The sequence below is a fragment of the Rhodococcus sp. NPDC056960 genome (assembly GCF_042674125.1).
GTDB lineage: Bacteria > Actinomycetota > Actinomycetes > Mycobacteriales > Mycobacteriaceae > Rhodococcus_F.
The window spans coordinates 285,148-340,467 of the sequence record NZ_JBHURF010000009.1 but is presented as its reverse complement, the minus strand read 5'-3'; the positions used below and the strand labels follow the sequence as shown (position 1 = coordinate 340,467).

The following is a 55,320-nucleotide window of genomic DNA, read 5'->3' as shown; positions in this document are numbered from 1 at the left end:
CTGTTCGAGTGGGCGGGTATAGGCCTGTCCGCTCAGGCCCCAGCCGTGCAGGAACAACACCCGCGGCCCGAAACCGCCGACCGCGTACCGGGCGGTCCGGCCGTCGACCACCACCGAACGCCACCGCAGACCCGTGCACGGCTGCTGCTGTGACGACTCGATCGTGTCCATACCTTCCAGCACATCTCGATCACCCCCCGGCCGCCGAGAGTCCCCGGACCTCGACCGGAGGGCCGAAGGTCACCACATTCAGGGTCGTGCCCGTGGCAGTGCTCGACGGCGGGCCGAGTCGATGACCTTGTGCTCTGGGCAACCGGCACGCCACGGGGAAACCTGGCAGAGGAAGCGGCAGGCGGTTCGCTGCACCGATATGAGCGGCGGTGCACCCCCAACGCCGTGCCCGTGCCCGCACCCGCCCGAAAGATGCGTGACGAAGAAAAATGAGCAGTATCCGGGTGCCGCGCCGCACCCGCCGCAGGACGGCCGACACGCACCACAGTCCGCCCCGCGGTCCGACCCTTACCATCGCGGCCGCAGCCGCAGCGACTGCGGGCGTTATCGCCGGTGTGGGTACCGGATCGCCGGTCATCGCGGCGATCACAGCGTTCCTGGTCCTTACGTCCGTGGCAGCCGCGGCGGTCATGATCTGACTCCCGCGACCGGAACACCCATCGAGCGTGTCGGAAAATGCGGAAAGACAGGAGGTTCCCGTCTCTCGCCACGACGTCCCGGTTCTCGGTGCACGGTGGATCGCCGCCGAGGGAGCTGACTCGCGGGTCAATTTCGGTCCGCGACCGCGGTGGTGGAGAGCAGAGAACTCTTCCCACTACCCGCTGGGGCTCACCTGCCCCGATGCTGTGGTAGGTGAGGTCACCGCCGGCGGGGGTGGCAGGGGGTGGGTGCGGCGCAGAAGCCATCGCCTGATCTCGTCGGCGCCCCAGACGATGAACGGGAAGGGGACGGTGAACGCGACCATGGTCAGGGTGAGCGGGGCGGTGCCGAGGAGTTCCTGCAGCGGGGGAAGGTAAATGATCGCGCCGCTGAGGGCGAGTTCGAATGCGATACCCCAGAGCAGCAACGGGTTCGACAGGACTCCGATCGAGCGCAGCGACGCGCGCTCGGTGCGGGCGGCGAACGCGGTGCCGATCTGACCGGTCACCATTCCGAGGAAGGTCATCGTGGTCGCCTGCCGGTAGGCGGTGTGCAGTGGGGTGCCCGGCCCGGTGGGGTCACCCCAGTGCCACCCGGCGCCGTGGAGGACGTAGAAGAATCCGGCCATCGCCAGGGCAGCGCAGATCACGCCGAGGAACAGCCACGCCCGGATCAGCATCGATCCGCGGATGATCGATTCGTGCCGGGGTCTCGGTGGGCGCTGCATCAGACCGGGTTCGGCGGGCTCGCGGCCGAGTGCGAGGGCGGGCAGCGTTTCGGTGCCGACGTCGAAGGCGAGCAGCAGCAACACCGGCAGCGGAAGCGGGACCGCGCCGCCGGAGAGGGCGAACACCACGAACGGCGTCACCTCCGGGGTGGCGTGCGCGAAAATATAGAAGATGAACTTGCGGATATTGTCATACACGCGCCGCCCGGCCTCGACGGCGTCGGCGATGGTGGCGAAGTCGTCGTCGGTAAGGACCATGACGGACGCTTCCCGGGCGACGTCGGTTCCGGTGCGGCCCATCGCGATACCGATATCGGCCCGGCGCAGCGCGGGAGCGTCGTTGACGCCGTCCCCGGTCATCGCCACCACATGATCGTTCTCGCGCAACGCGTCGGCGATGCGCAGTTTCGCTTCCGGAGAGGAGCGGGCGAAGATCAGATCCGGTGTGTCCCGCAGCAGAATGTCGAGGTCGTCCTCGCTGAGCCGATCGAGGTCGTCGCCGGTGACGACGGTCGGGTCGGCGGCGGTGATGCCGACCTCGGTAGCAACCGCGGTGGCGGTCAGGGCGTGGTCGCCGGTGATCACGATGATGTCGATGCCCGCACGGTGACAGCGTGTCACAGCGTCGGCGATCTCGCGGCGCGGCGGGTCGGCCATCGCGACGAATCCGAGCAGGGTCAAGTCCCGCTCGGCGGCCTCGCGGGTGTCCGGTCTCGCCCCGTTCGCGGGGAGCAGTCGCCGGTCGGCGATCGCGAGAACTCTCAACCCCCGCCGGGCCTCCGTGTCGACGAGGTCGCCGAGTTCCCGGCGCCGGGCCTCGGTGAGCGGCTGTGAGACACCGCCCGCTCCGAGGATGTCGGTGCACAACGGCACCACCGCCTCCGGTGCGCCTTTGGTGTGCACCCATAGCGCATCACCGTCGGCATCGAGGGTGGACATACGTTTACGGACCGGGTCGAAGTGAAATTGTGTGCGCCGGAACCGGTCCCGCTCCGCGGCATCGACCCGGACACCGAATGACCCGGCAGCGTCGAGGAGAGCGATTTCGGTCGGATCACCGACCGCGTCGGCGCCATCGATGCGGGCATTGTTGCAGGCCGCCATACTCGTGCCCAGACGCCTCAGGACGGGTTCCGTGGCCGGAGGCGGCAGGCCGGTGGCGAGCTCGTGTCGGCCGGTGGCCGTGTCGACCGAAAGCACACTCATCCGGTTCTCGGTCAAGGTTCCGGTCTTGTCGGTGCAGATCACATCGGTGCAACCCAGGGTTTCGACGGCGCTGAGCCGCTTGACGACCGCTCCCCGCTTGGCGAGCTCGCGCACCCCGAGAGCGAGCGCCAGGGTGATCACCGGTAGCAACCCCTCCGGCACGTTGCCGACGAGGAGCCCGACCGCGAAGATCACCGCGTTGAGGAACGACAGGCCGGCGCCGATGGTGGCGATCGGAATGAACGCGATCCCCAACACCACCGAGATCAGCGCGATCAGCCACGCCACCCGCCGCACCTGCGACTCGAGTGGACTCTCCTCCTGCTCGACACGTTCGGACAGCGACGCGATCCGTCCGAGCTCGGTGCGCATCCCCGTTGCGAACACCACGGCGCGGGCATCACCTTCCGTGCAGGTGGTTCCGCTGAAGACGAGGTCGCGGGCGTTCAGGAGCGGCACATGGGTGTCGACAAGCTCCGCGGACCGGTACACCGGCACCGACTCACCGGTCAACGTGGCCAGGTCCACCTCGATACCACCGGTGAACAGGCGCGCATCGGCAGAGATCCGGTCACCTTCCTCGATCACCAACACATCCCCGGGGACCAGGTCCACGGCGTCGATCTCCGTGACCGTGCCATCACGCAACGCCTTCGCCCGTATCGGCAGGAACGCGGCGAGAGCCTCCACCGCCTGCTCGGCGTGCCGCTCCTGCACAAACGCAAAGACCGCATTGATCGCGATCACCAGCACGATCGCGGCAGCGACCGCGACAATTCCCACCGCCCACGCCAGACCCGCCGCCGCCCACAACAGCAACGCCAACGGATGAGTGAACTGCCGGACCAGCTGCCGCGGCCAATGCCGGCCACCCCGCCGAGACAACCGGTTCGGCCCCACATGCGCGAGCCGGCGCCGGGCCTCCCGCGCAGTCAACCCCTCCCGCGAACCCCGCACGTCCCGCAGCAACAGATCCATGTTCTCGGTCGGATCGAGAGCGACCGGCCTCTCTACTTCCCCGGCACTCGCGGTCGACCGCTGACTCTGATCCACCCTGACCAGTCTGTGACGAACAGGACCTGACCGCTACGGCCACAAGACCTTGATGTCGGTGGCCCCAACCCCACCACCGTCGTGACGAGGCCGTGACGGACTCGCCCTGAGCTCGCGCGAGCAGACGGCCACAGGGGTTCGGCCGCTCCGCTGGACCATCGGGCGCCGGTCAGGCCGGTGCGGCTCACCAACGGCCACACCCAGGAAGGGTTCGCTGCTCGAGCGGGAGGCGGGCGGTACCGCCGAACCCGGGAAGCCCCGGGGCATACACCCGCATACCCATTTGCGATCAGCTGTTCGAGTGGGCGGGTATAGGCCTGTCCGCTCAGGCCTCAGTCGTGCAGGAAGAGCACCCGTGGCCCGAAGCCGCCGACCGCGTAGCGGGCGGTCCGGCCGTCGACCGGAGGGCCGAAGGCCACCCCATTCGGCAGGCGCATGCCGATGGCCGTTCGGACCGGAGACCGGTCCGGTCATTGCCCATGTGTGGGGACATTGTTCTCGAGTTCGTCGAGCCAGATGCGGGCGGAGGCATCCGCGGGTGCTCGCCAGTCTCCGCGAGGGGACAGCGACGAACGCTGTTCCGCTCGAACAGGATCCGGTGTGATCAATGCTCTACGGGCGGGTGATGGTATCCGGGCCGCGGGCAACGCGGAAGCGGCTGATCACCTCATCGTGCTCTCGCACACCGTCCCGGGGGCGAGGGTGATGCGGCGGCCGGTGACGCGTTCGATGTCGAGCACGAGGTGCGAGTGTCCGTTCTCGTGGGGTCGGGGTGCGGTGGGGGCCGCGCCGTTTCCCGCCGGGTCGCCGCTGGCGCTCCGGCGGGCGTGACCGAGGACGAGGACGGTCCATCCGGTCCCCGAGGGCACGTCGAGCTCACCGGCCTCGAACGCGAGGAAGGTGCCGTCGAATCGGTCGAACCACGGGTCCGGGCCGGTGGGGATGAGTACTTCGCCTCGGGGGGCGGTGAAGGTGACCGGCCGCACTGCGGGCAGGGCGTCTTCGGTGTAGAGGAGTCGGCCGGTGGGCACCGACCGCAACAATCGGGTGGCTTCGTGCACGGTGAGAAGACGGTCGAGCGTGGCGGTATTCATTTTGGCTTGTCTTCTCCGGCGCCGATCGCTGCGAAGCGCCTGTTATGCGATGTGCCCCAGTATGCGCCCCGGTGTTCGAACGCGACAGGGCAGTTCGTATCGGGAGCGACAGGGCCGTTCGTATCGGGCGGGGCGGGGACGCGAGTGAGTCAAGGACCGGCAGGTCGAATAGGGGTTTGAGGGCGGGTGCGGTCGGATATCTTTGAATGGTCACACTCTCCGCCCCTCGGACAGCTGAGGGACACGACCGCCGGAAGCGGGCTCAGTCGCTCATGCCGGAGGAGAATCCGCACCTGCAGGGGACGCTGGCGCAGCTTCGGTTACGCGAGCTGCTGACGCAGGTCCAGGACCGGATCGAGGAGGTGCTCGGCACCCGGGATCAGGTCGATGCCCTGCTCGAGGCGGTGTTGACCATCGCCTCCGGCCTCGACCTGGAGGTGACGTTGAAACAGATCGTGCACGCGGCGATCGAGTTGGTCGACTGCCGGTACGGGGCGTTGGGTGTGCTCAACCGCAGCCGAGACGGACTGGCCGAATTCGTCTACGAGGGCATCGACGAACCCACCCGAGAGCAGATCGGGGCCTTGCCGACCGGCCACGGGCTGCTCGGGTTGTTGATCGAGCAACCGAAACCGCTGAGATTGGACAACCTCGCCCAGCACGCCGCGTCCACCGGTTTCCCCGCCCATCATCCGCCGATGCGCACCTTCCTCGGTGTCCCGGTCCACGTCCGCGGGGAAGTGTTCGGGAATCTGTATCTGACCGAGAAGACCGGTGGCCTCCCGTTCACCGAAGACGACGAAGTCCTGGTCCAGGCGCTGGCCGCGGCCGCCGGGATCGCCGTCGACAACGCCCGGTTGTTCGAGGAAACCGGGCTGCGGCAACGCTGGCAGCAGACCACCAGCGAGATCCGGGGCGAACTCCTCGCCGGAATCGACACCGATCAGGTGCTCGAGCTGATCGTGCGCCGAGCCCACGACCTGGCCGGCGCCGCCCACGTGTTCATCGCGCAACCGGAGGACCCCGATGTCGATGCCGCGGAGGTCACCGACCTGATCGTCACCGCCTATGCCGGAGACGCGCCCGAGCAACTTCGTTGTCGCCGGCTCGCGGTCCCCGGCTCGCAACCCGGTGAGGCCTTCCGTAACGGCATCCCGTTCCAGTCCCCGGTCTTCGACGAGGAAACCGGGGGACACGGGTACGGTCCGGTGTTGCTGTTGCCGCTGCGGTCGGCGCCCGACGCGGTCTCCGGGGTGCTGGTCCTCATCTGCAGGACCGGTGCGCCGCCGTTCGCCGACTGGCAGGTGCGGATGATCACCGAATTCGCCGATCAGGCGGCCCTGGCGCTCAAACTCGCCGAGGATCAACGGCAGCTGGCCGCGGTGTCGGTGTTTTCCGATCGCGACCGGATCGCCCGTGATCTGCACGATCACGTCATCCAACGATTGTTCGCACACGGGTTGAGCCTGCAGAGCGCCCAGGGCCGGGTTCGTGACCCCGCCGTGCGGGACCGGTTGTCGCAGATGGTCGACGACGTGCAGGGCATCATCACCGACGTGCGGACCGCGATCTTCGACCTGCACGGCGGCGACAGCAGCTCGGGGCTTCGGCACACGCTCGATTCGGTGATCGCCGAGCAGACCGAAGACAGCGGGCTGCGGACCACGGTACGGATCTCCGGTCCGCTGTCCGTGGTCGACGATATACTCGCCGAGCACGCCGAGGCGGTGCTGCGGGAAGCGCTGAGCAACGTCGTTCATCACGCCCACGCGCACACGGTCACGGTCACCATCTCCGTGGGCGACGACCTCATCATCGACGTCGTCGACGACGGTGCCGGGATCCCGGCGACCGTGGCGCGCAGCGGCCTGCACAATCTGACCGCCCGCGCAGCACAGGCCGGCGGCACCTGCACCGTCACCCCCGCCGACGGCGGCGGCACCCGGCTGACCTGGTCGGCGCCCCTACCCGACTGAGCCGGGGCCTCGCGACCTCGGACGTCACCATCCGGCAGATCCTCGACATCACCGCCTCAAATGCGGTGCATTGACGAACCCTGAGGTCCTGAGGTGACGAAAGTCCCTTCTCGTCGGGGACTCTCGCGTCGACCTGTGGCCCTACCTGCGGTGCTGAACGAGTTCGACACTCGGAGAACGACGAACTCGGGAGGTTGTGATGACCGGCGGCAACGCGGTACCTGTTCGGTGGTGGCGTCTGGCGCCGTGGAGCGGCAACCCGCTGATGCGGCGCAGTGACCGGATCGAATCCACGATCGTCCTGGTCGTTGTGGTCGTCGCGTTGATGGTGGTGCCCGTCGCCGGTGCCGTCGGCACCGCGACCTACACCCGGCTGACCGAGCGGGCCCACCAGGTCGCCGGCAGCGGGCGGCAGGTGCCGGCGGTGCTGCTCGACGATCCTCGCCCCCCACCGGGGGAAATACCGATGCGGGGCCCGGCCGGGCGGGACCAGGCCCCCGCCCGCTGGGTGCTCGAGGGAACCGAGCACACCGGTGTGGTCGAGACGGACATCGGCGCCCGGGCCGGGCAGACGGTCACCGTCTGGGTCGACGCCGACGGCAATTTCATGCAGCCCCCGAACAGCGGAACGGAAAGCGGCATCGAGGCCATCAGTGCCGCGATCATGTTCCTGATCCTCGGAATCACCGGGTGCGGTCTGCTTCTGGCCGGGACCCACGGGGCCCTGGCAAGATACCGGAGATCTCGGTGGCAGCGGGAATGGCAGAGCCTTGGACACAGACCGGGATGGCCCGTCAGCTGAGGCGGCCGATCGGCCACGCGGTGGTTCACCATTGCCGATGCTCGCGATCCGGGGTCCGGCACCCTCCCGGGGCACCCGTCGTGGCTCGCCGGTCAGCGCCGGCCGAGTGCTGTGCCCGCGCGACCGTCGACGAGCATCGCGGGCAGAGACGGGTGCCGGTCGGCCAGAGCAACCAGGCCGACATGCACGATGGCGCCGTCGGAGTGAAGGGCGTGATCCCAGCCCCACTCGGGGATGACGGCGAGCACGGGGGTGTTCTCGGTGAGGATCTCCGCGGGACCCGCAGGTGCGCATCTGCAAGGGCCAATGGTGGTGCAACTGTTCGACGGCGGCGCGGTCGTCGGCGGTCAGGGCCCGAACGACGACGGCACTATCGGCCCCAGCGGACCCGCTCATCAGGGTCCCTCCTCGCGGGATTACGGCCCCCGCGAACGGTGACGGTGCGCACCGAGCACGGCCGGGCCAGGTGAGGCCTCGAGTTGATGCCTCCCGACCCTGTCAGAGAGGACCAATGCCTCTGCGGCCTTCTCCCCACACCGGTTTCAATTGGACAGGTACACGGGAACACACCCACGACCACCCCCAATCCGGCACCGCCGGAACTCCGGAGTACAGCCGCCTGATCGATTCCCGCGCACGGGCATTGCCGGGACGTTTACCGTCCCGATCGGCAGAAGAAGGTGGGATCGGTGTTGTTTCTGCATCTGCTCGGCGGACTCACGGAAGAAGAAGTCGACCTCGTCGTGACGGAGGAGCTCGAGCTACTCGAATCGCCGAACTGACGGTGACGATCGTGAGGCGACCGGGCCACCCCGCACCGGTGACCTTCTCCCCTACACCGCCCGGTGATCGCAAGAAACACTCGAAATGGCACCCGAGCGCTTGCGCCGATGCGCTGGCACCGCCACCGCGGATCGCTTATCCGCCCCCGGGCACGCGCCCCCGAACCCGACAGGATTGACCGATGAGCAGCAGCGACACCGTACCGGCAGTCGGGAACACCTCACGAGTGCTGTTTCTCGGCGCCCCTACCGACGACGTCGAGGTCGAGTACTGGGCCGGGATGCGCCGGTGGGCCCGGGCCCACGGATTCGACCCGACCGACTCCCTCGACGAAGGCTCGGTGGCGTGCGTGGTGACCACCGAGGACATTCTCGACGGGTTCTGCCACCCGACCGAATCGGTGATGGTGCAACAGCTGCACGAGAACCACATACCGTTCGTCAGTGCGTACGACGATCCCCGAATCCTTCAGCGAGTCCTCGCATGCACCGCGGCGGCCGGTGCTGTCACCGACACGCACCCCGCGGCTCCCATCGACATGCTCCCGGACGCCTCCACCGCCCGGAGCGCGGCGTAGCAGCAGGCCGCCCGAATGAACGAGATGGACGAGATGGACGAGCGGAGGGTTGTGGTCGGCGTCGACGGGTCACCCACGGCGCAGGGCGCCGCGCTGTGGGCGGGGTTGGTCGCCGACCGCACCCGATGCCCGCTGTGGATCGTCCATGCTTGCACGGACGAGTTCTCGTCGATGGCCGGGTCGGTGGTTCCCGGGGAGCACCCCTTCTCGACCCGCATGCGGCGCCGTCACGCGAGGGACGCCCTCCAGGACGCGCTCGACCCCGTTCGCCAACACTTTCCGAACGTCTCGGTGCACTGTGGGACGGTGCCCGGACCACCGGGGCCGGTCCTGGCCGCGGCCGGTGCCGAGGCTGCGCTGGTGGTGGTGGGTGCGGTCGGGGTCGGGGCAGCACACACCCTGTCGATCGGGTCGACCGCGATCGAGGTCGCGCAGAACACCCCCTGCCCGGTCGTGGTGTGGCGGGGTGGGAGTCCCCCGCCACCGAACCGGGCTCCGGTGCTCGTCGGAGTCGACGGCAGCGACACCAGTGAGCAGACGCTGCTCACCGCCGCCGAATTCGCCGACCTCTTCGGCGCCCCGCTGCTCGCGGTGCAGTCGTGCTCGTCCGCCCACGTCGGGGAGGTGACCGTCCCCGACCTCGCCGATTGGAACAACCACGAGAAGGTCAAACGCGATCGACTCAACCTGGCGGTCGACGCCGCGGCCGTACGTTTCCCCGCCCTGTCGATCCGCACGCTGATCACCATGAACGACCCGCACCGGGTGCTCCTCGAACGCGCCGTGAGCGCCCAGTTGGTGGTCCTCGGCTCGCCAGGTGGACCCTGGGGTTCCTCCGGCGCCGCGCTCGGACCGGTCAGCCGTCACCTGCTCCTGCACAATCCCTGCCCGACCATGATCTGCCACAACGGCACCGGTTGACCATGCACACCCGTCGCTGACACCACAGCACCGAGAGTCCCATAGCCGGTAGCCGAGGAACCAGGCTGCTCGCTCTGAAGCACTTCGTCATCGCCGGTCATCGACTATTTCGTCGTCCCGCTGCGACACCATCGTCAAGACACGAAACGACTTCTCGACCAGCTCGGTTCGGTGTCAAATACCTGAATGTGCTTGGTTCTGGGACGAATACAGTATCGGCAGGTCCGGAAAAGGCAGTTTCTCGACAACCACCAGGGGAAACGGCGGACAATGGTGATACCGGGCCGCCCGGCCCGCGGAAGGACCCGCGCGGAAGGAAAGGGACGGTCATGTCCGAGACACCGTCGGTCAAGCAAGGCGTCGCGGCTGGTACGTCGATCGGGGCGGCTCTCATCCTCGTGACGGTGGGCATCATCCAGATCTTCCAAGGCATCGCCGCGGTCGCCGAGAACGAAATGTTCGTGGTCGGTATCGAGTACGTCTACAAACTGGACCTGACCACCTGGGGCTGGATCCACATCGTGCTGGGCGTTCTGGTTCTCGGGATCGGTCTCGCACTGTTCACCGGAGCCGGGTGGGCGCGGGTCTCGGCAATCGTGATCGCGGCCGTCTCCATCCTCGCCAATTTCCTGTGGCTGCCCTATTACCCGTGGTGGTCGCTGCTCATCATCGCGCTCGACATCGTGGTCATCTGGGCCGTGTCGACCTGGAAGCCGGATCGGGTCTGATCCCCCGGCCGACCGGAAGAGACCATGGGAAAGAAGAAGCACGGGACGGCAGGGCTCGACCTGCCGTCGCCCGGCGCCGACCAGCCCGCGCCACCGATGAAGAACAAGGAGTACCGCCGCCTGCTCCGTCCGCTCCACGGCGAGCTCGTCGCGCTGCAGGAGTGGGTGAAAGCGTCGGGTGCGCGCATCTGCATCGTGTTCGAGGGCCGTGACACCGCCGGGAAGGGCGGTGTGATCAAGGCGATCACCGAGCGCGTCAGTCCCCGCGTGTTCCGGGTCGTCGCCCTGCCCGCGCCGACCGATCGCGAGAAGTCGCAGATGTACGTGCAGCGGTACCTGCCCCATCTGCCGTCCGGCGGGGAGGTCGTGATCTTCGACCGCAGTTGGTACAACCGCGCGGGCGTCGAACGGGTGATGGGCTTCTGCACCGAGGCACAGGTGCAGCAGTTCCTTCAACTCGTGCCGACGGTCGAGCGTGCGATCGTCGACTCGGGTGTCATCCTGCTCAAGTACTGGCTCGAGGTGAGCCAGGAACAGCAGACCCTGCGCCTGCAGAGCCGGATCGACGACCCACGGAAGATCTGGAAGCTGTCCGAGCTGGACCTGAAGTCGTACAGCCACTGGTACGACTACTCGCGGGCGCGGGACGAAATGTTCCACTTCACCGACACCGGCTGGGCACCGTGGTACGTCGCGGTCAACGACGACAAGAAACGCGGCCGGCTCAACGTCATCAGCCATCTGCTGAGCCAGATTCCCTACGAACCTCTGGAACTGCCCGACATCACGCTGCCCGAGCGACGGGGTCCGCACGGCTACGAGCCGTCGAGGCAACCACTGCACTGGATTCCCACCCCGTACTGAGGATCCGGGCAGTAAAGCGGGCATGGTGGCCGCGGAACCCAGGCAGGTGCACTGCGGCGGGCACCGCAACGAGAATGTGGGCGGAATTCTTCGTGGTGGGCGCTGCGGTGGGACCGCACCGGCACCGTGCGCGATGCCGTGCGCATGTTGGGGTCGTGCGGGCCGGATCTGTGGTGGCCCCAGGATCGGGTGTGGTTCGTCGCCTCGGGCATCGACCTGAGGTCGACTTACATTGGCTCGTCGACTTCGCCCTCTCGGACACGCCGTTCCAGGCGTAGCCCCCACGACCGCGCGCAACGCGTCGGTGGCCGGCTCTCGGTTAGATCCTCGACGACGGCGGTCTCTCGCATCCACCACGAGCCCCTGGGTCGGGCAGTCGGTTCGGTCCTCCGAACCTCGGACGGGATGCGGAGGCCGGAGGCTAGAGTCGATCACGTCGGATGTGGGAGCTGGGGAGGTGGGCGGTGCCTACGTCTCGGTTGCAGGCCGACCTGAGGACCCTGCCGATCATCCTGGCCCTGTCCTTCGCCTTCACGATCACGGTCGTCGACCCGCTGGTGCTGAGCCTGAATCTGCCGCAGGTGAGCCGGGCCCTCGATGTGCCACCGCAGTTCGGCGGATTGCTGGGCGGCATGGCGACGCTGGTGATGGCCGCCGCCGTCCTCGCCGCGGGCAACCTCGGCGACGCGTTCGGGCTTCGACGCTTGCTGATGTCGGGACTGGTCGTCGTCACGGTCGCCGACCTGCTCTCCATGCTTTCGCCCAACTACACCTTTCTGTTTGCGATGCGAGTCTTGGACGGATTGGGAATGACGGCGCTGCTCGGCGTGCCGCTGGCCCTGCTCAAGGCTTCCGTGACGGACAAGCAGCGGCCGACGGCCATCGGCGTTTTCGTGGCCGTCGAGATGGTTCTCTGTGGGGTACTCCCGGCGCTCACGGGCTGGGCGGTGGCGGCCGTCGGCTGGCGAGTCGTGTTCCTGGTCGCACCGCTGCTCGCCGTGATCTCGCTTCTGCTGACGGCGAGGTACGTCCCGGAGACGCCCGTTCAGCATCGCGCTCGGCTGGACGTGGTCGGCGTCGCCCTGGTCGGTACGGCGCTCCTGGCACTCGTCATCGGACTGGCAGCCGCGCAGAACGGCATGTTCCGGCCCGAGACATGGCTGCCGCTGGCTGTCAGCGTGGTCGCCGCCGTGCTGTTCGTTCGCCACGAACGCCGCACCTCCGAACCGGCACTGGACCTGGCTCTGTTCGGAAGCCGGCCCTTCAGCGTGGCTCTGGCCGCGACCTTCACGCTGAATTTCCTCATGGCCGGGCTCGGCATCGTCCTGGGGCAGTTCGGCAGTGCGGTGCTCGCGCTGTCGCCGGAGACCATCGGCCTGTTGTTCCTCCCCGGCACGCTGCTGATCGCCGGCTTCGTGGTCTTGTCCGGGAGCCTGGTGGGGAAGTTCTCGCCGAGACCGGTGATGGTCGTCGGCCTCCTGTTCATGGCAGCCGCCGGACTGCTGATGGCGGGCACGGTCGACCCGACGATGGCGCTGTGGCTGCTCGTCTCGGCCGTGTGGCTGTACAATCTGGGCTCGATGGTGACCTCCACATCGGTGTCCGAGACGGTGCTCTCCCAGGCGCCGAGCGGGCAGTCCGGAACGGTGGCTTCCGTGCAGTTGGCCTTCGGGATGACCGGCTATGCGTTCGGACCCACCGTGTACCTGCTGCTTCTCAAGGTGTTCTTCCAGCGCGAATGGCTGGCCGACACCGAGGCACGCGGACTGACGGCGACCCAGGGCGAGCAAGCCGTGGATGCCGCGCGCAGTTCGGTGGCGCAGAGCCTCGGTGGCGCCGGGTACGACCCGAACCTGCTTCGCCAGGTGGGCGGTCTCGACCTCGGAGCGGACTTCGCCGACGCGGTGCGACTCACCATGCTGACCGTCAGCGTCCTGCCCGTCGCTGTGGCTGTGGCGGCCTTCGTGCTCATGGCCCGCCGCAAGAAGCCGACGGTGTGAAGGTGACTACCAGCACGTCCGTCCGGGCCGGCTCACCGCGGTCGACGGGTCGGATCGGCGAGACACCGTGCCAGGTGCAACGGTCGTCGCCCAGGAGGAAGGTGCCGGGTTCGCGCAGGGTCGCGGTCACGAGTCGTTCGCCGTCCGGGCCGAACACCGAGCTTTCGCCCCCGACGGCATTGTCGACGCCGATCAACAGGGAACCGACCAGCGTGACACCGTCGCGGTGCACGCCCTCGAGCGTGGGCCGGCCCTCGTTGTCAGCCGATGCGACCACGCGGAACGGATGCACCCAGACCGTCCAAGTTCATGGTGCGGACCTCCCCGCAGGTGCGCCGGAGCCTGGCGATCGAGGCCGAAGAGCGGGGTGTCTCGCTCAACATGCTGGTCAACCAGAAGATCACCGTTCCGGCTGCGCCTCGGTCGGCGGCCGCCGGCGCCGCCTGACAGGAGGGTCATCCGCAGCTGAGAATGGTAGACATCGACGCTGTGCTCGGCGGCCAACAGCGAATGGAAGTGGAAACCGGCCTGCAGCGGCGACAGCGCCCACATATCCTCGAGGGTCGGGTACGTCCGCTCCCAGACCTCGATCTGGGACTGGGTGAGCGCCACCGTGCCGATGTCCGACGGGGTCAGTCCCCCACCGGATCCGGCGACGACGTGTTCGATCTGTGAGACGAGCGCCTGCTGCCACAGATCGACGAGTTCGCGAACGTCGTCGGCTGCGAGCAGTTCACCGGCAAACCGCACTGCAGCTCCGAGTCGCGGTCCGGCATCGGTATCCGTTACGCCGACGTTGATCTCGATCGCTGCGGAAGCGCTCATGTCCTGATCGGTTTCACCCGAAAAGACTCGCGACGACGCGAGATCCGGCACCCAGCCGATCTCACGCATCTCCGGGGACAGATCGCCCATCCCGGTCTTTCCGAGGTAGTTGAAGACGACCTGGGGTGGGTCGAAGCCCGCGAGGATGTTGGCCGTCGCCGAATTGAGGTATCGCAGCAGTCCGTACCCGACGCCCCGGTCGGGGACCGCCACGAGCTGCTCTTTCACCGCCTTGATCGCGGCACCGGCCGACGCGCCGCCGACGAGTGCGTCCTGGGTGTCCAGCCCTTCCAGGGCGAGGCGCACCGGATACACGCTGGTGAACCAGCCCACGGTACGAGACAGATCGGCGCCCGGCACTACCGACTCCTCGCGGCCGTGACCCTCGAGGGTGATGTACGCGGAGTCGGCGGTTCGGCGTTCGGCACCCGTGTCTCCGTTCGCACGCTGTTCGACAATCCCACTGTGCGTGAACTTGTGTCCGCAGTGGCCACGTCGGGGACGGACGCGTCCTCGGGGCGGCTCGCGCTGACGCGGCGCGAGCGTCCCGGACGGATCCCGTTGTCGCTGGCGCAGCAGCGGGTCTGGTTCCTCAATCAGTTCGATCCTTCGTCGTCTGCGTACAATCCGCGCAGATTCGTGAGCACCTCGCCCCCCAGCGCACCGACCACGAGAGGCGCCCACCCCGGGCACTGGTTCCCGCGCCGGCCCCGGAGGACGTGCCCGACCGGCGGCCCCCGTTCAGGTCGTCGGCCGGTCAGCGCGTCCACTGTCGTCGGCATCGGCGTCCTCTATGCCGGTGCCCCGCGGCGCATCGTAGTCAATCACCATGACAACCTCCACGATGCCGCCGCCCCCGCTCGGCGACCGGTCTCACTCTCGTGGCCCTGGTGCCCTTCGGCCCTGTCGCCGTAAGAGCCGAGCGCGCCACGATCGAGGGGTGATCGCTGAGTGGCTTCCAGACGACGCATGAGGAGTGAGAATCCGATGAGCAGTTCCACCGGAACACCTGCAGACAGGCCCGAACACGTGTTCCAGGACCGCCGCGAAGCAGGACGGGTGCTGGGCGAGCTACTCGAGGCATATCGGTACGATCCTCGCGTCGTCGTGCTCGGCCTCGCCCGCGGAGGGGTTCCCGTCGCCTGGGAGGTCGCAGCCGCACTGGACGCACCGCTCGACACCTTCGTCGTCCGCAAACTCGGGATACCCGGCCACGACGAGTTCGCCATGGGCGCACTCGCCAGCGGCGGCTCGATCGTCCTCAATGACGACCTGCTCCGCGACCTCGCCATCACCCCGCAACAACTGCGCGAGGTGGTGGACCGGGAGGGGCGCGAGCTGGCGCGGCGAGAATCGACGTATCGGGGTAATCGACCTCCGCCGGAGGTCACCGGCAAGATCGTGATACTCGTCGACGACGGTCTGGCCACCGGGGCCAGCATGTTCGCCGCAATCGAATCGCTGCGCCAGCACGAGCCGGCCCAGCTCGTCGTCGCGGTACCCGCCGCCCCGGAATCGACGTGCCGCACACTCGGGGCCATGGTCGACGACGTCGTGTGCGCCACCATGCCCTTCCCGTTCCGGGCGGTCGGCGCCTCGTTCTGGAACTTCAATCAGGTAACGGACGACGAGGTGCGGGACCTCGTGGCCACCCCGACCACCGGCCGCGGCGCGCATGATGCGCGGATACTCGAATTCACCTCCGCAGCAGGCATTATCCGTCTCTCCTCCCGCGATGCACCGAATGGTGTCCCCTCTCACGACGACCTGCTCGACCTCGTCGGTGATGCACGCGTGGTCCTGATCGGGGAGAGCTCGCACGGAACCCACGAGTTCTACGCTGCCCGCGCCGAGATGACGCGAATTCTGATCCAGGAAAAGGGTTTCACCGCTGTCGCGGCAGAAGCCGACTGGCCGGACGCCTACCGGGTCAACCGATACGTGCGCGGGCAGGGCCCGGACACGTCCGCGGAGGAGGCACTCCGCGGATTTGAACGATTCCCCGCGTGGATGTGGCGCAACACCGTCGTCCTCGATTTCGTGGCCTGGTTGCGCGACCACAACGACAGCTGCGCGCCGGGACGGGGCCCTGAGGCAGGGTTCTACGGACTCGACCTCTACAGCCTGCACCGGTCCATGCACGAGGTCGTCGACTATCTCGAGCGTGTCGATCCGGAGGCCGCACGCCGCGCCCGGGCGCGGTATTCCTGCTTCGACCACCGGTCCGGGGACGACGGGCAGGCCTACGGGTACGCCGCAGCATTCGGTGCCGGCGAATCCTGCGAGGCGCAGGTGGTCGAGCAGTTGACGGACCTTCACCGCCATGCGGGCGACTATCTCCGCAGCGACGGCACGGTAGCGGAGGACGACCAGTTCTACGCCGAGCGGAACGCCTGGAGTGTGCGCGATGCCGAGGAGTACTACCGCACGATGTTCCGCGGGCGGGTCGCGTCGTGGAACCTCCGGGACCGTCACATGGTTGACACCCTCGATGCGCTGATTGCGCATCTGGACCGGCGGTCGGAGAGTCCGTCCCGGGTCGTGGTGTGGGCCCACAACTCGCACGTCGGTGACGCCCGTGCCACCGAGGTCGGCATGCACGGCGAGCTGACGGTCGGACAACTCGTCCGCGAACGCTACCGCGACGACTGCCGCCTGATCGGTTTCAGTACCCACTCCGGCACTGTCACCGCGGCCAGCGAATGGGGTGGACCGGCAGAACGCAAGGTGGTCCGCGCGGCCCTGCCCAGCAGCGTGGAGGAACTGTTCCACGAGGTCGGAAAGGAGTCGTTCCTGATCCGCACCCAAGACGGGCCGGTCGCCGACACGCTACGGGCTGCACGCCTGGAACGGGCGATCGGTGTGATCTACCTGCCCGAGACCGAGCGGCACAGCCACTACTTCCACACCCGGCTGTCCGAGCAGTTCGATGCCATGATCCACATCGACACCACCCGCGCTCTCGAACCTCTCGAGTACACCAGTCTCTGGGTGGACGGAGAGCGGCCCGAAACCTATCCCTTCGCTCTCTGACCCTGATCTCGCAGATCCGGCAAACCATTCGACCGAAGCGGCACTCCCCGGTCTCACAATTTATGGCGCGGCGTGTCGGGCAACGCGAGATGTACGAAGGTCACCGCATCGGACCGCCATCGTGGCGGACGCACTCGCCTCGCTCTGTGGGCATTCTTCAGAACTCGCAGGCACGACCGGCGCAACCACCCGTGAAGCCGGTGTCCGCCTTTGAGGTTCTCGTTTCGTGCGTGCCGAGGGTGAGAACCTGCTCCTCTTTGCTGCCGCAGCGGTAAACAGTGATGCCCTCGAGCGAGGAAGACGAGGCGGCCAGGTAGATGTTGCGGATGTCGGTCACCGCTGGCAGTAGGTGCTTCCACCGCCCAAGCGGCGGAGATGAGACCCCCGCGCCGAAGGTTCTTCACAACGGACCCCGCCGATGGGTTGCACAAGTGCGTCGGCGACGCGAGGGCCGGGTCGCTATTGGAGGCCCCCGCCCGGCGTTCTTCGCCACGGAGCGTTCGAGGACGTCCGCGTCCCGGGGCCACAGCCAGCGGTCGCCGTAATCGAGCGAGTACGCCCCCATCAGCCTTGGTGCGGATTCGAGGACTTTCTCCTCCTTGTCGCCCCACCGGGGAACCGACAAGCATCGAAGGAGAGTCGCTCCATCGAAGGGGCGACCTCCGATGTGGAGAAACCATGAGTGACGACACCATGCTGGTTCTCGTGGCCGGTTATCAGGATCTCGACCGCGGTCGCCTCGACTTCGATGCCCTCGCCGATCAGGTGCGGGCACGGACGATCACGCTGCGCGGCGCGGCGCTGGTCGCCAAGGATGCCGACGGCAACGCCACCCTGGTCGAGACCGGGGATCATGCGGGCCGCAAGGGCGCCGGATGAGGCGCCGCGGTGGGTCTGGCGGTCGGCCTGTTCGCGCCGCCGATGCTCGCCGCGACCGTAGTCGGTGCGGGGGCCGGCGCGCTGGTCGGCAAGTTCGCCCACCATCGGCTCGAGAGCGGTTTGGAAGAGAAGATCGGGCAGGCGCTCAGCACCGGCACGGGTGTGGTGATCGCGGTCCTCCCCACGACGAGCCGGCTTGCGGTCGAGCGGGTACTCGGCGGTGCACCGATGAAGTCGGTCGTGGAAACGGACGGCGCGAGCCTCAGGGGCCTGGAATCGGCGCTGGCGGAGGCGATGGGCAAGTTCGAGCCGGACCGCACCCGGCTGCCGATCCCGGACCGCAACTTCGGCGGAACGATGGGCACGCCACGGTCCGGCGACCGGCGGTGACACCACCAGAAACCGGTGCCGGCTGCAGCGTGTCCTCTGCCGGGGACACCACCCGAGCGCCGTCAGGACTCTTCCTGCGGAAGTGGCCCTACGGTTTTCGGCCTCGTGGACCCAGGTGTACGCGTACGGTGCGACGGAAGATAACCGATCACCTCAAATGTGCCTCTGCCGTACCCGCAATTAGTGGCGTGCCGCCGCTGGTTGCGACCTTGAACCGCGACAACATCGAGAATCTTCGATCGACTCACACCCACGGACCCGGCGTGGTGGGACCCTGGAGTGAGGGGTTCACCTACCCCCGGAGGGAGGGCTCCGATGACCACCACACAGGCCCCCGCCGGCGAGGAACGACGCATCCGCAAGTCCAGCGCACCGTGGGAGTTCCTGCACCAGTACCTGGAGCGAGAGATCGGCAACCTGGGGGCCGCCGACCTCGCCGTCCGACGCGACGAGCCGGAATCGATCCACGACATGCGCAAGGCATCGCGGCGCGCCCGCAGCGCCCTGCAGACCTACGCCCCCGGACTCGGGCTCGCCGAGGCCGCACAGCCCCTGATCCTCGACCTGCGGTGGCTCGGCCGGAGGCTGAGTGACGCCCGCGACGTCGAGGTCCAATGGCAGCGGATCGTCGCCCGGATCTCCGAGTCCGATGCCCTGCCCGACCCCGAAGCCGTCTACGCCCGCGTGAACGAGTATTTCTCCGAGCAGGCCGAGACGGCCCGGGAATCGGCGCTCGCCGCGCTCGACTCGGCGCGCTACGGGACGCTGCTCGGCGCACTCGATGACTTCGTCGGCTCCCTCACCGGCGGAACCGGCCGCGAGCCCGCCGAGCGGGCACCGGCCCCGGACAGCACGGCCGAGGACCTCGCCCGGACACTGAGGCGTCTCGCCGCCAAGGTGTCCACGAGGGTGAACACGGTGAGCGCCGCATCCTCGCGCACCGAACGCGACGAACTGATCCACCGCGCCCGCAAGGGGGCCAAGCGGATGCGCTACGCCATGGAAGTGATCCGCCCCCTCGCCCCGAAGAAGACCGCCCGTGCGCTGTTCCGGTTCAACGACTTCCAGGACGTCCTCGGCGAATTCCAGGACTCCGTGGTGGCACGGGAGCGGCTCCGGAACATCGTCGCAGCGCACGAGCACACCGCGGAATCGAGTTTCGGGCTCGGCATCCTCTACCAACGAGAACATCAGATCGGCGACGAGCAGGCCGCACGCCTGCACGATCAGTGGCAGGCGGCACGGAAAGCGGCGCGGCCCCTCTGGCGCAGCCGCACCTAGATTACCGGCCGGGCCCAGTCGACCTGTCGGACATGCCGATCATTGTGGGATCGCCGGCTTCACGCGCCGTCCGCGCCGATACTCTCAGGTGTCTGAGTTACCGGTTTCCAGGAGGACGATCCGGCGGCCGATGGCTGCGGCGTAATCGGAGAACCGTTCATTGTCTGTGGTTGCATCGATCCGAGGTCCGGTCCACGTCCGCGATCGTCGCCGAATGGTGGAACCATGCTTGCACCCAGACCCTGACATCTTGTGTCAGCTATTTTCGACTTGCGGGTCGCCAGAACTCATGCAAGATCAGCCGGCCGGCGGTTTAAAACTTCAGGTGCAACCTTCACCGGCCTCGCCGGTCACGATCACTGAACGGCCGACGGTCGTTTTATGGGATACGGCCGGGTTGAGGATTCCGACAGTTCGTGAGAATCATGCACTGACATGACGTTGGCAACCTGCAGGTCGGAGGTACCGAGAAGTGACACCGAACCGTGGAACCTGATATGTACGCCATCGACCAATGGGCGTTCTGCGCGCTCTCGTCCAGTCCCGGTGCTCGGGTGTTTCTACGACCAGCGACGCGACGCCGGCGACCTGCACCACCAAGCGCTCCGCGCCCTCGGTAACCATCTCGTCGGCATCCTCCACGGTTGCCTCCGCCACCGAGCTCCGTACGACGAACACATTGCCGCCTACGACGCGGCCACAGTTCCGGTCCGCGTTCAGCGGCACCTCCCCACACTTTCCGGCCCACCGGCAGCGACTCTCGGCGACTCAATGGCGTAGCGAGATGGCCGACCTCTTCATGGTCTGGCGGGAAGTCACCGCGACCGACGTTGCCGCCTGAATGTGAACAACCCAACGGAATTCATTGCGGCCTGTCCCAAAATAACCGTGCCGCTATACTTTTCAAGCAACATGATAGTTTCCGAGCACTGTGTCGAGCCACGGTTCGAGCCGTCCAAGGGGTTCGAGCCGGTCGGGCAGAATTTCGATGTAGACCAGGACGGCGCGTAGGTCGTGCAGGGCCGCGTTCTGACGCGCAGGCGCCCTGGTGTCAGTAGGGTTCGAGTTGTGTTCTTGGCCAGCCGGGAGATCCGACGTGCACCCGTGCGCTTCGGTCTGCTCGCCGGGGCGATCGGCCTGCTCATGTTCCTGGTGTTCTTTCAGCAGACATTGGCGTCCTCGCTGCTCAACAGCTTCACCGGTGCCCTGCAGAACCAGTCCGGCACCGTCCTGGTCTACAGCTCCGAAGCTCGCAAGAGCCTCGAAGCGAGCGTGCTGAGCCCTGAGATCGCTGCCAAGGTGGCCGCCGTGCCCGGCGTGGGCCAGCTCGGATCGCTGGGCGAGGCGACGATGACCGTGCTGGCCGAAGGCCGGCAGATCGACGTGGCCGTGGTCGGAGCCGAAGCAGGCAAGCCGGGCCAGCCCACGAATCTGATCAGTGGCCGACTGGCCACCGCGCCCGGCGAGGGGGTAGCCAGCTCCGAGGCCAGAAGCTTCGCCCTGGGCGACACGGTGACCACCGCAGCCGGGGGGTCGCCAGTAACCATCGTGGGGCTGACCGGGCAGAGTCAATTCAACGTGCAGCCGACCCTGTTCGTCACCTTCGACACGTTCACCGCTCTGCGCAAGGCGGCGAACCCCGACGCGACCATGGTGTTGCCCTCGGCGGTGGCGGTGATCCCGTCGTCGGGCGTCGGCCCGCAGGCGCTTGCCGCGTCCATCAACGCCACGGTGCCGCAGGTGACCGCGCTGTCGCGCAGCGACGCGGTGGCCAATGCGCCGGGCGTTTCATCGACGCAGGGGTCGTTCGCTATCGTGCTGGCGCTCGCTGTCGTAGTAGTCGCCCTCGTGACCGGATTCTTTTTCCTGATCCTGACCGTGCAGAAGACTGCAGCCCTGACGCTGCTGCGAGCGGTGGGGGCACCGGCGAGCTATCTGGTGCGCGGCCTCATCCAGCAGGTCGTCCTGGTGCTGGGTGTGGGGTTGCTGGTCGCCGTGGGGTTGCTCGTGACGGCCACCGCGGTGGCCAACACCGGCCTCCCGCTGGTCATCGATCCGCGCGCGCTCGTCATCAGCACGGTCGTGGTGGTGGTCCTGTCGCTGCTGGGGGTGGCCGTCTCGGTATGGCGTGTGCTGCGCATCGATCCGTTTCAAGCCGTTGGCCGCCCCGGGGTCGGGGGCATCGAATGAAGGTGGCGCTTCTGGAGCTACGACGCCGGCCCTGGCGGTTTGCGCCCGCGGTCGTCGCTCTGGTGCTCCTCACCGCGTTGCTGCTAACTCTGGGAGGCTTGCTGGACGGCCTCTACAACGGATTCACCGGGGCGCTGCGGGCCCAGCCGGGTGCGCTTGTGACCTACGCCGCCGACGCCAAGCTGTCGGTGCTCCGCTCGCGGATCGACGCTGCGACGACAGCCCAAGTCGAGCGCGTGCCGGGTGTCGAGCAGGTCGGCGGCCTCGGGACCGTCCTACTCGGGGCCAAGGTACCCGGCCAGTCCACGGAGGCCAGCGTGGCGCTCTTCGGCTATCAGCGCGCGCCGCGCGGTGTTCCCGCGCCGCCGGAGGAGACTGGCCAGGTCTACGCGGACACCAGCCTGACGGCCTACGGCGTGAAGACGGGCGACACGTTGCTGCTCGGGCCCAAGCGGTACCCGGTGTCGGTCGTGGGTTGGGTGTCCGACACCAACTTCGTGCACCAGGGCGGCTTGTGGGGCAGCGTCGACACGTGGCGCGAGGCGCTCGGCCCGCCCTGACCAGGTGCTGGCGCCCGGTACCTACCAGGTGCTGACGGTCTCGACCGCTGCCGGCGCCGACCCCACCCGAGTGGCGGCCGCCATCGACGCCGCCACCGGCGGAAAGACACAAACGGTGACGCGCTCGTTCGCCGTCGACTCGCTGCCGGGGATCAAGCAGCAGCGGTCGACATTCAACGCCATCATCGACACCACGTTCTTCGTGGCGGCGCTGGTGGTAGCGCTCTTCTTCGTCCTGCTCACCATCGAACGCCTCGGGATGTACGCCGTGTTCAAGGCCATAGGCGCATCGAGCGGCCAGCTCTTCGGGCAGGTGGTCCTGCAGGCCGTCGTGATCACGGTCGTGTCCTTCGTACTGGGCGCCCTGCTGGCCTTAGCCGTAGCCAGTGTGATCCCGCCGCAGGTGCCGCTGCAACTCAGCGCGGGCCGGGCAATCGAGGTCGTTGTCGGTCTGGTCGTCATGTCGACCCTCGGCTCTGCGATCTCCCTGCGCCGCGTCGTCCGTATCGATCCCGCAACTGCTATCAGCTGAGGCCAGGAAAGCTATGACCGCACTGAAACTCACGAACGTCCGCAAGGTCTATCGGTCGGGCGGCGCCGAGATCGTCGCGGTGGACGATGCCTCTCTCGAGGTGGGCAACGCGGAGATCGTTGCACTGGTCGGCCCCTCGGGCTCGGGCAAAACAACGCTGCTGTCCATCTCCGGGGGGCTGCTGTCGCCGTCGGACGGCCGGGTGGTGGTTGCCGGAGACGACATCAGCGAATATGACCCCAAGCGGCTCACCAGATTTCGGCGCGAGAATGTCGGCTTCGTGTTCCAGAGCGTGAACCTGGTGCCCTTCCTCACCGCCCGCGAGAACCTGCTTGTGGTGGCCGACTTCGGCCGGCGTGACAAGAAGACGTCGGCAGCTCGCGCCGATGAGTTGCTCGGCGAGTTGGGACTGAACAAACGCGCGGCCAACCTGCCCGCCGAACTCTCCGGCGGGGAGCGTCAGCGGGTGGCGGTGGCCCGGGCGTTCATGAACGAACCCGACCTGGTGCTCATCGACGAGCCGACGTCGGCGCTCGACACCAAGCTGGGGGAACAAGTCATGGAGCTCATCGTGACCGAGGTCCGCGCCCGCGACACCGCCGCGGTCATCGTCACCCACGACCCGAGGATGACCCTCTACGCCGATCGCACCCTCAATATCATCGACGGGGTCCTCGGTGATGCCGCAATTTCGTGACGTGGACGTTGGGCCAGAGATGGCGCCTGAACAGCTCATTACGGCAATTTCTGTCCGAACGTGTTCCCAGCGCCGCCAGCAGTGCCTGAAACCTTTCGACCCGACTTCCCGAACGAGTCGATCGTGCACGGATCGCGTCGATCATCGAAGCGCAGCTGGTGGAGACTGCGTTTGCAGCCAGATTCACCTTCAGAGCGTCATCACAGCACAGCCGCGTGTGGTCGTTGCCACGCGCGGGCGGATGGTCGTGGCCTTCGGGGCGCGCCGTGCCCACGGCAGGCGACGCGGCGCTGAAGGTGGCTCGGACGAACTACCTCGCCGGCGTTGGCGGCACGTCGGATCTTCTTGTCGGCCGCAGGTGTGCCGCCGACGGACCCATCCCGGTGCGTGAGGGCGACGGATCCCCTCTGCCGGTCAGGACTGTTGTCATGCCAACGAGGGCCCGCCCACGCCCGAGGGCGTGCACCGCGACGATGGTCCCCGCCAGTCGAACACCACCAGTTCTCTGGCGGGTACCCATGTGAGGTGCCCGCGAGGCCAAGGCTGCGGGCGGACGAAGTCGCGACCCGTTCTCGTTGCGAGCGGCCGTTGACTGTCCGCCCGATCTTGGATCGTGTGTGCTGGCGGGGGTGTGCAAGTTGATCCGTTCGGGCCCGGCTGTCCGAAGGACGAGCAGCAGGGGTTCAGTCACTGACCCACGACGGCGTGAGAACCGCCGCAGAGGGAGGTTCCCCCACACCCGTGCCAAGAACTGCATGAAAGCCATCCACGATGCAGTCGGTCATGACCTGGAGGTCCGGGACCGATGCGGTGTCGGCGTTAATTCCCACGCAACAGGTATCGGTATGGGACATGAGTGTGACATTGAGGGCGGTGCCGAGCGTGGGTCCGAAGGCGTAGTAGCGCTCGATCTGGGCGCCGGCGACATACAGCGGGATCGGTGAACCCGGCACGTCGGATGCGAGGAAGTCGACCTGTTTGAAAATCGAGGCGAGATAACTGGACGGAACGAGATTCAGTGCGCCGGCGATGGCGTTCGAGAGCGGGACCGCGGGGTCGTGGCGGGACGTGCCGATGATCCCGTCGATCCGATGCATCAGTTCGGCTGGGTCGGTGACGTTCGCGGGCAGGGCGAGCCTCACCAGCGTGATGCGATTGCCGCCCAACGGGTCGGCGTCGGTGCGCAAGCTGATCGGCACCGTCGCTCTCAGGCGTTCGACGTCGGCACCGTGCAGGGTGTGATACTTCCGCAGCCCGAGCAGGATCGAAGCGAGGAACGCGTCATTGAGTGAACCGTCGGCGCGCTTCGACGCCCGATGTAATGGCTCGACTGGAACATCGATCACCGCGAACCGTCGCCTGAGACTGCGTCCGGTCATGACAGGGGAAAGGGTGTTCGAGATGGGACGCGCGAAGCGAGCGACCGCGACGGCGGTCGACGCGGCGGAGTGCACCGCGCGGAGAGGGTTCACGAGCGAGCGGCGCACCGCCGGCATCGCAGAACCGGCAGCCTTCCGTGTCAATTCGATACCCGTTGCCATGTCCCATTCCATCGTGTCGATGAGAGCGCTGGTCTCCGTTGGCGTGGGAGCGGCCGGGAGCGGCCCTCGCTCCGTCCCTTTGCGGGCGAAATCGACTATCTGGTCTGCGATCTGGATGCCGCCGAGACCGTCGGTCAATGAATGGTGAACCTTGAGAACCAGTGCGGCGCGACCGTTGTCGAGTCCGCTCAGAATCGTGAACTGCCACAGCGGGCGGTGGCTGTCGAAGGACTCCATCCCCGATCGCCGCGCGACGTCGAGGACTGTCCCGATGTCGGGTTGGGGAAGCACCAACCGGCGCAGATGCCAGGACAGATCGAAGTCCGGATCCACCGTCCAATGTGGTGGCGCCAACCCCATCCACGCCGGGACGAGTTTGTGCCGGAAATTCGGGACCACCCGGGTCGCTCGGTCGATCATGTGGACGAAACGGTCCCAGTCCGGTGTGGTGTCGAGGAGTACGACAGCCACAATTGTGGACCGCAGGATCGGGTCCTCTTCCATTCTCCAGGAGAAGAAGTCCGGCTGGGTCATATGCGATTCACGCGTACCAACCATGAAGATCTGCCTTTGCGCCTGTGCGTGTCATTCTTTTCCCGATGTTAGTGATTCGCGAGTGGGCCCAATAGGGTCGTTCGTCCGCCCATCGCCGGCGAAGATCCTCTGGGTTCAGGCCTACACGCTTTGGGTGCCGCTGGGAGCTGCCAGCGCCTGTCTGCCATCGTGGTATCCGGCCTGCATGAACCGCGGCCAGTCGCGGGTGCTCAGAAACTGGCGGTAGAAGCCGACGCCAGCAACAGTCTCGTACGGAACGGGCTCGATCATCGTCACCAGGGACGCCGACCGAAGCCTGGACAGGTTTTGCCGAGCCAACTCGATCTGCTGGCACGTGCGCACCTGGCTCGCGACGTACAGGATGCTCGCTCGCCGATCCTCCCAGCCGGTAGCGTCTTCGCCCTCGAATCCGGGCGGGTAGAAGCCGTTGACAGCCAGGGTCAGGTCGCAGGGTGCCTCGATGTCGAGGACAGGGTGGACGGGAAAGATGTCAACGATCCCGCCGTCGCACCAGTGGTAACCCTCCAATTCGACCGGTTGGATGAAGAGCGGCAATGCGACGGCCATGCGCACCGCGCGGGCCACCGGCAGATCGGGATAGGTACCAGTCCCGAGATACACGAGACGGTTCTGCTCGATGTTCCAGATCGGCGCATACGCCGGAATGGGCATCTCACCGAGGGTCATGTCACCGAGGAGATTCCGATAGACGTGCTCAATCGCCTCGCCGCGCAGGATGCCGGCGAATCCCCTGCCGGCCGTCGGTGCAACGCGGAGCAGCCGGCGCCAGCCGACATCGAGATAGTCATCGGGCTGCAGTCCGAGGAGGAACGCGGCGACGTCCTCGGCGGAGATGCCAGCCGCGATCGGGAATCCGAACATTGCCGATCCGGAACACGGGAGATGACGGCGGGACGGATGCCGCCCTCCTCGAGAGCGCGCGCCACCCCTACGACGGATGCGAGTGCGCCGCTTCCTCCTGTTGCGACCAGCGCTACCCGCTGGCCCTCCGCCACGGTGGTGGGGTACGGCGACATCGGCGGAAAGGGCCAGATGCGCCGTGCGCGTGTCCGGGCGGGCAGTGGAACTGCGGCCCGGCCGACATCGGCGAGGAACCCGCCGTCTTCGAGCACTCCTGCTGCGCACTCACGCGTGCGGGTGATGACATTGAAGTACTGCCGGAGCCGGAAGACGTCGAGAACGGTGCTGAGCATGTATTCAACTGTGTGGGTGCACCTCTGTTCGGGGCCAGAGTCATCGGTCCCTAATAGCACGCGTCCGCGCGGGAGGCGCGGCACGACACGATCGGTCAGAGATAGAGCGTGTCGATGCTGTCGGCGAAGAGATCGACGACAATCGCACGGCGCAGCTTCATGCTCGGTGTCAAGTCGCCCGCGTCGATGGACAGCTCTCGGTCGATTACGCCGAATCGCTTGATCTGTTCCCACCCGTTCAGCCGCTCGTTGAGCTCATCGATGTAGCCGCCGATCAGTTCGCGGGTCTTGTCGTGCCGTGCGATCTCGGCGAACGACTTGTCGCTCAGCCCGTTCTTAGCCGCCCATTCGGTGACGGCCTCGGCGTCGAGGCTGACAAGCGCGACGCAGTAGGGGCGACTCTCTCCGTGCACGATTATCTCCCCGACATACGGGCAAATGCCCTTGAATGTCGCCGCGATCGCGGACGGCGCGACGTATTTGCCCTGCGACGTCTTGAACATGTCCTTCTTGCGGTCGGTGATCCGCAGGTAATTGTCGGCGTCGATCTCGCCGATGTCGCCGGTGTGGAACCAGCCGTCCGACTCGAGCGCCTCCGCGGTGGCGTCGGGGCGGTCGTGGTAGCCCGTCATCACGCCGGGGCCCTTCAGCAGACACGAGCGTCCCCCGGTGCCGGCCACGCCTGGCGAGCAGCACCTTTTATCCCGACGCAACACGCAGGAGAGACCCACGACTTCGCTTGTCCGCGGCCAGAACACCCCGCTGACCTCACCGCAGCTGACCGTCACCGTGTCCGGTGTCACCCCCGGGTCCGTCGACCTCATGGTCTTTCAGGTCACCGCCACCGGGAACGTCCGCAACGACAGCGACTTCGTCTTCTTCACCCGACCCGTCTCCCCCGAGGGAGCGGTCCGGCTCGCCGGTCCCAGCACGGTCGCGGTCGACGTCACCAAAGTGCCCCATGGAATCGACAGGCTGCGTCTGGCCGTGAGCATGGACGACTCCGCTCCCGGCAGCCTCGCCGCCATCGCCGGCCTCGGCGTAATGCTGGGGTCGATCCCGGCACCCGCCCTCGGGTTGACCACAGCCCACCCCGCCGCCGGCACCCCAGCAGCGGGTCCAGCTCAGCAAGATCACCCTCACCAAGGCCAGCCCCACCGTGTCCCTCGCCAAGGGCGGAGAAACGGGAACGATGCGGGTCAACCTCAACTGGACCCGCGGCCGGCGTGGCCTCCTCGGCGGCAATGGTGCGATGGACCTCGACCTCGCGTGCCTGTACCAGCTCACCGACGGATCCAAGGGTATCGTGCAAGCCCTCGGCAATGCGTTCGGCGACCTGCACTACCCGCCCTACATCGCCCTCGACGGCGACGACCGGTCCGGACTCAACGCCGGAGGCGAGAACCTCCACATCAACCTGGCGCACCTCGCCGACTTCAAACGCATCCTCATCTTCGCCTACATTTACGACGGCGCCCCGAACTGGTCCGCCGCGGACGGAGTGGTCACCCTGTACCCACCCCACGGACCCGAAGTAGAAGTACGCCTCGACTCCCCCGACAACCGCGCCCGCTCCTGCGCCATCGCCGTCCTGAAGAACGAACGCAACGAGCTGACCGTCACCCGAGAAGTTCGGTACATCAACGGAACTCAATCCGACGTCTCGAAGGCCTATCGCTGGGGCCTGAAATGGACCGCCGGTCGGAAGTAGCCGGGCCCGAGGGATCGATCGGAGGGTGATCGCCGTCGTCAGGGCACCCCATGGGGCGGCGATTGAACAGGTCCCACCGTGCGTACGTGGATGCGTACGTGCGCTGAGGGCGACGGAGAGGGATCCCGGCACCTCATTGCCTGCCGTGGGGTGGTGGTGTGGGAACCGGTCCGTGCGAGCCACGCGAAGCGGAAGCTCGATGTGGACAACGGCTAACGTGAGGACACGCTTTCGCACGTTCCCTGCCCAAGGAGTCCGACATGGCCCTGCCGATTCCCTCCGAACGGCGTACCGGCGCCGCTCTCGCTCTGGCCGCCGCAACGACTCTGATCGGCTCAGCCCCCGCCGGCGCCGACCCCGCCACCCCATCGATTCCTCGTGGCTCCCAAGTGTTCGTCAACGACGTGCTCGGCCCGCAGGACCCCGGTTTCTGGAACCCCGACGTCCCGGGAACCCGCGTTCTGACTCCAGTCGAGCCCGGAGTGCGGGTGGTGTGCACAAGCGGCTTCGAACCGACCCCCGGGTGCTCGACACTCGACATGCGCGACTGGTCCTCGCCGCAGCGCTCCCTCGTATTCGTCGACGTACCCGTGATCGGACGGCCACCACTGCGGGTGTGGATGGACATCCTCCCCCGCTTGGACGAGGGCGCCCTGGGGCACCTGATGGAACACCTCTTTCCTCGCTGACAGTGGGCCCTCTCAGGTACGTGCGGGCCCGTTGCCCTCGGTGGGCTACAAGGAGCCCTGTGAGCCAATCGATCGTCGCTCCAACGAGAGGAAGCGATGACCAGATCGGGCCACCGGTCGGCGACGGCGGCGGCGGCGGGCCGCGACGGGCCCGTACTCGTCGGCGTCGCCGAAGGCGGTTCGGGGGTCCCGTTGCCCAGTCGATCGAGAGTCCGGTGAGGCCGACGACGGGCGTGCATCACACATGGTTCGGCTGTGAGACGGTGCCAGGGGATCATCGAGTGGGTCCTATCAGCCCGTGCCGATTCCCACGGCAGTGGCATCACCCGGGAGCTGTGACACCCGCGCCGCACGGGCCCGACCACCCGACCTCACCACGTGGCGGGCTCGGGCGGCAGCAGCAGGTCGAGTGACCGGGCGAGAGCCTTGTCGAGGTCACCGCCCGGGTGGGCAATCCAGAACTCGTGCGCGGTGTGGACCGCCGCCAGCACCGCGTACCCGACGGCCATCGGAAACAGCGCGGTAGTCGCCTCCCCCGATCGAGCACTGGCAAACTCAGCGGCCGCAGCACGCCACGCGGCGTACCGGGCCGCCGCGTGCACCTGCACCGCGGGGACGCTGAGCACCAGCTGGGCCCGGTGTCGCGCCCACTCGTGCTGGTCTTCGGGCACGTGCAGGGCCTCGATCACCGCCCGTGTAACGACGGTCCGGTATGGCTCGTGCGGCAGACCGGCCGAGAGGTGCTCGCACAGCCTGGCCAGCTCGGCGTCCGACTCGACCCAGAGGACATCGGCCTTGGTCGGGAAGTAGCGGAAGAACGTGCGGCGGCTGATGCCGACCTCGGCGGCGATCTCGTCGACGCTCGTCTGCTCGAATCCGCGCGCGAGGAACAGCCGCTGCGCCGCCTCGGCCAACTCGTGCGCACTGGTCGCCGCCGGACGCCCACCGCGCTCCACGGGCGCAGGGGTTCGGTCGCCGGTTCTGGTCACGTGTCGATGGTCTCAAGTCCGAGTGCCCGGCGGACCACCTCCCTACCGAATCACCCAAACCCTGATGTTTTGTCACTGCATGACATAACCTGCTCGATACGACGCAGCGCCGCTCGGGGCGACGCTGCATGCGCCGGAAGGTCAACTGTCATGGGACAACTCAATGGTCAGGTCGCATTCATCACGGGTGCCGCGCGCGGCCAGGGTCGCAGTCACGCACTGCTCCTCGCCCGGGAAGGCGCGGACATCATCGCGGTAGATGTCTGCCGCCCGGTGGACACCGTGCCGTATCCGACGGCACCCCGGACGATCTCGCCGAGACCGCGCGCCAGGTCAAGGCCCTCGGCCGCCGGATCGTGACCGCAGAGGTCGACGTCCGGGACCTCGCCGCACTCACATCGGCCGTCGACGACGGGGTCGCGCAACTCGGCCGACTCGACATCGTGCTCGCCAACGCCGGTATCTCGGTACCCGCGCCCACACTGGAGATGTCAGAACAGACGTGGTCGACGATGATCGACGTCAACCTCACCGGTGTCTGGAAGAGCTGCGTCGCCGCGGTACCCCACATCATCGCAGGCGCCCGCGGCGGTTCGGTGGTGATCACCAGTTCCCTCGCGGCCCTGAAGGCCAATGCGAACACCGCGCACTACTCGGCCGCCAAGGCCGGCCTGATCGGGTTCATGCGCGTGCTCGCACAGGAACTCGCCCCGCAGGGCATCCGCGTCAACACCATTCATCCCACCACGGTCGCGACGGACATGATACTCAACGAGCCCACCTACCAGTTGTTCCGGCCGGATCTCGGACACCCCACCCGTGCGGACTTCGAGGAAGCGGCGCTTACACTCAACGCACTTCCCGTCACCGCACTGGAGTCGATCGACATCTCGAATGCGGTGCTCTACCTGGTCGGTGACGCCGGCCGATACATCACCGGCACCACGCACACCGTCGACGCCGGCGGACAACTCTGACAACAGCGGGATCGTTCCATTACATCAGGAGGCAATCATGGGAATGCTGGACGGAAAGATCGCATTCATCACCGGCGGAGCACGCGGCCAGGGGCGCGCGCACGCTATCACCTCAGCCCGCGAGGGCGCGGACGTCGTGGTCATCGACATCGCAGCCCAGATGGGCACCGTGCCGTACAAGATGGCGGACGGCTCCGACCTCGCCGAGACGGTTGCGCAAGTCGAGGCACTTGGACGACGGGCGCTGTCATTCGAGGTCGACGTGCGGTCGCAGGCTTCACTCGATGACGCAGTCGCCCAGACCATCTCGACGTTCGGAAAGATCGACATCCTGATCGCCAATGCGGGCATCTGGACACAGGCACCGTTCTGGGAACTCAGCGAAGACGACTGGGAGGAGATGATCGGCGTCAACCTGACCGGCGTGTGGAAGTCCGCGAAAGCTGTGACACCCCACATGATCGAGCGCCAGAGCGGGTCCATCGTCATCACCTCCTCCGTCAACGGACTCGAGCCGGGCCTGAACTACGCGCACTACGTCACCGCCAAGCACGGCGTGATCGGGTTGATGAAGAACATTGCGCTCGAGTTGGCGCCGTACGGGATCCGGTGCAACTCGATCAACCCGGGAGCCATCAAGACACCGATGACCGACCACCAGGGCGCCTGGGACATGTTCGCCGGCCACGAGGGCGGAACCGAGGCGGACATGATCGAGGGCGGCTATCACTTCCACGCACTCAAGGGCACGACCTTCATGCCGCCGCAGGTCATCGCCGACACCGCGCTCTACCTGAACTCCGACCTCGCCGCGTCGGTGACAGGCGTGACCATCCCAGTCGACGCCGGCCACCTGCTGCTCACCGGCTCGAATCCCGCACCCGTCAAGTAGCGAGCACGATGACAGGAAACAGCATTCGGCCCGGCCGACCGAAGGTTGTCACAGCGGTACAGGGGATGTCGCCAGCACCGCGTATACCAAGGAGGCTCGGCACCGCGACGGTGGTGACGGGATGATGTAGATCGGCAATCCGCGCACGTCCGGGCGCTCCCCTGCCAAGTTCTCGAATGTCTCGCCGGAGGATCCGGCACACATGTGATCCCAGGGCCTTGGCGTCGACAGCAGCGCGATAGATGTGGCTGCCCGGCGACGAACTGCCCTGCGAAGGCACCGTCACGTTAGTCGAAACGTCTAGCAGCGACGCCTGTTTGGGACAGGCTGTTACGGGACACCGTCGGGCCGTTCACTTTCAGGCGTCGGCGGCGGTCTCGGTGACGTGCTGCCAGACCGCGAAACGGTCGGCCATCTCGGCACGCCATCCGAGTGCGGAGAGTCTGTGCCGGTTGGGCCGGACATGCGGTGAGATGCCCGAGACGGCGGACAGGAATCTTTGCGCGTGTCCGGGTGATGTGAAGCGCTTCATCGCATGTTCTCGCAGCCTGGTGGGTTGATGGAGTTCTCGGCTCGATTGTTCAAATACTTCGACCGGCGATGCTCGACCGAGGAAGGCATCTCGCGGTGCGCCACCTGGTAGCTGGCGAGCTCGTCGGTGATGAGCACCCGCGGCACATACCGCAGCCCCACGATCAGCTTGCGGAAGAACTTCGTGGCTGCCTTCGCGTTTCGGCAGGACTGGACCAGCACGTCGAGCACGTTGCCGTCTTGGTCGACCGCTTGCCACAGGTAGTGCTGGGCGCCGTTGATCTCCGATGAAGACCTCGTCGAGGTGCCATTTGTCACCGGGGCCGGTCCGCCGGCGGCGCAACTGGTTGGCGTAGGCCTGGCCGAACTTGGCGCACCACCGCCGGATCGTCTCGCAGCTGACCGCGACACCGCGTTCGAGCATCATCTCCTCGACCTCACGGAAGCTGAGCGGGAACCGGAAGTACAACCACACGCAGTGGTGGATGATCTCGACCGGCTAGCGGTGGCCATATTACGACGGCATTGGGGTGGTCACGCCACATTCTCCCAGTTTGCCGCGTTCAACAACGTGACAGTGCCCTACTACGAGGCAGCCACGCCACAGATGACCGCCACTTCCACCAACCCAACTGCCATAACGCCGACTACAAGCAAAATGTCCTTTTATCGCCGCAGGTCAGAGGCCTGAAAATGCCCTGCGTCTATACACGCAGCCCGGTTTGCGGCCCGGTTCCGTGGCCCCGGGATCGCCCGCCCGTCATGTGCCGGGCCGGTTGCCACGACGTCGAACCATTCCGGCGCGATGCGCCCGTCGCCGTGCTGAATAGTATTCAGGCCGCCGGATGTGGTGCCGGGCCGGTAAGACCAATATGGCCGCCGCCCCGTGAGTGGCCCGGAGTCGGCCGTTCGAATGAACGTTCGATGCCAGCCGTCTGGCGGCCATCGCCTCCTCCGACCCATGGCCCGCCGATGACCATCGGCCCTAATCTCCGGCCGTCGTACGGCGAACACTGAGAGATGTGCACCGGCTGAGGTGGTGCCGGTCGCGGGCGGAACTCCATTCACCGAGGAGGCGATCATGGACAGCACCATTCCCGACGAGAACGTTGTTCGCATTGCCGTGGATCTGGCGTGCCGGGCGCCGTCCGTACACAACAGTCAGCCGTGGCAGTGGACGTACGCCGACGGTCGACTCGACCTCTACACCGAACGCGGCCGGGTCCTGGCATCCACGGACCCCACAGGCCGGCAACTGGTCGTCAGTTGTGGCGCGGCGTTGCATCATCTGCAGACGGCGCTGACCGCTCTCAAGTGGTCCGCGGACATTCAGCGTGTCCCGGAGGGTCCCCATTCGGCACACCTGGCGACGATCCGATTCCGCCGCGACGCCCGGCCGCAGTCACACGACTTCGATCTGCTCGCGGCGATCCGGCACCGGCACTCCGACCGCAGGCCCTTCGGCCCGGTGAGCGTGAAGGCCCCGTTGCCGGCGGCCTTGCCCGGCGTCGTGCGCCGCCGGGACGTCCACCTCACGGTGCTGGGACAAGACGCACGTCCGACACTCGCGAAGGCGACCGAAATGACCGCGGCAGCGCGGAAATACGACTCCGCCTATCAAGACGAACTCCATTGGTGGGCAGGTCATTCCAACCCGCAGGTCGGAATCCCACCAGAGGCGCTCGCCACCGCCGACAACCGTGATCGCGTCACGATCGGGCGCCGTTTCCCGGCCGGCCGGGACACCGGTGCGACCACGGAGATCGACCGCTCGACCGTTCTGGTGTTGAGCACTGACAGCGACGGTCGCGGTGAGTGGCTCCGAGCAGGCGAGGCGCTCTCCGCAGTGCTCCTGGAGGCCACCGTCGAGAGTCTGTCGACGTGTCCGCTGACCCACATGACCGAACTGCGGCAGGGCCGGGAGATCATCCGCGAACTACTCCCCGGCCGCGGCTTCCCGCAGGCGCTGATCCGGGTGGGCACCGCGCCGAAGACGTCTCCGCCCCGGCAGACTCCACGACGACCCGTCGAATCGGTGTTGTCCGTCGGCCGCCGAAACGTTTCCCGGTGAGCGACGCGCAGGCCGATTCCCGCGGGTAGCTACACCTCCGGACCGGACGAGTGACCTTCGGCCCTGGAATTGCGCGCGCTGTTACCGCACCGTTGTGGTAGACGCCGACGCACGACACCGGAACCCCTCGTCGGCGAAGGGAACGAGGACATCATGTTCGAAGGTCACTCCACCGGATCGCGGACGCGCGACGACGAACCCGGGGAGGTCCTGTACGCACATCCTGCCGGGCTCGTGCTCGCAGTGGCGACGGGAGCGGCGACCGCCGGTCTGGTCGTCCTACTGGGAGCATGGCTCGCGACTCCCCTCGTGGGCGTCGGCGCTGCGGCGACGCTCGTCGCCACCGTCGGTCTGGCGGTGGCCATGTTGATGCCGCACCGTCCGCGGCGTCGCGGAGCCCGCATCGCCGCGCGATGACGTCACCACGTCCCCGGTGCTCGATGGCGTAATCTGAGTTCCCGGAAAGATGACGCAGCAGCCAGGACTGGAGGTTGCCCCATGATCAGGGTCTTTCTGGTGGACGATCACGAGGTCGTCCGACGCGGGATCGCGGATCTACTCACCGCCGATCCCGAACTGACCGTGGTCGGCGAAGCTGCCTCCTACGCGCAGGCCGTGGCGCGAATTCCGGCTGTCACGCCGGATGTCGCCGTCCTGGATGTGCGCCTGCCGGACGGCAACGGAATCGAACTGTGCCGCGAACTGCACGCGCTGATGCCGGAATTGCACTGCCTCATCCTGACGTCGTTCACGGACGAGCAGGCGATGCTCGACGCGATTCTCGCCGGGGCGAGCGGATACGTGGTGAAGGACATCCGGGGCATGGAACTGGCCCAGGCGGTGCACGACGTGGGGGCCGGCAAATCGCTCCTCGACAGTCGCGCCGCCGGCACGCTGATGACCAAGGTGCGTGCGGACGCCACCGACAAGGACGGAATCTTCGGGCACCTGACCAACCAGGAGCGGACGTTGCTCGCGCTGCTCGGCGAGGGGCTGACGAACCGTCAGATCGCGGCCCGAATGTTCCTCGCGGAGAAAACGGTCAAGAACTACGTGTCCCGGCTGCTGACCAAATTGGGTGTGGAGCGGAGGACCCAGGCCGCGGTGCTCGCCACGAAGATGCCGCCCCGACCGTCCGGCACCTGACCGGCTCGGTTGCGCGTCACGGTCGGTGTTCCGACTCCCGGCGTTGTCACTACGTGGGACAATGCGTGGGTGAACCGTCGACCGGATGAGCCCGACCGAGGTCCGTTACTCGGCAGCCTGTCCGAGCTTCGGCTCCGTGAACTCCTGACCGAGGTGCAGGAACGTATCGAGCAAATCGTCGATGCCCGAGATCACGTCGACGGCCTGCTCGAGGCGATGCTCGCCGTGACGTCGGGTCTCGACCTCGACAACACGCTGCGCTCCATCGTCCACGCCGCGATCAACCTGGTGGACGCCCGTTACGGCGCGCTGGGGGTGCTCAGTCCGGCTGGGGGTTTGAGCGAGTTCGTCTTCGAGGGCATCGACGCGGAGACACGTGAGCGGATCGGTGACCTGCCTCGTGGCCGCGGGGTGCTCGGTTTCCTCATCAAGGATCCGAAGCCTGTGCGGTTGACCGATCTGTCCCGGCACTCCGCCTCGGTGGGGTTCCCGCCCGACCATCCGCCGATGAAAACCTTTCTGGGAGTTCCCATTCAGATCCGGGATGAGGTGTTCGGGAACCTGTATCTCACCGAGAAGGCCAACGATGCACAGTTCACCGAGGACGACGAGGTCCTTCTGCGCGCACTCGCGGCCGCCGCAGGCATCGCGATCGAGAACGCCCGCCTGTACGAGGAGTCTCGCGCGAGGCAGGCGTGGCTGGAGGCGACCCGTGAGATCGCGACCGAGCTGCTCGCGGGAAGTGACACCGCCGAGGTGCTGCAGGTCATCGCCGACGACGCACTCGCCCTTACCGCCGCCGACAGCGCCTTCCTCGCGGTGCCGGACGATCCGGACATTCCGTCGGACGAGATCACCGAGCTCGTGGTCACGGCGTCGGCCGGGACGGTGTCGGATCGCATCATCGGCCGAACGATCCCGGTGGAGAGGTCCACATCCGGTGAGGCTTTCCGCGAACGGACGCCGCTGCGGGTCAGTGCGCTGGCCTTCGACCCCGGGTTCGCGACCCGGGATCAGTTCGGTCCTGCACTGGCCCTGCCGTTGCGGGCAGCCCAGTCGGTGGCGGGAGTACTGGTGACGCTCCGTCACGTCGACGCGGCGCCGTTCACGGACGACCAGCTGGCGTTGATGTCGGGATTCGCGGACCAGGCTGCCGTCGCACTGCAGCTCGCCAACAGTCAGCGTCGGATGCACGAGCTCGATGTTCTGTCCGACCGCGACCGGATCGCGCGGGACCTCCACGACCACGTCATCCAGCGGCTCTTCGCGGTCGGCCTGTCCCTGCAGAGCACTCTGCAGCGGGCGAAGGCTCCCATCGTCAAGGAGCGGCTCGAACAATCGGTCGACGATCTGCACGACATCGTGCGCGACATTCGTACCGCCATCTTCGACCTTCACGGCGGTTCGAGCGGCATGACCCAGTTCCGGCGGCGGTTGCACGACATCGTCGCCGAGGCCACCGCGGATTCCGGGCTCCGTACCACCGTGCACATGTCCGGACCGCTGTCGGTGATCGACTCCGGGCTCGCCGAACACGCCGAGGCCGTGCTGCGTGAGGCGTTGAGCAACGCGGTGCGGCACGCCGGAGCCGACACGGTCACGGTCAGCATCTCCGTGTACGACGATCTCGCCATCGAGGTCGCGGACGACGGCAAGGGGTTCGCCCAGAACGTCGTCACCAGCGGATTGGACAATCTGGCAGCCCGGGCGCGCGAGGTGCACGGGCACTGCGCTGTCGACTCCACCCTCGGCGGCGGGACCACGCTGCGGTGGTCCGCTCCACTCCCCTGACTTGGTCTCCCGGTGGTGAACCACCTTTTAGCAGCCTGGCAACGCAGCGGCTTGGAAGCCGGCCTCCTCGGCTACCCCACCACCGACGAAATCGTCAACCCCGACGGACTCGGCCGCAGACAGGATTCCAGGACGCCGCCATCAACTGGTGCCTCAACGAGGGATATCACTACCGACATGAAGTTCGTGCGGGCACCGTAAGCCGGAATCCCAAGGGGGGCGGCGATCGCTCGGCCGGCGACGAACAGTTCCGGCGTCAGGTCCGACGCGACGACGGTGGCGCCGCGCGCGGCAGCCGGGGATCGCGGCGTTGCCGCTGCCGGCGGCCACGTTGAGCACCCGCTGGTCGGAGCGAATATCGGCTGCCTCGACGAGCACCTCGCCGAGGGTCGGGATCAGCTCGGCGGCGACGGTCGGGTAGTCGCCGGAGGCCCACAACGCTCGGTGCTTGGCCTCGAGCGCGCGGTCGGTGTCTGTATCGGTGGGAATGGTGGTCATGTCGTTTCCTCGCACTCAGGTGTCGGGTGCCGGGATGTCGGCCACACCTACAGACGCCGGTCGGTGCGGAAGGACGCACCGCCGGCTCGCCCGGGGTCGTGGGCGGAGTCCGCCTCGAGAAGTCGACTGCGCTGCGGCACTCGGCTGACTGTGTCAGCCGAGGGTGAGCTGGGCGCGGTGGAAGTCGAAGTGCTTGCCCGGGTACCGGTAGACCTGCTCGAGCGTCATGGCCTCCGTGAAGAACGGGTCCCAGCGCACCGGAAAAGCCATGCTGCGCCGCAGGTTCGCCTCCGATTCCCGGGCGAGGGAGCGTTGCAGCTTGGCGATGACGCGGTCACAGTGACGACCCATCTGGCGGCGGTCGAACACGGTGGCCGCCGCGCACGAGCCCCGGTAATTCACCTCGTGGAACAGCGGTGAAGCGGCGTCCAGAACCCACGCGAATCCTCGGCCGACCCGGTCCGGCAGCCGGGAGAACACCCGGACCAGGGTCAGCAGTCGGCGCACCACCATGTAGCCGAAGACCATGTGGAACAGCAGTTGTTCGTTGGTCCAGCGGGTGCCGTCCGAAAGACGGTCGAAATCCGCCGCGGTGGCGCGGCTCAGGAGTTCGTGCAGCGCTCGGCGGGCCCGTTCGAGGTCCGCGGCGATCTCCCGACGGTCGACGGGTGGCGGCTCGGACATCATGCGGCTGTGGCTCTTCCCGCTGGGTTACCCGGCGACGGGGCTGCGGCGTTCGAGGAAGACGGTGTCGCGCCAGTTTCCGTCGAGCTGGGCGATGCGCTCGCGCACCCCAAGGGTTCGGAAACCGGCGGAGTGGTGCAGGGCGATGCTGGCCCGGTTCTCCGGGAAGATCGAGGTCTGCAGTGTCCACAGTCCGGCCTCGTCGGCGGCGATGACCTGCGTGTGCAGCAACGTCTTGCCGACCCCGCGCCCGCGCATGCCGTCGGCGACGTAGACGGAGTTCTCGACCACTCCCTGGTAGCAGTCCCGTCCCGAGGTCGGGGTCAGGGCGGCCCAGCCGACCACCACGTCGCCGATCTCGGCGACCCACCGATGCCCGGGCAGCCACTGGGCGTCCAGCACCTCGCGGGTGGGGACCTCGGTGGCGAAGGTGGCGGTGCGGGTGGCGATGCCCTCACCGTAGATGCGGCGCACCGCATCCCAGTCCCGGTCCTCCATCGCCCGGACGGTGACGTCGGCGGGCAGGTCGTCCGGGCAGCACGGGCGCGGGGTCAGCACCCCCATCACCGCGTCCGCGGCGTGCGGCAGTCCGGTGCAGCAGTACGGGTTGACCGTCACCACGGTGCTGGTGCCGTTCTTGTGCACGGAGACGAAACCGACGTCGGCGAGCTTGCGGACGTGATGGGAGACGGTGGGCTGCCCGATCCCCAGGGCGCCGGCCAGCTCGCCCACGGTGATCCCGGCCGGACGCGAGGCCACCTGATGCAGCAGCCGCACCCGGGTCGGATCGGCCAGGCAGGCGAACCAGCCGGCGTAGGTGGCCGCATCCTCCGGCGCCAACACATCCATCCCACCATCGGAGTCGGTACGCACGGCCGGCAGGTCCAGGGACGTCATACCCACCACTATATCGATATCCATCGATGGTTGCATTGATCGACGAACGTCGATACTCTCTGATGCCAGAGGATCGATGAACGTCGATGAAAGGAACCTGGAGATGAACACCTTGCCCGTAGTCGTCGTCGGAGCGGGACCGACCGGCCTCGCCGCCGCGGCGCAGCTGCGTGAGCGCGTTCTGCCCGTCGTGGTGTTCGAGCGCGGTGACCGCGCCGGGGCCGCGGTCGCCGAGTGGAACCACATGCGGCTGTTCTCCCGCTGGGGTGAGCTGATCGACCCGGCCGCCCGCCGCCTGCTCGAACCCACCGGCTGGACCGCCCCCAACGACGACGCGTATCCGACCGGCCGGGACTGGACCCGCGACTACCTCGTCCCGCTGGCGAACGCGCTCGGCGACACCGTGCAGCTGGGCACCGAGGTGATCGGGGTGGCCCGCCGCGGCCGGGACCGGGTCGTCGACGCCGGCCGCGACACCGAACCGCTGTCCGTACACATCCGCCGACCCAACGGCACCGAGGACCGCATCACCGCGCGGGCCGTGATCGATGCCTCCGGCACCTGGACCACCCCCAACCCCCTCGGCGGTGAAGGCCTGCCCGCCCTCGGCGAGCGCGCCGCGGCCGCCCGGATCGAGTACCGGGTCCCGAACCTCGACGACCCCGACGTGAGGGCCCGGTACGCGGGCAAGCACATCGCGATCGCCGGCAGCGGCCACTCCGCGCTGACCGCGATCGTCGCGCTGGCCGATCTGGAGAAGCGGGCGCCGGGCACCCGGATCAGCTGGGTGCTGCGCCGCGGCGAGATCGGTGCGGCTTTCGGCGGCGGCGAGGACGACCAGCTGCCCGCCCGCGGCGCCCTCGGCCTGCGCGCCAAACAGGCGGTCGACGCCGGACTGCTGCAGGTGGTTCCCGGATTCCGCACCGCCACCGTCGAACCCGACGGCGACGGCGGCGCGGTGACGTTGGTGTCCGACACCGGGATCCGCATCGAGGACGTGGACCGGGTGGTGGTGCTCACCGGGTTCCGCCCCGACCTGACCTGGCTCTCGGAAATCCGCCTGGGCTTGGATCCGGTGCTGCAGGCGCCGGTGCAGTTGGCGCCGCTGATCGACCCGAACGTGCACTCCTGCGGCACCGTCTACCCGCACGGGGTCGCCGAACTCTCCCATCCGGAGCCGAATGTGTTCCTGGCCGGGATGAAAAGCTACGGGCGGGCCCCGACCTTTTTGGCGATGACCGGGTACGAGCAGGTCCGCAGCATCGCTGCCGCCCTGGCCGGGGACCACGAGGCCGCCGCCCGGGTCGAACTCACGTTGCCGGAGACCGGGGTGTGCGGCGGCGTCGGTGTCTTCGACGACCCCGCCACCGGGGGCGCCGAGGAGGGTGGTGGGTGCTGCGCCGCACCCGATCCGCAGCTGATCACCCTGTCCACCCCCTCCGGCCGGTAACCACCGGTGACCGACACCGATACCCGGGCGCAGACCGGCACCCTCGACGGTGCTGGTCTGCGGCGGGTCCTGGTGGTGCTGTGCCTGACCGAAATCACCAGCTGGGGCATCCTCTACTACGCGTTCCCGGTGCTCTCGCTGTCGATCTCGGCCGACACCGGCTGGTCGCTGCCGCAGCTCACCGCCGCGTTCTCGACCTCCCAGCTCGCCGCAGCACTCACCGGCATCCCGGTGGGGCGGATCATCGACCGGATCGGGCCCAGGGTCGTGATGACCGCCGGATCCGTCCTCGCCGTCCCATCCCTGCTGGTGGTCGCGGCCGCCCCCACCCTGCCGATCTTCTACACCGGGTGGCTCGCGGCCGGGGTCGCGATGGGCGGCGTGCTGTATCCGCCCGCGTTCGCGGCTCTGACCCGCTGGTACGGCGACAACTACGTCACGGCCCTGATGATCCTGACCCTGGCCGCCGGGTTGGCCAGCACCGTGTTCGCCCCGCTCACCGCGGCGCTGGTCGACCGGTATGACTGGCGGGCAACGTATCTCGTTCTCGCCGTCGTCCTGGTGGTGGTCACCGTGCCCGGGCACCTGCTGGGACTGCGGGGGCGGTGGCCACATCCACCCTCCTCGACCGGCGCTCATCCGGTCGATCACCGGGACGCGACCCCCAGCCGGGCCTTCCTCGCCCTCGTCGTCGCGCTCAGCCTCGGGGCGTTCGCCGCGTTCGCCGGGGTGTTCAACCTGGTGCCGTTGCTGATCGAGCAGGGCTTCTCCTCGTCCCTGGCCGCAGTGACGTTCGGGTTGGGTGTGGCCGGGCAGGTCCTCGGCGGCCTCGGCTACCTCCCGATCGCCGCGCGGACCACCGCCCGCACCAGGATCGTGGTGATCCTGGCCGCCACCGCCGCCATCACCGCGTTGCTCGGGATCGTCTCCACCACCATCGCATTGATAGCGGTCGCCATCGGGGCCGGACTGGTCCGCGGGATCTTCACCCTGATCCAGGCCACCGCGATCACCGACCGGTGGGGGGCGACCCACTACGGGCGACTGAACGGGCTGATGTCCGCACCGATCGTCATCGTCATGGCGTTGGCCCCGTGGGCAGGCACCGCGCTGTCGGCGTGGACGGGCAGCTACGCCCACGCCTACCTGATCCTCGCCGGCCTCGCCGTGGTCGCCGCACTCATCGGGGCCGCCAGCATCCCGCATCACCGCAACGCCGAAATCGCCGCCTGAGACCACACCCTAAAAGGGACAACCCAATTGACCGACTACGACCCGCAGTCGGCGGGGGCCGGTCCGGCCGGTCCCACCACCCCGGACTCGGTCACCTGGGATTGGACTGGGCAATGCTCGCTGTCGTCGGCGCTGCTGAGCGGGGTGGGCCGTCTCGGCCGCGTTCGATCGAGCTGACGCGGGCGGCGGGTGCGTCCATCTCGCAAGTGGTTCGTCTGAGGAGGTAACTCCCATCCAAAGGCGGGTGGGGGAACGTCCCTTCGAGAGGAAGCCTCCGATGACCACCCACCTGTTCCATCCCACCGGAACCGGCCACGACGCCGGCGGCCACGACGGGGGCGTGAAATGACCGCCCCCGCCGTCCTCGTCGAGGACCTGCACGTCGCCTACGGAAAAACCTGGGCCCTCGACGGCGTCGACCTGGAGGCGGCCGCCGGGACCACGCTCGGGGTGCTCGGCCACAACGGCGCCGGCAAGACCACTCTGATCCGCACGTTGACCACCCTGGTGCGACCCACCGTCGGCCGCGTGCAGATCGAGAACCTGGACGTTATCGCCCACGCCACCGAAGTGCGTCGTCGGATCGGGGTCACCGGCCAATACGCCGGACTCGACGAATTCCTCACCGCCCGAGAGAATCTGGAACTGATCGGCCGCCTGACCGGGCTGCGCCGCACCGCCGCACGCTCACGGGCCGACGCGCTGATCGACCGGCTCGGGCTGCACGAGTACGCTACCCGGCGGGTCGGGGAACTCTCCGGTGGCTCGCGCCGCCGGATCGATCTGGCCGCCAGCCTCGTCGGGTCCCCGTCTGTGCTGTTCCTCGACGAGCCGACCACCGGCCTGGACCCGATCGCCCGCGCCGGGCTGTGGGACGTCGTGGACGAGCTCACTACCGGCGGCACCACGGTCGTGCTCACCACCCAATACCTCGAGGAAGCCGACCGGCTCGCCGACCACATCGTGGTCCTGAGCCGGGGCCGGGTCGCCGCCCGCGGCACCCCCGCCGAGCTGAAACGGATCGTCGGCGGCAAGGTTCTCAGCGCGACCATTCCCGCCGGTCGACGCGCCGCGCTGCCGTTCATCCCGGACACCGATCACCGGGTCGACGGCCACCGGGTGCGGGTGTCGGTCACCGTCGACGACGCCCCCACCGCAACCGCCCTGGTCGCTCACCTGCACAGCGGCGACATCGAGGTCACCGACCTCGACGTGACCTCCCCGAGCCTCGACGACGTCTTCACCCACCTCGCCCACACCCCCGGAGCACCCCGATGACCACCATCCGCACCACCACAGCCACCGCCTCGGTCGGGCGCCCCTCGGCCCGGGACCAGCTCGCCGCCCTCACCGTCCGCAACCTGCGCACCAGCGCCCGCGTCCCGCAATTGCTGATGTTCTCGCTGACCATGCCGATGGCGATGCTGGTGCTGTTCAGCCAGGTCTTCCGCAGCGTCGCCGCCGGACCCGGTTTTCCGGCCGGGGTCAGCTACATCGTCTTCCTCACCCCGGCCATGCTCGCCGTCTCCACCGTGATGGCCGGCACCAACGCCGGAGTGTCCGCCGCGATCGATCACACCAACGGCCTGCACGACCGCTTCGCGGCCCTACCCATGCGGTCGGCGCTGCCGGGGCTGGCCCGCACCCTCAACGAGGCCGTCTTCACCCTTACCCGCGCCGCGTTGCTCGGGATCGCCGCCGTGGCTTTGGGTTTCGACTTCCACGGCACCGCGGTCGATGCGTTGGCCGCGGTCCTGGTGCTAGTCGTGCTGGCGGGGGCGATGAGTGCGCTGTTCGGGCTGATCGGGGACCGGCTGCGCCGGCCGGACGTGGTCCAGTTCGCCGGGATGATGGTGATGATGCCGCTGATGTTCGTCTCGAGTGCGTTCGCGCCGATCGAGACCATGCCCGGCTGGATGCAAGCTGCGGCGGCGGTGAATCCGGTCGCGCACGCCACCGACGCCCTGCGCGGACATGTGCTCGGCACCGCCACCGCCGGCGACACCGCTTCCGCTCTGGTCGCGGCGATCGGGTTGTGGGTGGTGGTCACCGCCGTTCCCGTTCTCACCCGGCTGGTGCGGTCGGTGCGCGCCCGGTGAACACAATGCACCCGCCCCGTCCCTCCCTGCGAAAGGGAGCGGCAGGGCGGGTTCTTCGTGTGCGCTCGTCCTGGACCCGGGCACTCTTCTGGCCCCTACCTCAGTGGAGAGGAGGTAAGGGCTCGGGAGCGCTGTGATCAGCGGATACGCCCGATACGGGCGTCGACGGCGCTCATGCGGCGGCGTCGAGCAGATGCAGTTCCTCCGCCACGATCAGATCGACCTCTTCGTCGGTCAGACCCGAAAACAAATGGGTGGTCAACATCGCTCTCACCTCCTCACCGCGCTTCTACTGGTACGTCGAACCGGAGAACCCGGAATCGACATCGACACCCCTGCAGACGAGGAACTTCGGATTCGGACGCATAGGTGCGCCCCGGGGCAGAGAGTGCGTCCCTATCCGGTCACCGTCGTCGGTACCGGTGAGAAACGACCCCGAGGGGGGTCGCGACCGCGCCGCCGGGCGGGGATGCTGGAGACGGAGAGGAACCACAGATCATGAGCGAGGACACGGCCACCACCGCGACCACACCCCAGCCGGCACCAGCTGATCTCGACCAACTCTGGCGGCGTTTCTCGAGCGACCTGCGGGCCTTCATCGCCCGCCGGGTCGCCCGACCCGAAGACGCCGACGACATCTTGTCGATCGTGTTCCTGCGGATGGCCAAGAGCCTCGACAATCTGCGCGATCAGGACCGGCTCCTGGGGTGGATGTACGCCATCACCCGCAACGCGATCACCGACTACTACCGGTCCGCGCCCCACCGCCGCGAGCTGGCCGTCGACACCGTCCCCGACAACCCACCGGACGGCGAAGACGACGCCGACGAGGCGGCGGAGAAGGAACTCGCCTCCTGCCTGGTGCCGATGCTCTCCGGGCTGCCCGCCGAGCAGGCCGCCGCCGTGCGGATGGTCGACCTCGACGCCCGCACCCACGTCGCAGCAGCCGATGAGGCGGGAATCTCGGTGTCCGGGATGAAATCCCGCGTCCAACGCGGCCGCGCCGCCCTCCAAGCCCAACTGCACGCCTGCTGTCAGATCAGCCAGGACCGCACCGGCCACGTGCACGACTACCAACCCCGTAGCGGATCCTGCGCCTGCGGAGCCACACCCACCGATGACCAGTAGACGACCGGTCACCCGCTCGGGGGTGAGTCACCGGTCGTCGCATGTCCCCAGCTCAGACGACGGTGCGGTGCAAGCCACTTCGCTCGCACCGCACCGTTGTTGCCGAATCAGCGGCTACTGGCAGCCGCAGCCTCCGCCTGCCGTCGCTGCCGCACCACAGCACGTCGACTTCTCGTTGCGATCGCAGCAGGTGGTCTGCCGTTCGGTACTGCAACACGTGGGGGCCGCGGCCTGCGGTGTTGCGTCCGTCCGATCCGTCGCCGGGGCTTCGAATTCGATGGGGTTGGTCATGATCACTCCTTGATCGGTGGGGATGGGTACCAGATCAGACGGAGGAGACTGCGAATGGACGCACGGGCCGCCGCAGGAGACTCAGCGATCAGAAGGGTGAACGGTTCGTAGTCCGGTAAAAGACGTCGAAAGGTGGGAACGTCACAGGGATTCGCCGTTGCAGCCGCGTCGTCGCATGAATGATTCCCATTCTGCGCTGGAGCAGGCCGAACGAGGGTGGGCCGTGATCGAGGACGACGACCTCGCCGTCGAGGACGATGCGCCCGCGGCCGCCGAACGCGGTACTCAATGCGTCGGTGATCTCCGGATACGAGGTCGTCACCACATTCATGGCGCGGGTCCACAGCACCGGCTCGCTGCCGCCGCCTACGGAGGCCAGGATCCGGCATCCGTCGTACTTCATCTCGAAACTCCACGGCCGCTCCGTGTTGGTGTCCGGGAGGGTGCCGGCCGTGGCCAGCATGGGCGCGATCGGCCACATGGAACCGATTGTGCCCGTGACCTGCGGGCGACGCAGGTGGAAGGCTCACGACGCCCCCGAGTACGCCGATCAGCGGTCTCCGTCGGTGGTCCTCACCCGGCGCCTGGGTGCCGCGATGCGTTTAGCGTGTCGGCGCAGAAGGGGGAGTTCATGTTTGCTTGGTTTCGTCGGCCCGGCCGACCCGCACGATCACAGACGTCCACCGAGCACGAGGAGCGGTTGATCGACGAGGCGCTGGTGGCGGCGCTGACCGGTGATCAACGCGAGCAGTACATCGCGGCCCTGTTCGAGCGGGCCGAGGTCATGAAGGAATTCGATGTCGACGGCGTCCGGTCCTGCACCGCAGCCTCGCGCCACTAGGGCAGCTGAGTTCGCGATAGGCGCTGGATCGCCGCGACGGGTGTAACCCCGGCATGATTCGACAGAAACAGGCCGCCACACACCAATCCGCTGAACCCCGCGGATTGGTGTGTGGCGGATCACCGGTCTGGGCAGTGAGTGGCGACCTGTTGCTCGTCGCGACCGTCACAGTAAATCGGCACTCCGACATCACCGGGATCGCACTCGCAGAACTCCTGCTAGCCGCCCCGCCAGTGAGCGCAGCCCCGACCGACACTGCAATGGGGAGATCCGCCACCGGCCCGCCACTGGCCATTTCGCCAGTGCTTTTCGAGACCTTGCAAAAGTCACTGCGCAGCCGGTGCCGCCGACGGCCGACTCGGTTCGAGTACCCGAATACTCTGCGCGGGGCCCGGATCGCTCGAACAGACTGAACATACGCACCAGTAGCGCGAACTCAGGTAGAACGAGGATCGGTGGCCTGCCATGGATACCGACAGCACACCCGAGGCCGGCAACGAGCCGGACGCCCGGCCACCTCGCCGTGGCGCCGGCCCCGGCTACATCGGAACCAGCGACACCAGCGCAGAGACGGGGCGACGACCGAAACAGGCATGTTGACAACGCTAACCTCCGCGACGACGCTACCGCCGAGAAACGCATCACGAGGTTCAGCGAATGGCGCGGCTCGGCTCGGCGCAAGCAATTGCGGTTCATGGCGTACAGCTTGGACATTGACCCGGCCAACGGAGGAAGTGGGCTCACCCCCATCTCATTGTGCGAACATCGAACTCGTGAACATTCTGCTGGTCTCGGGTAGCACCAGAGCAACCTCGACCAACGCTGCCGCTCTTGCGTCAATCGCCGAATCGGCTCCGCTGACGGCGACAACGACCATCTATCGCGGCTTGTCGACACTTCCTGCGTTCAACCCCGACGACGACCACGATCCGCTGCCCGATGAAGTATCCGCCCTGAGACAGCTCATACAGCGCGCTGACATTGTGCTGTTCTGTACACCCGAGTACGCAGGCACGTTGCCCGGGAGCTTCAAGAACCTGCTCGATTGGACAGTCGGCGGAACCGAAATGACCGACAAACCGGTTGCGTGGATCAACGTCGCCGCGCCGGGTCGCGGGCACGGCGCAGTGAGCACCTTGGAAACCGTACTGGGTTACGTCGGAGCGCGACTGCTACGGACCGCATGCATCGCGGTGCCGGTCGGACGGGACGCCGTCGACGGGAATGGCGTGATCCGGAACGAAGACGTCACAAGGTCATTGGCGCAGATCTGGAATCAGCTGTAGAGGGACCGCCTTCACCAAATCGATGGACCGCAGTCGGCTCCGAGCCCAATTTCTGCTCGGATTGGCGGCAAGCGATTTCAGCGCGTACTGCGTTGTAGGTGAGGAGCCACTTCCCCGGTTCGTCTATCGATCCGGTGCGTCGCGCCACTCCGGGTATCGACCCAGAGCCTCCTCTCGTCCTGCACTTCCTGCTGCCGCGAGCCGTGCTTGCTTGGCGAATATGCCGAGGACTACATTCGCGGTCCGCCGTTCGAACTGGACGTCCCATACAGATGACCCCGGTCCCTGGAGTTCCGCCGGTCTCCCCGCATTCAGCTCTCGCCATCACTGAATTCCTGCGGTACCACGATCGCCGGGTAGACAAGGTTCGCATCGGAATACCCTGTAGTGGATCCACCTTGCGGGCTACTCGATTCCTATCGCTGTTGAAAATTCCACGCTCGGTCGAGGACTGACTGGCTGAGATCGGGATCCGGCGGCGAGATCAGGACCAAGTTCGGTTCGAGCCAGGTCCGCATGACTCGATTACGCCATCCTGGCGTGGCGTTCGACGGAGCCGATTTCAGCGCATCAAGGGGTGCGAGCAGGTATCGCAGGTATGTGCGCACTATCAGTGCGACACCGGTCTGGTCGAGCGAGGTGTACCCCGGCACCGGAATCTGAGCTAGATGGTTGAGGGGTGGCGTGCCAGGTTCGTCCCACCCAAACTTGACCAAGATTGTTCCATCCAAGACGGCCAGATCAATCAGGCGAAACCACCGCCACGATTCCGCGTCGTAGAAGGGCCTACCCGGCGCCGACCTCGGGTCGTGATCGCCGTGTACGGATGCCACCCGGATGTGTCGGACGGATCTCCGCCCGGTACGCCGGCCACCGGGTCGTCGACCCGCTCTACCTCCCGCAACAAAACCGACCGGACTGCTGTAAGTAGGTCGCTCCCCCGTGGTAGGGACGTGATTGCATCGGTCACGCGCCCAGTGCGCCAATCCGGGATTCGCTTTGGGACGACCGATGGCAGCGCAAGCGCGACAATAGGTGAATGACCGAGCTGCAGATCCGCGAGGCGATGCTGGCCACCGACGGCATCTACGGTCTGGTTGCCAAGCGCGACGGCCACGTCGTCGGCAGCGCCTTACAGACGAGCGCGGCAAGATCGTCGGGATAGGTCCCGTCACCGTTGATCCGGCGGCGGTTTCGGACGCGGGGGCGGGACTGTCGGTCCTTCTCCCTCCATGCCAAGCTCGGCTTCGCTGTGCGTGAGCTGTTGTCCGTCTTCCAGGGAACGCCGCGCGGGTCCCCGATTGCCGGCGCAGTTCTGCGTCCGACACCGGACGAGATCGCCGCCTGCGACGAGATCTGCCGGCAGGTGCACGGCCACGACCGCCACTGCGAGCTGCATTATTGGATCGATGTCGGCACCGCCCGGGTGGTCGAGCGTGGCGGCCGGATCACTGGTTATGCGACGGGCTTCGGCTACACCGGGCATGCGGTCGGCAAGACCGACGACGACGTCATCGCACTGCTTGCCGGCGCCGACGCGTTCACCGGACTGGGGTTCCTCGTGCCGTCACGCAATACCCGCCTCATGGCCTGGTGCTTCGATTCCGGGCTGAAGATCGTGCAGCAATCGACGCTGATTGCGATCGGGCTCTACAACGAGCCCCGGGGCGCGTGGCTGCCGTCGATCGGCTATCAGTCGCCGCGACCGAAAGTCGCGCATCTACTGCACATTCGTCACCGGCGTAATGAACCTTCGCTGCGCCTGCGGCCAAAGTTGCGCGTGGTGCGCCTGCTGTCAGAGATACTGCACCGGTGATGCTGACCAGACGAACCAGCTTTTCCGCCGTATCGATGGTGATGCTCGCAGTCGCGGGCTTGCTGGTCGCGGCCCCAGGGAGCAGCGGCGCCGCACCGCCCGACTGGCGATACACAATGGTGGCGTTCAGCAACACCAGCGACCGCGACATGGATGTATTCGAGTCGGGGGACGCCACTCAATTCCAACCCGCCCGGCTGTCGGCGTTTCGGCCCCCTTCGGGACTTGTGCGTGACCCGAGCATCTTCCGACACACCGACGGGCTCTATTACCTCACCTACACAACAGGCGGCGGGGCGAATATCGGATTCGCGCGCAGCAGTGACCGCATCAACTGGACGTTCCTGGAATCCTATCCGGTCCCATTTTGCTGCGCATTCATGCCCGGCACAGGGGCTGGTACAGGTCCCGTGCCCCCGCCGGGCTTGTCGGGGTCGGCGGGGTTCAAGGACGGACCGTCGCTGTCGCCTTTCGTCACCAAAGCCTGGGCGCCCGAATGGTTAGTGGACGGCGACCGCGTCAACGTCATCCTGTCGCTGTCGACGGGTGGAGGATTCGTGCCGTATCTGATGACGGCGCTGGAACCATCGCTCAGGTTGTGGAGCCCGCCCGTTCCGCTCGCCGGGATCGGCGCCGACCATATCGACACCACGGTGGTCAAGGTGGGATCGACGTACCACGCGTTCACCAAGAACGAGACGAAAAAGGTCGTCGAGCATGCGGTGGCGTCGTCGGCGACGGGACCCTATTCATTCGTTCCGCCCGGAAATTGGGGCTCGTTGGTGGAGGGCCCAGCCCTGGTTCAGTTGCCGAACGGCGCCTGGCGGATATATCTCGACGCCTACACCGAAGGAAAGTATCTCTATTCCGACAGCACGGATGGGCTGAGCACCTGGTCGCCCGTGCAAGAAGTTCCGGGTGTTTCCGGGACGGTGCGCCATTTCGGCGTGATGCGAGAGCCGGCATAGCGACGAGTCGGTGACGGTCACGTCGTCCTCAAACGCCACAGCCCATCAGGCCTCGAAGACTGGTACCCTCCCCCGTTTTCGATGGGGCCGGTGCTACTTGTCGGCTGGTGCGTACACCAATTCGAGGATTCCGGACGGGAAGGCGGTGCTTTTTACCAGGCGCAAGTTCACGGGCTGATCCAACTCCGGGAACAGTGGCGCGCCCTTGCCCGTGGCGGCGGGCAATACCCACAGTCGGTACTCGTCGACGACACCGAGCCTGATCAGCGAGTGCATGAACTCGGTACCGCCGGCGGCGACGAGGTCCTTGCCGGGCTCGGCCTTGAGTTCGGCGATCTCCTCCGCCGTGTCACCGCTCGCGATCCGGGTTTCGGGCCAGTCGTCGGCAGATTTCAGGGTGCGAGAGAACACGACCTTGGGGATCTCGTTCATGGCCTTGGCGGACGGGTGGTCGGAGGTGGGCCAGTATCCGGCCATGATCTCGTAGGTGTTGCGCCCCATGAGGAAGGCGCCGGCATCCCACAGTCGGCTGACGAAGTATTCCTCTTGCTCGGGGTCGTCGATGCTCATCATGACGTCTCGAATTCCGTTGTCCGCGTCAGCGCTCTTGCCGTCGAGCGAGACGTAAAAGCCCAGAATCAACTTGCGCATCCCAGTTCCTCCATATGTTTCTTCCCGCGCTGGGCCCGTGCCTGCACGGGCCTACCGCTGTGGGTGTGTCCAGATGTATCGACCACGGATCCACCCGAAATTCATCGGTGCAGCCGAGACCGTGCACATGCTCGCGCGAGCGGAACCGTTCGAAGGCGATGATCACGACGGCGTCGCCCTCGGGCACGTTCGGAGCGGCCGGCAGACGTCAGCGCTTGACCGGATTCTCGCCGGGAGCCTTGCTGACGATGTCGCCCTCGGTGACGGTGCTCCACAGGTCACGGTCGACACGGACCTCGGATGTGGTGCCGTCGGCGAGCCGGATTGTCAGGCGTCGGTACATGTTGGAACCGTCGAGCAGTCCGCGGGATTTCTTCAGCACGGCGCCTTCCCAGGTATCACTCATTCTGGTGCCTTTCGTCCGGTATCGGTGATTGCAGTGTGGCGATCCCCAACTGGGATGCTCTTCCAGTCCCGCGACGTCTGCAATCGAATAGTGGGTGTTTCCGACCGGAGCACCCGCGATGGATTCCAGCCGGGAAGATCAATCGGATCACGTGTCTCGTCCCCGGAGATCTTGCGACTCGAGATCGGTCGACCGCCGAGTTGATCAACACGGTGTGCGGACTTCCCGAAGCAGCGGCCCGGCGCCGTCTCGTGGCGTCGCTGACCACCCCGATCGGATTGCTCGAGCACGCCGCAGTGGCCGAGCGGATCTGGTTTCAGCACGTCCTCGGCGGCCTCCCCGAGAGCGAATGCGACGGCGCCACGACGCCGGGCGACGCCAGCTTCATCGTCGATGACAGCGAGACCCCGGCCGACGTGATTGCCGAATTCGAGCACGCCAGCGAGCGCTCCCGCGTGATCGTCGCCGACTTCGACCTCGACGAGACCGTGACACACCCCGTCCCTCCGGCTTGCGGGCGGCGCCGGCATCCCGACGCGTGTTCAGCAGTCGAACACTGACCAGCAGATGTCGTTCCGCAACCGCTGGTCGTCGAGTACGAGCTCACGAATCGCTTCAGGGAGCTGGTCACGCTGCCACCGGCACTCCCGCCGTCCTGCTGCCTCGCCCTCCCCCTCCCGCGCGGCAGCACGTGCGGCTTTGATCGCATAGGCGGCAGCACCGAGTTCGTGCGCTGCAACGTGCGCGACGGCTCCGGCCTGCCCCGCAGCGTATGCCGCATGCCGCGCCGCTCCACGTAAGTCTCTGGCGGCGCCCATCGCATGGCCGCCCGCTGCGCGAGACTGCATCATCTTGACCTCGCCGCGCACCCAGGCGCGGGCATGCTCGATCGCCTCACGCGGTCGTGGGTCCTCAGGTCGGGTCGACTCGAACAGGTGTAGGACGTGCTCCGCGCAGGATGCTGCCCAGAGGGCCAGAAGCCGGTGATCCGAGTCGGTGAGGGTCCCACCGCGGCGGATCGTGACGAAGCGTGGGTCTCGGACCTTCGGGAGGATCATGGCTAGAACTTCTATCACCTATGTCCACCCCCCCAACACCCGCAGGAAGTCTCACGGAAAGCTCGCCACCGGCGCCGCCGTCCGACTCCCGAAGCAGGGCGACCGCGCTGCGAAAGGCGGGGACGCCGTGTCGGATCGCTGACGTCCGGCGCCCTGGAAGATTATTTTTGAAGAAATCCGGGAGGTGTTGTCGGATCGGGGCGGTGGTGTTCGTAGCAGTGGTGAGGCCGCCCGCAAGGGGCGGCACCAATTGAAGGAACCGCGATCATGAAGCTGACGACCATGACTCAGATCACCATCGATGGAGTGATGCAGGGAAACGGCGGCGCGTCGGATGAGGACCGCAGGAACGGATTCGAGCGCGGCGGATGGGCCCTGGGGGCGGGTGACGACGAGACCAGGACGTTTATCACGCAGACCTACCAGCGCGCCGAGGCGTTCCTGTTCGGCCGGCGCACCTACGAGTTGTTCGCAGGCTACTGGGGATCGATGCGCGCACATCCCATCGGCGTGGCCTTGAACGAGGCCCCCAAGAACGTCGCCTCGACCACGCTCACCGCGCCGGGGTGGGCGGACACGACGGTTCTCCAGGGTGATCTCGCGGCCGCCATCAGAGAGCTGAAGGACAAGCCCGGGGGTGAGCTGCAGGTGCACGGTAGCGGCTCCCTGACCCGGTGGCTGCTGGCGAACGGTCTGGTCGACGAGATGACTCTGATCGTGATCCCGGTGATCCTCGGCCAGGGCGCGAGACTGTTCCCGGAGACCGGTCCGGATGTTGCGCTCGACCTGGTCGAGTCGCGGGTCGACTCGAAGGGTGTGACGATCCAGGTCTACCGGCCCGCCGGGCGCCCGCGCTATGCAACGGCCTGAAGTCCCCGACCACCGAATCACGCTGTCTTGACACAACAGGAGATGATCTTCATGCAGTACCTGGTTTCTGTGATCGATGACAAGAGCAATCCCGGCAGCACGGACAGGCAACCTGACATCAGCGTGTTCAACGAACGACTGATCGCCGAGGGCTACTGGGTTTTCGCGGGCGGACTCGCGGACACCGACGCAGCGACGGTCGTCGACAATCGGGGCGAGCAGGCGGTGTTCTGCGACGGGCCTTTCGTGGAGTCGAAGGAGTACCTTGCCGGATTCTGGGTGTGGGAGGCCCCCGATCTGGATGTGGCGCTCGAGCTCGCGACCGAGGCGTCGAAGGTCTGCGATCGGAAGATCGAGGTGCGACCGTTCCAGTGAGCGACGTCGAGGAGGCGATCACCCGGGCCCACCGGGAGGAGTGGGCCCGGGTGGTCGCCGCCCTGACCAGGCGCTTCGGCAACCTCGACATCGCCGAGGAGGCAGCGGCCGAGGCGTTCACGGCCGCCGTCGAGCGGTGGCCGGCCGACGGCGTACCTCCGAATCCCGGCGCCTGGCTGACCACCACCGCCAACCACAAGGCCATCGACCGGATCCGGCGCGAGAACAAGCGCGACGACAAGCACAAGGAGGCTCGGATGGTGTACGACGACCCGCCCGAGCTCCTCGGCGCCATCGACGACGACCGGCTCCGGCTGATCTTCACCTGCTGTCACCCGGCGCTGGCGATGGAGACCCGGATGGCGCTGACGCTGCGGATGGTCGGCGGGCTGACCATGCCCGAGATCGCCCGCGCCTTCCTGGTGGCCGAAAGCGCCATGGGGCAGCGGATCACCCGCGCGAAGGCCAAGATCAAGGCGGCCCGCATCCCCTATCGGGTGCCGGCCGCCGAGGACCTCCCGGCACGTGTATCGGGCGTACTCGCCGTCCTCTTTCTCGTCTTCAACGAGGGCTACCTGGCCACCGGCCCCGACACCGATCCCCTGCGGCACGATCTGACCGCCGAGGCGATCCGGCTGACCCGCCTGATCCGTGCCCTCCTGCCGGACGACGGTGAGGTGGCCGGTCTGCTGGCACTGATGCTTACCACCGAGGCCCGACGCCCTGCCCGGGTCTCGACCGACGGCGAACTGATCCCCCTGGCCGAGCAGGACCGTAGCGCCTGGGACGCGACGCTGATCGCCGAGGGACACCGGTTGGTGCGCGAGAGACTCGCAGCTGCCGCCGCCGGGGTGGCTCCCGGTCGTTACCAGATTCTCGCGGCGATCAACGCC

The 55,320-nt window shown here is 67.1% G+C and carries 52 protein-coding genes and 9 pseudogenes (1 of these 61 only partly in view); 42 read left to right on the top strand and 19 right to left on the bottom strand.

Translation table 11 applies throughout. The annotated features are described in order from the left end of the window. Positions 1–440 precede the first annotated feature (440 nt). Positions 441–650: a hypothetical protein gene (locus ACFTWF_RS17015; RefSeq protein ID WP_378462357.1), complete on the top strand. Its 210-nt coding sequence runs from the start codon at positions 441–443 to the stop codon at positions 648–650. Positions 651–826: 176 nt separating this feature from the next. Here ACFTWF_RS17015 and ACFTWF_RS17010 read toward each other — a convergent pair whose 3' ends face one another. After that, a complete protein-coding gene (locus ACFTWF_RS17010) occupies positions 827–3,562 on the bottom strand; it encodes a cation-translocating P-type ATPase (protein WP_378462356.1) in 2,736 nt (911 codons plus the stop codon). Positions 3,563–4,299: 737 nt separating this feature from the next. Further along, a complete protein-coding gene (locus ACFTWF_RS17005) occupies positions 4,300–4,731 on the bottom strand; it encodes a pyridoxamine 5'-phosphate oxidase family protein (RefSeq protein ID WP_378462355.1) in 432 nt (143 codons plus the stop codon). A gap of 272 nt (positions 4,732–5,003) precedes the next feature. Between ACFTWF_RS17005 and ACFTWF_RS17000 the strand changes: the two genes are divergently transcribed. Then, complete coding sequence (locus tag ACFTWF_RS17000; protein WP_378462376.1) at positions 5,004–6,707, top strand: GAF domain-containing protein; 1,704 nt, start codon at positions 5,004–5,006, stop codon at positions 6,705–6,707. Positions 6,708–6,906: 199 nt separating this feature from the next. Further along, positions 6,907–7,509, top strand: a complete 603-nt coding sequence (locus ACFTWF_RS16995; protein WP_378462354.1) for a hypothetical protein — start codon at positions 6,907–6,909, stop codon at positions 7,507–7,509. Between the two features lie 92 nt (positions 7,510–7,601). On the opposite strand, the gene ACFTWF_RS16990 is transcribed toward ACFTWF_RS16995, so the two are convergent. Then, entirely contained in the window at positions 7,602–7,757 is a 156-nt protein-coding gene (locus tag ACFTWF_RS16990; RefSeq protein ID WP_378462353.1) for a hypothetical protein, read from the bottom strand. 716 nt (positions 7,758–8,473) lie between these two features. Here ACFTWF_RS16990 and ACFTWF_RS16985 point away from each other — a divergent pair. The 5 genes from ACFTWF_RS16985 to ACFTWF_RS16965 all read left to right on the top strand — a co-directional run bounded on the left by ACFTWF_RS16985 (position 8,474) and on the right by ACFTWF_RS16965 (position 13,382). Beyond that, the gene (locus ACFTWF_RS16985; RefSeq protein ID WP_378462352.1) at positions 8,474–8,869 is read left to right on the top strand and encodes a hypothetical protein; all 396 of its coding nucleotides are present in this window, start codon (positions 8,474–8,476) and stop codon (positions 8,867–8,869) included. Between the two features lie 15 nt (positions 8,870–8,884). Continuing rightward, positions 8,885–9,790: a universal stress protein gene (locus tag ACFTWF_RS16980; RefSeq protein ID WP_378462351.1), complete on the top strand. Its 906-nt coding sequence runs from the start codon at positions 8,885–8,887 to the stop codon at positions 9,788–9,790. A gap of 329 nt (positions 9,791–10,119) precedes the next feature. After that, positions 10,120–10,518: a hypothetical protein gene (locus ACFTWF_RS16975; RefSeq protein ID WP_378462350.1), complete on the top strand. Its 399-nt coding sequence runs from the start codon at positions 10,120–10,122 to the stop codon at positions 10,516–10,518. A 24-nt stretch (positions 10,519–10,542) separates the two neighbouring features. Beyond that, entirely contained in the window at positions 10,543–11,382 is an 840-nt protein-coding gene (gene ppk2, locus ACFTWF_RS16970) for a polyphosphate kinase 2 (RefSeq protein ID WP_378462349.1), read from the top strand. A gap of 479 nt (positions 11,383–11,861) precedes the next feature. Continuing rightward, entirely contained in the window at positions 11,862–13,382 is a 1,521-nt protein-coding gene (locus ACFTWF_RS16965) for an MFS transporter (protein WP_378462375.1), read from the top strand. Here the strand turns inward: ACFTWF_RS16965 and ACFTWF_RS16960 are convergent. Beyond that, positions 13,351–13,686, bottom strand: a pseudogene (locus tag ACFTWF_RS16960) (2OG-Fe dioxygenase family protein); the annotation flags it as partial. The gene ACFTWF_RS16965 and the pseudogene ACFTWF_RS16960 sit on opposite strands and share 32 nt — an antisense overlap. On the opposite strand from ACFTWF_RS16960, the gene ACFTWF_RS16955 reads away from it, so the two are divergent. Beyond that, positions 13,650–13,829 carry a toxin-antitoxin system HicB family antitoxin gene (locus ACFTWF_RS16955; protein WP_378462374.1) on the top strand — a complete coding sequence of 60 codons (180 nt, stop codon included), beginning with the start codon at positions 13,650–13,652 and terminating at the stop codon, positions 13,827–13,829. The pseudogene ACFTWF_RS16960 and the gene ACFTWF_RS16955 sit on opposite strands and share 37 nt — an antisense overlap. Before the next feature lie 150 nt (positions 13,830–13,979). On the opposite strand, the pseudogene ACFTWF_RS16950 reads toward ACFTWF_RS16955, so the two are convergent. Then, positions 13,980–14,891: pseudogene (locus ACFTWF_RS16950) on the bottom strand (condensation domain-containing protein); the annotation flags it as partial. Positions 14,892–15,194: 303 nt separating this feature from the next. On the opposite strand from ACFTWF_RS16950, the gene ACFTWF_RS16945 reads away from it, so the two are divergent. Beyond that, positions 15,195–17,240: an erythromycin esterase family protein gene (locus ACFTWF_RS16945; protein WP_378462348.1), complete on the top strand. Its 2,046-nt coding sequence runs from the start codon at positions 15,195–15,197 to the stop codon at positions 17,238–17,240. 157 nt (positions 17,241–17,397) lie between these two features. Here ACFTWF_RS16945 and ACFTWF_RS16940 read toward each other — a convergent pair whose 3' ends face one another. Further along, positions 17,398–17,577: a hypothetical protein gene (locus tag ACFTWF_RS16940; protein ID WP_378462347.1), complete on the bottom strand. Its 180-nt coding sequence runs from the start codon at positions 17,575–17,577 to the stop codon at positions 17,398–17,400. Positions 17,578–17,918: 341 nt separating this feature from the next. On the opposite strand from ACFTWF_RS16940, the gene ACFTWF_RS16935 reads away from it, so the two are divergent. The 9 genes and pseudogenes from ACFTWF_RS16935 to ACFTWF_RS16895 all read left to right on the top strand — a co-directional run. Then, positions 17,919–18,119, top strand: a complete 201-nt coding sequence (locus tag ACFTWF_RS16935; protein ID WP_378462346.1) for a hypothetical protein — start codon at positions 17,919–17,921, stop codon at positions 18,117–18,119. Between the two features lie 9 nt (positions 18,120–18,128). Further along, entirely contained in the window at positions 18,129–18,509 is a 381-nt protein-coding gene (locus tag ACFTWF_RS16930; protein ID WP_378462345.1) for a DUF1269 domain-containing protein, read from the top strand. A gap of 315 nt (positions 18,510–18,824) precedes the next feature. After that, a complete protein-coding gene (locus tag ACFTWF_RS16925) occupies positions 18,825–19,790 on the top strand; it encodes a CHAD domain-containing protein (protein WP_378462344.1) in 966 nt (321 codons plus the stop codon). A gap of 503 nt (positions 19,791–20,293) precedes the next feature. After that, positions 20,294–20,570: pseudogene (locus tag ACFTWF_RS16920) on the top strand (hypothetical protein); the annotation flags it as partial. Between the two features lie 324 nt (positions 20,571–20,894). Then, positions 20,895–21,980, top strand: coding sequence for an FtsX-like permease family protein (locus tag ACFTWF_RS16915; protein ID WP_378462343.1), 1,086 nt, complete (start codon positions 20,895–20,897; stop codon positions 21,978–21,980). Next, positions 21,977–22,540, top strand: a complete 564-nt coding sequence (locus ACFTWF_RS16910; protein ID WP_378462342.1) for a hypothetical protein — start codon at positions 21,977–21,979, stop codon at positions 22,538–22,540. The genes ACFTWF_RS16915 and ACFTWF_RS16910 overlap by 4 nt, the downstream gene beginning before the upstream one ends. A 4-nt stretch (positions 22,541–22,544) precedes the next feature. After that, positions 22,545–23,072, top strand: coding sequence for an ABC transporter permease (locus tag ACFTWF_RS16905; protein WP_378462341.1), 528 nt, complete (start codon positions 22,545–22,547; stop codon positions 23,070–23,072). Between the two features lie 13 nt (positions 23,073–23,085). Continuing rightward, positions 23,086–23,769, top strand: a complete 684-nt coding sequence (locus ACFTWF_RS16900; RefSeq protein WP_378462340.1) for an ABC transporter ATP-binding protein — start codon at positions 23,086–23,088, stop codon at positions 23,767–23,769. Positions 23,770–23,874: 105 nt separating this feature from the next. Next, positions 23,875–24,128: pseudogene (locus ACFTWF_RS16895) on the top strand (nicotinate phosphoribosyltransferase); the annotation flags it as partial. Between the two features lie 324 nt (positions 24,129–24,452). Here the strand turns inward: ACFTWF_RS16895 and ACFTWF_RS16890 are convergent. The 3 genes and pseudogenes from ACFTWF_RS16890 to ACFTWF_RS16880 all read right to left on the bottom strand — a co-directional run. Next, the gene (locus ACFTWF_RS16890) at positions 24,453–25,844 is read right to left on the bottom strand and encodes a wax ester/triacylglycerol synthase domain-containing protein (protein WP_378462339.1); all 1,392 of its coding nucleotides are present in this window, start codon (positions 25,842–25,844) and stop codon (positions 24,453–24,455) included. Positions 25,845–25,985: 141 nt separating this feature from the next. Beyond that, on the bottom strand, positions 25,986–26,747 hold the full coding sequence (locus tag ACFTWF_RS16885) for a patatin-like phospholipase family protein (RefSeq protein ID WP_378462338.1): 762 nt from the start codon (positions 26,745–26,747) through the stop codon (positions 25,986–25,988). A gap of 427 nt (positions 26,748–27,174) precedes the next feature. Further along, positions 27,175–27,732 (bottom strand): annotated as a pseudogene (locus ACFTWF_RS16880) (long-chain fatty acid--CoA ligase); the annotation flags it as partial. 16 nt (positions 27,733–27,748) lie between these two features. On the opposite strand from ACFTWF_RS16880, the pseudogene ACFTWF_RS16875 reads away from it, so the two are divergent. From ACFTWF_RS16875 to ACFTWF_RS16865, 3 genes and pseudogenes are all read left to right on the top strand, one after another. After that, positions 27,749–28,024, top strand: a pseudogene (locus ACFTWF_RS16875) (TerD family protein); the annotation flags it as partial. A 214-nt stretch (positions 28,025–28,238) separates the two neighbouring features. After that, positions 28,239–28,790 carry a Tellurium resistance gene (locus ACFTWF_RS16870; protein WP_378462337.1) on the top strand — a complete coding sequence of 184 codons (552 nt, stop codon included), beginning with the start codon at positions 28,239–28,241 and terminating at the stop codon, positions 28,788–28,790. A gap of 260 nt (positions 28,791–29,050) precedes the next feature. Then, complete coding sequence (locus ACFTWF_RS16865; protein ID WP_378462336.1) at positions 29,051–29,479, top strand: hypothetical protein; 429 nt, start codon at positions 29,051–29,053, stop codon at positions 29,477–29,479. A 371-nt stretch (positions 29,480–29,850) separates the two neighbouring features. Here the strand turns inward: ACFTWF_RS16865 and ACFTWF_RS16860 are convergent, their stop codons facing one another. Continuing rightward, positions 29,851–30,468: a TetR family transcriptional regulator gene (locus ACFTWF_RS16860; RefSeq protein ID WP_378462335.1), complete on the bottom strand. Its 618-nt coding sequence runs from the start codon at positions 30,466–30,468 to the stop codon at positions 29,851–29,853. A gap of 150 nt (positions 30,469–30,618) precedes the next feature. On the opposite strand from ACFTWF_RS16860, the pseudogene ACFTWF_RS16855 reads away from it, so the two are divergent. Together ACFTWF_RS16855 and ACFTWF_RS16850 are read left to right on the top strand one after the other, a co-directional pair. Beyond that, positions 30,619–31,445: pseudogene (locus tag ACFTWF_RS16855) on the top strand (mycofactocin-coupled SDR family oxidoreductase). Between the two features lie 37 nt (positions 31,446–31,482). Then, positions 31,483–32,337 carry a mycofactocin-coupled SDR family oxidoreductase gene (locus ACFTWF_RS16850; protein WP_378462334.1) on the top strand — a complete coding sequence of 285 codons (855 nt, stop codon included), beginning with the start codon at positions 31,483–31,485 and terminating at the stop codon, positions 32,335–32,337. Positions 32,338–32,695: 358 nt separating this feature from the next. Here ACFTWF_RS16850 and ACFTWF_RS16845 read toward each other — a convergent pair. Beyond that, positions 32,696–33,358, bottom strand: a pseudogene (locus ACFTWF_RS16845) (IS6 family transposase). Between the two features lie 591 nt (positions 33,359–33,949). Between ACFTWF_RS16845 and ACFTWF_RS16840 the strand changes: the two are divergent. The 4 genes from ACFTWF_RS16840 (at position 33,950) to ACFTWF_RS16825 (ending at position 37,876) form a co-directional block, all read left to right on the top strand. After that, positions 33,950–34,939, top strand: coding sequence for an Acg family FMN-binding oxidoreductase (locus tag ACFTWF_RS16840; RefSeq protein ID WP_378462333.1), 990 nt, complete (start codon positions 33,950–33,952; stop codon positions 34,937–34,939). 153 nt (positions 34,940–35,092) lie between these two features. Continuing rightward, positions 35,093–35,356 (top strand): hypothetical protein, encoded by a 264-nt coding sequence (locus tag ACFTWF_RS16835; RefSeq protein WP_378462332.1) that lies wholly within the window; start codon positions 35,093–35,095, stop codon positions 35,354–35,356. An 81-nt stretch (positions 35,357–35,437) separates the two neighbouring features. Then, positions 35,438–36,085 carry a response regulator gene (locus ACFTWF_RS16830; protein ID WP_378462331.1) on the top strand — a complete coding sequence of 216 codons (648 nt, stop codon included), beginning with the start codon at positions 35,438–35,440 and terminating at the stop codon, positions 36,083–36,085. A 69-nt stretch (positions 36,086–36,154) separates the two neighbouring features. After that, complete coding sequence (locus ACFTWF_RS16825; protein ID WP_378462330.1) at positions 36,155–37,876, top strand: GAF domain-containing protein; 1,722 nt, start codon at positions 36,155–36,157, stop codon at positions 37,874–37,876. A gap of 206 nt (positions 37,877–38,082) precedes the next feature. Here ACFTWF_RS16825 and ACFTWF_RS16820 read toward each other — a convergent pair. The 3 genes and pseudogenes from ACFTWF_RS16820 to ACFTWF_RS16810 form a co-directional block, all read right to left on the bottom strand. Further along, positions 38,083–38,374, bottom strand: a pseudogene (locus tag ACFTWF_RS16820) (SAM-dependent methyltransferase); the annotation flags it as partial. A gap of 153 nt (positions 38,375–38,527) precedes the next feature. Then, complete coding sequence (locus tag ACFTWF_RS16815; protein WP_378462373.1) at positions 38,528–39,058, bottom strand: DinB family protein; 531 nt, start codon at positions 39,056–39,058, stop codon at positions 38,528–38,530. A 27-nt stretch (positions 39,059–39,085) separates the two neighbouring features. Then, positions 39,086–39,955, bottom strand: a complete 870-nt coding sequence (locus ACFTWF_RS16810) for a helix-turn-helix domain-containing GNAT family N-acetyltransferase (RefSeq protein ID WP_378462329.1) — start codon at positions 39,953–39,955, stop codon at positions 39,086–39,088. A gap of 103 nt (positions 39,956–40,058) precedes the next feature. On the opposite strand from ACFTWF_RS16810, the gene ACFTWF_RS16805 reads away from it, so the two are divergent. The 5 genes from ACFTWF_RS16805 (at position 40,059) to ACFTWF_RS16785 (ending at position 45,865) form a co-directional block, all read left to right on the top strand. Beyond that, positions 40,059–41,405: an NAD(P)-binding domain-containing protein gene (locus tag ACFTWF_RS16805; RefSeq protein WP_378462328.1), complete on the top strand. Its 1,347-nt coding sequence runs from the start codon at positions 40,059–40,061 to the stop codon at positions 41,403–41,405. A gap of 6 nt (positions 41,406–41,411) precedes the next feature. Continuing rightward, on the top strand, positions 41,412–42,638 hold the full coding sequence (locus tag ACFTWF_RS16800) for an MFS transporter (RefSeq protein WP_378462327.1): 1,227 nt from the start codon (positions 41,412–41,414) through the stop codon (positions 42,636–42,638). Between the two features lie 345 nt (positions 42,639–42,983). Next, positions 42,984–43,916, top strand: coding sequence for an ATP-binding cassette domain-containing protein (locus ACFTWF_RS16795; protein WP_378462326.1), 933 nt, complete (start codon positions 42,984–42,986; stop codon positions 43,914–43,916). Beyond that, entirely contained in the window at positions 43,913–44,737 is an 825-nt protein-coding gene (locus tag ACFTWF_RS16790) for an ABC transporter permease (protein ID WP_378462325.1), read from the top strand. The genes ACFTWF_RS16795 and ACFTWF_RS16790 overlap by 4 nt, the downstream gene beginning before the upstream one ends. 498 nt (positions 44,738–45,235) lie before the next feature. Continuing rightward, a complete protein-coding gene (locus tag ACFTWF_RS16785) occupies positions 45,236–45,865 on the top strand; it encodes a sigma-70 family RNA polymerase sigma factor (RefSeq protein ID WP_378462324.1) in 630 nt (209 codons plus the stop codon). Positions 45,866–45,979: 114 nt separating this feature from the next. Here ACFTWF_RS16785 and ACFTWF_RS16780 read toward each other — a convergent pair whose 3' ends face one another. Both ACFTWF_RS16780 and ACFTWF_RS16775 read right to left on the bottom strand, forming a co-directional pair. Next, positions 45,980–46,156, bottom strand: a complete 177-nt coding sequence (locus ACFTWF_RS16780; RefSeq protein ID WP_378462323.1) for a hypothetical protein — start codon at positions 46,154–46,156, stop codon at positions 45,980–45,982. Between the two features lie 88 nt (positions 46,157–46,244). Further along, positions 46,245–46,619 (bottom strand): hypothetical protein, encoded by a 375-nt coding sequence (locus ACFTWF_RS16775; RefSeq protein ID WP_378462322.1) that lies wholly within the window; start codon positions 46,617–46,619, stop codon positions 46,245–46,247. Between the two features lie 168 nt (positions 46,620–46,787). Between ACFTWF_RS16775 and ACFTWF_RS16770 the strand changes: the two genes are divergently transcribed. The 5 genes from ACFTWF_RS16770 to ACFTWF_RS16750 all read left to right on the top strand — a co-directional run bounded on the left by ACFTWF_RS16770 (position 46,788) and on the right by ACFTWF_RS16750 (position 51,067). Continuing rightward, positions 46,788–46,997, top strand: a complete 210-nt coding sequence (locus ACFTWF_RS16770) for a hypothetical protein (RefSeq protein WP_378462321.1) — start codon at positions 46,788–46,790, stop codon at positions 46,995–46,997. Positions 46,998–47,770: 773 nt separating this feature from the next. After that, positions 47,771–48,283, top strand: a complete 513-nt coding sequence (locus tag ACFTWF_RS16765; RefSeq protein WP_378462320.1) for an NADPH-dependent FMN reductase — start codon at positions 47,771–47,773, stop codon at positions 48,281–48,283. Between the two features lie 1,039 nt (positions 48,284–49,322). Further along, complete coding sequence (locus ACFTWF_RS16760; protein WP_378462319.1) at positions 49,323–49,448, top strand: hypothetical protein; 126 nt, start codon at positions 49,323–49,325, stop codon at positions 49,446–49,448. 87 nt (positions 49,449–49,535) lie between these two features. Then, complete coding sequence (locus ACFTWF_RS16755) at positions 49,536–50,099, top strand: hypothetical protein (RefSeq protein ID WP_378462318.1); 564 nt, start codon at positions 49,536–49,538, stop codon at positions 50,097–50,099. Further along, complete coding sequence (locus tag ACFTWF_RS16750) at positions 50,099–51,067, top strand: glycoside hydrolase family 43 protein (RefSeq protein ID WP_378462372.1); 969 nt, start codon at positions 50,099–50,101, stop codon at positions 51,065–51,067. Before ACFTWF_RS16755 ends, ACFTWF_RS16750 begins: the two co-directional genes overlap by 1 nt. Positions 51,068–51,160: 93 nt before the next feature. Here the strand turns inward: ACFTWF_RS16750 and ACFTWF_RS16745 are convergent, their stop codons facing one another. Together ACFTWF_RS16745 and ACFTWF_RS16740 are read right to left on the bottom strand one after the other, a co-directional pair. Beyond that, a complete protein-coding gene (locus ACFTWF_RS16745) occupies positions 51,161–51,718 on the bottom strand; it encodes a dihydrofolate reductase family protein (RefSeq protein WP_378462317.1) in 558 nt (185 codons plus the stop codon). 208 nt (positions 51,719–51,926) lie between these two features. Continuing rightward, positions 51,927–52,124 (bottom strand): hypothetical protein, encoded by a 198-nt coding sequence (locus ACFTWF_RS16740; protein WP_378462316.1) that lies wholly within the window; start codon positions 52,122–52,124, stop codon positions 51,927–51,929. Positions 52,125–52,246: 122 nt separating this feature from the next. On the opposite strand from ACFTWF_RS16740, the gene ACFTWF_RS16735 reads away from it, so the two are divergent. Next, positions 52,247–52,684 (top strand): DUF664 domain-containing protein, encoded by a 438-nt coding sequence (locus ACFTWF_RS16735; protein ID WP_378462371.1) that lies wholly within the window; start codon positions 52,247–52,249, stop codon positions 52,682–52,684. Here ACFTWF_RS16735 and ACFTWF_RS16730 read toward each other — a convergent pair. After that, positions 52,667–53,182, bottom strand: a complete 516-nt coding sequence (locus ACFTWF_RS16730; RefSeq protein ID WP_378462315.1) for a putative immunity protein — start codon at positions 53,180–53,182, stop codon at positions 52,667–52,669. The genes ACFTWF_RS16735 and ACFTWF_RS16730 overlap by 18 nt on opposite strands. A 267-nt stretch (positions 53,183–53,449) precedes the next feature. Here ACFTWF_RS16730 and ACFTWF_RS16725 point away from each other — a divergent pair, with 267 nt between their 5' ends. The 3 genes in view from ACFTWF_RS16725 to ACFTWF_RS16715 are tightly spaced (at most 51 nt apart) and all read left to right on the top strand, a layout consistent with a single transcriptional unit that may run on beyond the window. Then, positions 53,450–54,052, top strand: coding sequence for a dihydrofolate reductase family protein (locus ACFTWF_RS16725; protein ID WP_378462314.1), 603 nt, complete (start codon positions 53,450–53,452; stop codon positions 54,050–54,052). A gap of 51 nt (positions 54,053–54,103) precedes the next feature. Continuing rightward, positions 54,104–54,427 (top strand): YciI family protein, encoded by a 324-nt coding sequence (locus ACFTWF_RS16720; protein ID WP_378462313.1) that lies wholly within the window; start codon positions 54,104–54,106, stop codon positions 54,425–54,427. Further along, positions 54,424–55,320 carry the 5' portion of an RNA polymerase sigma factor gene (locus ACFTWF_RS16715; protein WP_378462312.1) on the top strand. 336 nt of this gene lie beyond the right edge of the window, so only the first 897 of its 1,233 coding nucleotides appear in the window; its start codon is at positions 54,424–54,426; its stop codon lies beyond the right edge, outside the window. Before ACFTWF_RS16720 ends, ACFTWF_RS16715 begins: the two co-directional genes overlap by 4 nt.

What these genes read in the sequence shown, in the direction of transcription:
- ACFTWF_RS16885 (WP_378462338.1), bottom strand. Translation starts at nt 26,747, where the DNA reads ATGTTCGGATTCCCGATCGCGGCTGGCATCTCCGCCGAGGACGTCGCC.
- ppk2 (WP_378462349.1), top strand. Translation starts at nt 10,543, where the DNA reads ATGGGAAAGAAGAAGCACGGGACGGCAGGGCTCGACCTGCCGTCGCCC.
- ACFTWF_RS16775 (WP_378462322.1), bottom strand. Translation starts at nt 46,619, where the DNA reads ATGCTGGCCACGGCCGGCACCCTCCCGGACACCAACACGGAGCGGCCG.
- ACFTWF_RS17015 (WP_378462357.1), top strand. Translation starts at nt 441, where the DNA reads ATGAGCAGTATCCGGGTGCCGCGCCGCACCCGCCGCAGGACGGCCGAC.
- ACFTWF_RS16815 (WP_378462373.1), bottom strand. Translation starts at nt 39,058, where the DNA reads ATGTCCGAGCCGCCACCCGTCGACCGTCGGGAGATCGCCGCGGACCTC.
- ACFTWF_RS16810 (WP_378462329.1), bottom strand. Translation starts at nt 39,955, where the DNA reads ATGACGTCCCTGGACCTGCCGGCCGTGCGTACCGACTCCGATGGTGGG.
- ACFTWF_RS16760 (WP_378462319.1), top strand. Translation starts at nt 49,323, where the DNA reads ATGACCGAGCTGCAGATCCGCGAGGCGATGCTGGCCACCGACGGCATC.
- ACFTWF_RS16975 (WP_378462350.1), top strand. Translation starts at nt 10,120, where the DNA reads ATGTCCGAGACACCGTCGGTCAAGCAAGGCGTCGCGGCTGGTACGTCG.
- ACFTWF_RS16985 (WP_378462352.1), top strand. Translation starts at nt 8,474, where the DNA reads ATGAGCAGCAGCGACACCGTACCGGCAGTCGGGAACACCTCACGAGTG.
- ACFTWF_RS16795 (WP_378462326.1), top strand. Translation starts at nt 42,984, where the DNA reads ATGACCGCCCCCGCCGTCCTCGTCGAGGACCTGCACGTCGCCTACGGA.
- ACFTWF_RS17005 (WP_378462355.1), bottom strand. Translation starts at nt 4,731, where the DNA reads ATGAATACCGCCACGCTCGACCGTCTTCTCACCGTGCACGAAGCCACC.
- ACFTWF_RS16785 (WP_378462324.1), top strand. Translation starts at nt 45,236, where the DNA reads ATGAGCGAGGACACGGCCACCACCGCGACCACACCCCAGCCGGCACCA.
- ACFTWF_RS16805 (WP_378462328.1), top strand. Translation starts at nt 40,059, where the DNA reads ATGAACACCTTGCCCGTAGTCGTCGTCGGAGCGGGACCGACCGGCCTC.
- ACFTWF_RS16725 (WP_378462314.1), top strand. Translation starts at nt 53,450, where the DNA reads ATGAAGCTGACGACCATGACTCAGATCACCATCGATGGAGTGATGCAG.
- ACFTWF_RS16770 (WP_378462321.1), top strand. Translation starts at nt 46,788, where the DNA reads ATGTTTGCTTGGTTTCGTCGGCCCGGCCGACCCGCACGATCACAGACG.
- ACFTWF_RS16840 (WP_378462333.1), top strand. Translation starts at nt 33,950, where the DNA reads ATGGACAGCACCATTCCCGACGAGAACGTTGTTCGCATTGCCGTGGAT.
- ACFTWF_RS16850 (WP_378462334.1), top strand. Translation starts at nt 31,483, where the DNA reads ATGGGAATGCTGGACGGAAAGATCGCATTCATCACCGGCGGAGCACGC.
- ACFTWF_RS16720 (WP_378462313.1), top strand. Translation starts at nt 54,104, where the DNA reads ATGCAGTACCTGGTTTCTGTGATCGATGACAAGAGCAATCCCGGCAGC.
- ACFTWF_RS16925 (WP_378462344.1), top strand. Translation starts at nt 18,825, where the DNA reads ATGACCACCACACAGGCCCCCGCCGGCGAGGAACGACGCATCCGCAAG.
- ACFTWF_RS16780 (WP_378462323.1), bottom strand. Translation starts at nt 46,156, where the DNA reads ATGACCAACCCCATCGAATTCGAAGCCCCGGCGACGGATCGGACGGAC.
- ACFTWF_RS16935 (WP_378462346.1), top strand. Translation starts at nt 17,919, where the DNA reads ATGAGTGACGACACCATGCTGGTTCTCGTGGCCGGTTATCAGGATCTC.
- ACFTWF_RS16745 (WP_378462317.1), bottom strand. Translation starts at nt 51,718, where the DNA reads ATGCGCAAGTTGATTCTGGGCTTTTACGTCTCGCTCGACGGCAAGAGC.
- ACFTWF_RS16865 (WP_378462336.1), top strand. Translation starts at nt 29,051, where the DNA reads ATGGCCCTGCCGATTCCCTCCGAACGGCGTACCGGCGCCGCTCTCGCT.
- ACFTWF_RS16790 (WP_378462325.1), top strand. Translation starts at nt 43,913, where the DNA reads ATGACCACCATCCGCACCACCACAGCCACCGCCTCGGTCGGGCGCCCC.
- ACFTWF_RS16750 (WP_378462372.1), top strand. Translation starts at nt 50,099, where the DNA reads ATGCTGACCAGACGAACCAGCTTTTCCGCCGTATCGATGGTGATGCTC.
- ACFTWF_RS16830 (WP_378462331.1), top strand. Translation starts at nt 35,438, where the DNA reads ATGATCAGGGTCTTTCTGGTGGACGATCACGAGGTCGTCCGACGCGGG.
- ACFTWF_RS17000 (WP_378462376.1), top strand. Translation starts at nt 5,004, where the DNA reads ATGCCGGAGGAGAATCCGCACCTGCAGGGGACGCTGGCGCAGCTTCGG.
- ACFTWF_RS16995 (WP_378462354.1), top strand. Translation starts at nt 6,907, where the DNA reads ATGACCGGCGGCAACGCGGTACCTGTTCGGTGGTGGCGTCTGGCGCCG.
- ACFTWF_RS16945 (WP_378462348.1), top strand. Translation starts at nt 15,195, where the DNA reads ATGAGCAGTTCCACCGGAACACCTGCAGACAGGCCCGAACACGTGTTC.
- ACFTWF_RS16910 (WP_378462342.1), top strand. Translation starts at nt 21,977, where the DNA reads ATGAAGGTGGCGCTTCTGGAGCTACGACGCCGGCCCTGGCGGTTTGCG.
- ACFTWF_RS16890 (WP_378462339.1), bottom strand. Translation starts at nt 25,844, where the DNA reads ATGACCCAGCCGGACTTCTTCTCCTGGAGAATGGAAGAGGACCCGATC.
- ACFTWF_RS17010 (WP_378462356.1), bottom strand. Translation starts at nt 3,562, where the DNA reads ATGGATCTGTTGCTGCGGGACGTGCGGGGTTCGCGGGAGGGGTTGACT.
- ACFTWF_RS16955 (WP_378462374.1), top strand. Translation starts at nt 13,650, where the DNA reads ATGCGACCACGCGGAACGGATGCACCCAGACCGTCCAAGTTCATGGTG.
- ACFTWF_RS16900 (WP_378462340.1), top strand. Translation starts at nt 23,086, where the DNA reads ATGACCGCACTGAAACTCACGAACGTCCGCAAGGTCTATCGGTCGGGC.
- ACFTWF_RS16835 (WP_378462332.1), top strand. Translation starts at nt 35,093, where the DNA reads ATGTTCGAAGGTCACTCCACCGGATCGCGGACGCGCGACGACGAACCC.
- ACFTWF_RS16980 (WP_378462351.1), top strand. Translation starts at nt 8,885, where the DNA reads ATGAACGAGATGGACGAGATGGACGAGCGGAGGGTTGTGGTCGGCGTC.
- ACFTWF_RS16730 (WP_378462315.1), bottom strand. Translation starts at nt 53,182, where the DNA reads ATGATCCTCCCGAAGGTCCGAGACCCACGCTTCGTCACGATCCGCCGC.
- ACFTWF_RS16740 (WP_378462316.1), bottom strand. Translation starts at nt 52,124, where the DNA reads ATGAGTGATACCTGGGAAGGCGCCGTGCTGAAGAAATCCCGCGGACTG.